Origin of the sequence: Methylocystis sp. (genome assembly GCF_051061225.1) — a bacterium.
GTDB lineage: Bacteria > Pseudomonadota > Alphaproteobacteria > Rhizobiales > Beijerinckiaceae > Methylocystis.
The window spans coordinates 1-49,966 of record NZ_JBPFEB010000097.1; the positions used below are offsets into that span (position 1 = coordinate 1).

Consider the following 49,966-nt stretch of genomic DNA (forward strand, 5'->3'; position numbering starts at 1 on the left):
TAGCCGGTCGCCGAAGCCGCGCCATAATCGCCGGTCGCCGAAGCCGCGCCATAATCGCCGGTCGCCGAAGCGGCTCCCTGATAGCCGGTCGCCGAAGCCGCGCCATAATCGCCGGTCGCCGAAGCCGCGCCATAATCGCCGGTCGCCGAAGCGGCTCCCTGATAGCCGGTCGCCGAAGCCGCGCCCGCCTCGGCATCGCAATGCGATCCCTCGGCCTTCTTGACGCGCGAAAAGACCCATTCGATTGCGCGCCTGGTCAGGTCGGAAATGGAAAGCTCAAGCCCGATCGTGATCTTGGCCGACGCGATCTTGATGTCGTCGTTCGTGTCGAACGGGCCGTGCTGGACGACCTCGAAATAGCGGGACGTGCCAGGCGCGTAATAGCCGAACACTTCGAGCGGGTGTGCTTCGATCGTGCAGGCGTGAAACCCGGACGCGCAGCACTCCACGTCGCCGTCGTGCCTGAACGTCTTTTCCGGCGCGAATTGGAACCCGTTGCAGGTCAGGTCGCGGTTGAAGCCCTTGATCGACTTGATCTTGGCCGGCGCCTTCGCCTTCTTCGCCTTGCGCGGAGCCTTCGATTTGGATGCAGTCTCCGCCATTGCGGTTCCCCCTTTCGATTTCATGACAGCAACTCCCGTTGAAGCCGCTCGATCGTCGGCAGCATCACTTCGCCGCGATCGTCGGCATATTGTCGCCGAAGCGGCTGCATCCGGCCTTCGATCGTGGCCTTCTCGCGCTTCACGCGGTCGAGACAGCGGAGCAGCGTTCGCAGCTCGTCCTCGACGGTCGGTTCCTCGCCTTTGACGACGCGGAGGTTGGGGCGGGCGGTCATCGCGCATCGCCCTCCGGCACGATCATCTCGACCATTTGCGAACTGCTGCTGCAGCTTAGTGTCACGCGCTGCGCCAGCGATTGCTGGTGTGCGAGATGATCGGCGCTCCCGTCAGGCTCGGCGATGCAAACGACGCCATTGAAGTCGAAGGCGACATTTTCGCGCGCCAGGTCAGCCAAGCGCTGTGCTTCCTCGCAAGCAACAGAGAGCGCAGTGCAAGGCGCGACGTCGAGAGTAAGGCGCGCGTTCATTCCGCACCGCCTTCCGTCTCGCCGCGCTCTGCGGTCTCGACTTCGGCCGCATCCTCCGCCTCTTCGTCGATCAGCGACGACAGCCGCTTGGACGGGCCGCGCTCGTCAACGGCCGGTGGCAGCGTGTCCATGACCTCTTCGGCGATCGTGAGGCCACACAGGGCATCGGCGAAACCGTCGCGGAGAGGCCACGCGCGGGCCCGATTGAACAGCATCCGCTTGGGATATTTTATCCAGGGATCGCGACGCGCGTTGTTCCACAAGCCCGCGCGCTTGGCGTCGCGAACCGTGAACTCGCCGACATAAGGATCGGCCTGTCCCTTGCGCCAGTAGCAGACGCGGAAGCCGTAGGCGTCGGGCCATTCGCCGAGCGGGGCGTCGGGATCGAAGTTGCCAGCGCCAAGTTCCGCGGTCGTCTGCCGTTCGACCTGGCCCGTCCGCTGGACGAGAGCGGCGGCAAGGTCGCCCCAAACGCTGAACCGGCCGTTGATCGGGAGAAGTCCTGCAAGGCCAGTTTGCGGCGGAACGCCGATCTCCATCGCCTTCAGGACGCCCATCATGACGAGCTCTTTGTTGACGACGCTGGAACCGCGCTCCTTGAAGGCGTCGGGCACGATACCACCGACGATCAAGCCCTGGGCGTAGCGCGCGGCCTCTTCGATGCTTCGCGGCATGATCGGCAACACCCCGCCCTCATGGGCGACCAGCTGGGCTTTCGGCTGCTGGACAGCCGGAACGCCGGAGCGCTCGGCTTCTTCCGCCACAGACGCCGGAACGTCATGCGCGATATCGGTTGCGGGATGATCCATTTCGTTCTCCATCAGATTTCGGTGGCGCTCGCCGGAAGGTCTTCATCGGCGAGGTCGTAGATCGGGCGCACGTCGACCCAAGGATCGGTGCCGAAGGTCTCGCTGAACTGGCGGAAGCGGCGCTTCTGCTGGCGAACGATCTCGTCGGTGACCATGCGGGTCGTACCGGCGAGCGGATAGAAGACGCCGCGCGTGACCGGCGCGTCACCCTTCTGCTGGAATACCCAAAGCCATTCGAGGTCGGTTTGAGCGGCCCATTTGAGGGTCCATTCGGCGATCGCGTCGTCGCCAGACTGATTGTGAAGGTGGATCGCCCTGCGACCGACTTCCTTCACCAGCCGCCGAACGATCTCGACGCCTTCGGCATAGACGCTCGGCTGGATATTGTAGTGGTAGGAGGCGATCTCGAAGCGGATCGCCTGCTCGAGACTCCGTTCCCGCTGATTGGCGATGCTCTTCAAGTCGACGATCGCGCGCAGCTTCAGATAATCGACCCGCGCCTTCATCGGGACGCCGGTTCGCGGGCACGTCCAGATGAGAACGACTTCGGGATAACCGTCGCGGAAGGCGTGGCGGACCTCCGGATCGTCGTCGATCATCTTCGCAGCGATCTCGATCTGCTCGAAAGCTTCGCGGCTGATGAAGTTCTTGCCCTGGTGCGCGGCGCGGTGCCGCTCCTGCATCACGTCCAGGATCTTGGCGGCGGGGTCGATATCGAGCAGCTGCGCGATCCAGTCCGCCTTTTTCGCGGTCCGCATATACTCCCCGCCATTGTCGGGAAGCTGGTCCGGAACCTTGGCGACGGGCTTTTCGCCGGCGCCGGTTATCGCCGCCTTGATCTGGTCGGTATGGACAAGCGCGTCGGCGCATTCCTCTTCCGACAGGTCGATGGCGAAGCGGCGGTCGAACTCGTCGCGCCCTTCCATGATCCGGCAATGGTAAGCCTTGCCGACGACCTGGTGCTGACGTTCTTCGAGCGCGCGTTCGGCTTCCGCCTTGTGGCGCTTCGCCGACAGCCATGACGCGCGCGCCCAGAACAGCATGGGCGAAGAGGCAAGGTGCTTGATTCCATGTGACGAGAGCGCCGGCAGCGCGTGGTATTCCTCTTCGGGCATTCCGAAGTAGATGCCGGGCGGCGGCAGGTCCGGCGTTTCCGGAAGGACGGGCGGATAGAACAATCCGACTGGCGCGTCCTTTCGAGCGTCGTCGCCGATGCACTCGGCAACGGTTTCCATTTCCCAAGTCACTGTTGATCGTCGGGAGCGGCTTTCGGTTCGCCGCCCCCGTCCCTGCTGGAAGCTTTGACCGTGAAGGTGAAGGTCGCCTGACCTCCCCGCTCGCTCACAGTGATAACGTTGCCGGTGACGTCGGCTTTGAGCAGCGGCTCGTTGTCGTTCACGAGCGCGGCAAGAATGCTGGCCAGCGACTTTTCCTGAATGCGATTGAGGTCGGCGCGAAGCACTTCCGGCTCGACAGAAACGGCGGGAAGGCCAAGCGCGGCGAGCATGGCTGCGGTGTCGCTCATTCCTCGCCTCCGAAGAGAATCCAGCGCAGGCGCAGGGCGTTGAACCGCTTCAAGGTCCGCGCTTCGCCCATTGTGCCGGCGAGTTGGCGGTCGAGCTGGTCGTATTCCCGCTCTTCCGCATCGGTTAGCGGCGCGGCCGGAACGAGGTCGGAGGCAGGAACCAGGCGTTCGTTCGTCGTGCCCATGAAGCGCACGGGAATCGCGCGCTGGCGACGGCCGGCGATGACCGCGAGATGCGGCTTTCCCCATGGAACGACGCGGTGCGCCTTGGCGGCTCCGTCTCCGTTTTCGATCCAGAGCGCGTGATTGGTCTCGCCGATCATGCGGCTTTCCCCAGCCGCGCGCGTTCCGTGAAAACGTGACGCGCAGGCTCGATTTCATAGCCGAGCGCTTTCAGGCACTTCTTGCAGGTGACCTCTTCGTCGCGGTCCGTCATTTCGACGTCGCGCTCGCAATCGGCGACCGCGTCGCGGCCCGCCTGGTTCTCGCAAAGCGGCTGGAAGATCGTGTCGTAGAAGACTTCGACCTGGTAATGGACGACGCTCATGCCGCCGCTCCGATCGGGCGGGCGGGCGTCAAGGCGTCCGCAAGCCGTTCAAGCCCCCGCAGCCCTTCGACCGAGCTGGCGACGGCGTGGAAATCATCGCTTTCGTCGAGCAGCGGAAGCAGTACCGTTAGTTCGGCAATCGCGTTGGTGACGGCCGACCGCGCGCTGGCCTGGAGCCTCTGGCGTTTGTCCCGCCGCTTCGTCTCTTCCGGCAGCTCGTGGCCGGTGTAGGAAGGCGCGTTCCGCGTCTCCGCGACCGGATCGTGACCGGCCTTATATTCGCGCATCGACGCGGCGATCATTTCGGCCTGCGTCGACTTTCGAAGCTCCGTCTCGCGCTTGTCCTTGTCGATCCGGCCGGCGTCGAAATCGGCCAGGGCGCGCCGGCGGTTTGTGTCCGCCCATTGGCAAACGAGATCGGGAGCCGAACCGTCGCGGCCGACGAGCAGGAAATAGGGCTCGTTGGGGCGAAGCGTCGTCAGCGCATCGAACTCGCCGGGCGCTTCCAGCGTGTTGATAAGGTCGCCGCTCATTAAAACGCGATCCAGAGCGCGACCGAGACGACGGCCATGGCGAGAATGAAAGCCTTGCAGGCCATGTCCAGCCACCACGGCGGGCCGCTAATCGGGCGATGCCGGTGAGGCGTCCAATTGCCGGTCGCGCGGTTGTCGTTGAACGCGCGGGCGCCGCGGTGAAGGGGGCTGATCTGGGCCATGAACGTCGATCCTTTCGACGTCCATAAAGCATATCAGAATATGCTAGGCAAGCACTTTTTCACATTCCGATATGCTAATGCATTCGCGGCCTGTAGTCTCCGATCACAAGGCCTTTAATCTCTATCGAGTTCACTTCTTTGGGCGGATTATCGACGTTCATCGGTTGCTGATGCTCCGGTTTCGTCGAGCGTGGCCAAAGCCATCGCCGGCCCTCTTCGTCGACTCGCAGCTCCTTGACCGTCGCTTCGGTTTTGCCGTCGCGATGTTGGGCATAGACAATCACATGGTCGCTATCGCGCGGCGGTCGCGAGTCGAGAACGTCCACCCAGATGACGACGGCGCCGGGCTTATATTCCAGGTCCATGCTGAAACCGCGGACCTCGAGCGCCTTCGCCTTGCGCCGGAACCGATCGGGCACCGGCACATCGAGCGGATACCATTGGGAACGGTCCCATTCCACGGCCTCTCGAAAGGATCCTGCTTCGACGTGTCCCGATACCCAAATGGACGTTGGCGACGGCGGTTCCGGAGCATCGCCGCTCAATCTCCAGGTCGGAACTTCGGCCGTCCGCGCCAGCTTGCCATAAGTTCGCGGGTCCAGTGCGTTGGAATGGCCGTTGAGGAAATTGTAGATGGAGTTCTTGTCGACGCCTGAATCCTTGGCCCAGCGCGCGATCTTCAATTCATTATCGGCGATGAATTTCCGCAAAATTTCGCGGCGCTCGTCTGGCGTTTTCTCCATCCGCGGAGAGTAGCGACGCCGTAGCACATCCCGATATGAATTTCGCGCTTGCGTAGCATATTGGGATATGCTTATTTGCGCGACATGGTCACAGACTTCATCGAGCGCGTCCGCGCGGCACTCAAACAGCCTAACGTCACTGCTTACGGGCTCGCAAAGAAGGCCGGACTTCATCGCAACACCCTGTACGGGGCCGATCGGGAGGAATGGAATCCGACCGCCGCGGTGCTGACAAAGCTCGAACCGCATATCGAGGCGATCGAGCGCGGAGAATGGGAAGAGCCGCCGCACGACGAGCCGGAACAGGCGGCGGCATGATGGCCTTTCGCTCTCGCCTCACCATCCACCCTCGCGCGCTGGCGGACTGCTAGGCCGTGGCGGCGGGGTGGATCATCGCTGCAATCGCCGCCGGGACGATTTCCGGCGTCTGGGCATTGTCGTGGCGTCTCGCGCGGCGCGGCGAGCGTCCTGGCCTCGCGCCACTGTCGGTGTTCGGAGATTTTCCGGCTGTCCCCAAGGAGGCGATGGGCCGGCGAAACTCTATGCCGGGGGTGGGGAGCGGCGGAGCAAAGGCCGGCCCATCGGGTACGCGCACTAATCAGCCACTGAATCGCACTCATGGCGGGAGCGGCATATAATGGCGTCCTCCCCGAATATCTTCGGTAAAGCGCAAGCAGACGTTCTTGCCGAAACCGGCACCGCGCTCCTTCAAATCAAGAATAGCCGCCGCCTCACGCTCGAGGACATGGCGCGCGTTCTCGGGCGCACTGACGACATGGTCGCGAAATACATCGCTGGCGAAGCGGAGATGGGCTTCGTCGCCTTCCGCCGCGCAAGCGAAGCTTGGCCCGAACTTACCGAGAAACTGAACGGAGGCGCGGAATGAGCAGCCTTGTCCGCCGCATTCACCTTCGCCTGATGGAAAAGCGCGGCGTCGAGCCTGATCGACGTCGCCCGCGCTATCGGGATGGAAGGATTGTCGGCTTCTGTACGCCACTTCCGTCCGGCAAGCGGGCACCGGAAATCGTGCGCCGCAAATTCGGCGAGCAGCCGGTTTCCCGCGGCTCACGTCGCGGCAAGCGGAACGCTGCCTACATCGCGCGGCGGAAGGCGCTGGCATCATGAGCCTCCGCAGCTTCATCAACCGCGCGCTCGGCCGGTCCAAGCCGATCTCTATCGACCTTATGCCTCCGCCCGGTTCGCGCGCGACCGACGATTGGCAGGCCGGCGACCTTGGCGAGTGTGTAGACGACGGTCCGTGGTCCTTCATGGGAGCGTATCCGATGGATGGCCCGAAGAAGGGCGCGCTGGTTCGCGTGACCGCTGTCAGCATCGTCTTCGGCTTCGACGCGCTCGCTCTCGAAGGCTTGCCGCACTGGTGGCAGGCAAGCGCCTTCCGCAAGCTCCGGCCGAACCAGGCGGAGGGAAGCCGCAAGGCCTGGAGCGACCTCACGAAAAAGCACCGCGCGAAGGAGCCGGCGCATGGCTGACCTTCTCGACATCATCGCCGACGTCGAGCGGCGCTATCCGGTCGAGGCGGGTTTCAAGCGCACGGATACGTCGCGGGAAGCCGCCCAAGGGATCGACGCGAAAACGCTCCGGGCCAAAGTCCTTGCGACGATCAGCCTCCACGGTCCGCTCACGGCGGACGAAGCCGCCGCACGGCTGAATATGTCAATCCTCTCCATCCGGCCGCGCTGCACGGAACTGCGCGAATTGGGCAAGCTCGAAGACAGTGGCGAGCGTCGGCTTAACGCCAGCGGCCGCAAGGCGATCGTGTGGCGGCTTCCGGTTGCCGAGATGAGGCTGGCGGCATGAACGTGCTGCCGCTCCCCTCCGAGCGCCAGGTTCAGCGCCTCATCCTGCGGATGATTGGTGTCTGTTTTCCATCTGTCTTCGTCACGGCAATCCCGAACGGCGCGCATCTCGCCGGCAATGCGACCGCGCGCTTCAAGCAGATCGGCGCACTCAAAGGCGACGGCATGAAGGTCGGGATGCCCGATCTCCTCATTCTCTGGCCGTTCAACCAGGGCGCGTTCATCGAAGTGAAGCGGCCGAAGACCGGACGCCTTTCGGAAGAACAGAAGGCCGTTCACGCGGTCCTGACCGGTCTCGGCTGGCCGGTTGCGACCGTGAACAGTCCCGATAACGCCTATCGCTTTCTTCGCGACCAGGGCGCGCCGTGGAGCGGTGTCGAGTGGGTCCCCCTCGAGAGTGCCTCCTGATGCCGCGCTCCACCCAGCAGCAAGCCGACTATGCGGCCAAGCTCGACCGCTTCGCGGAGTTGTTGTCGCTCGACATTCCGATGCCGTTGATTGCGCAGCGCCTCGGAACCAGCCGGGGGGGGGGTGCACAATATGCTCTCCGACCTCCGCGCCAAATATGGGTGGCAGGCGCAATGACCTGGCAGACGATGGACACAGCGCCGCGCGACGGCTCCCGCATCATCGGCTGGTTCAAGGACCGCGCGATCGTCGTTTTCTGGCGCAGCGGGCCGAAGTGGGAAAAGAACCACAACTACGGCAGGCGCACAAACGGGACCATTTGGTACTGGTCCGACGGCTACAGTCGATATCCCGAGCCCGATTGCTGGCAACCGCAGCCTGACCCTCCGGCCGGGGCAGTGGCCGCTCCGCCATGGAAGCCGACGCCGCCGAAGCCGGAAAACAGGGTCATTCGTTCGCCGGCCGCGCGTCGCCGTCTTGTTGAGCAGAAGGCCGAGCCGCAATTCATCGAAAGGAAGTCGCCTATCGCTTGCGAGCCGATGTGGTGTGACCAGTGCCAGCAGAGAGTTTTCAGCGACCAAACTGCAGCCTGCACCTCACCATTCTGCAAGGCGAAGGAAAAGGCGGCATGAGCCGCGACGATCCAACCGCGGCGGACGCCTATCGCACCTTCCTTGAAGCGAAGATCGCAACGCCGCCCTCGCTTGGCCTGCCGTGCGAGCTCGACGAGGTCCGGTCGCACCTGACCGACGGCCGGCCGATGAAGGAGCATGTCCGCCATATCGTCCGCTGGGCGGTCCAGGGCGGGCGCAGGGGCATCTTTGCCGCCTTCGGCCTCCACAAGACGATGATCCAGCTTGAAATCGGGCGGCTCATCACGACGAAGACCGGCTGTCTTGGCCTGATCGTCCTGCCGCTCGGCGTCCGCCGCGAGTTCCTGATCGACGCCGCCCTGCTCGATATCAAGGTTGCATTCGTCAAATCGGATGCGGAGATCGATGCGATGCGGCCGGACGATGATATCGAGCCGCCGATCTTCCTCACCAATTATGAAAGCGTCCGCGAAGGCAAGATCACTCTTTCGCGCTTCGGCTGGACCTCGCTCGACGAAGCGGCGGTGCTGCGCTCCTACGGCTCGAAAACCTATCAAGAGTTCCTGCCGCTCTTCGCCAACGTGCCCTACCGCCATGTCGCGACGGCCACGCCGTCTCCGAACCGCTACAAGGAGCTGATTCATTACGCTGGGTTCCTCGGCATCATGGACACCGGCCAGGCGCTCACCCGCTTCTTCCAGCGCAACAGCGAGAAGGCGAACGACCTCACCCTCTACCCGCACAAGGAAGCGGAGTTTTGGCTGTGGCTGAACAGCTGGGGCGTGTTCCTGCAGAAGCCGTCCGATCTCGGCTTTTCCGATGAGGGTTACGATCTCCCGCCGCTCACGGTGCGCTGGCACGAGGTCGAGACCGATATTGCCGGCGACGTCGTGGAAGCGAACGGCCAGCACCGGCTGATGCGAGACGCCGCGATCGGCGTTGTCGATGCGGCCCGCGAAAAGAGGCGGACCATCGACGGCCGCATCGCCAAGGCGACCGAGATCGTGACGGCCGGCCGGAAGCGCGGCGATCATTTCATTGTCTGGCACGATCTCGAGGACGAACGGAAGGCAATCACGGCGGCGTTGCCGGAAGCAAAAGCCGTCTTCGGCACACAGAAGCTCGAGGATCGCGAGACCATCGTCGGCGACTTCGCGGACGGCCGCATTCCGATTCTCGCCGCCAAGCCGGTCATGCTCGGCTCCGGCCCGAACCTTCAGCGGCACTGTCACCGGATGGCGTTCGTCGGTGCCAGCTTCAAGTTCAACGACGTAATCCAGGCGATTCACCGGCTGCAGCGTTTCCAGCAGGAGCATCCGGTCGAGGTCGATTTCATCCACGCCGATACAGAGCGCGAAGTCGTCCGCAGTTTCCAGCACAAATGGGACGCCGATGAGGAGCTCCGGCAGCGAATGAGCGTAATCATCCGCGAATATGGCCTCAATCATGACGCCGCCGCGGAGACCTTGAAGCGCACCATCGGCTGCGAGCGCGCGCAAGAGGCAGGCGATCTCTGGCGCATGGTGAACAACGATTGCGTGGACGAGGTCCGCCGTCTCGCCGACGACAGCGTTGACCTGGTGGTGACATCGATCCCGTTCGGCAATCACTACGAGTACAGCGCCAGCTACAACGATTTCGGCCATACCGACGATCACGGCCACTTTTTCGAGCAGATGGACTTCCTCACGCCGCAACTGCTCCGGATCCTGAAGCCGGGCCGGATCGCCGCCGTTCACGTCAAGGACCGCATCCGGTTCGCATCCGTGACGGGCATGACGCGCCCGACCGTCGAGCCCTTCCACGCCGACACGATCGCGCACTTTCAGCGCCACGGCTTCGGCTACATGGGCCTGCGTTTCATCGCGACGGACGTCGTTCGCGAGAACAATCAGACCTATCGCCTGACCTACAAGGAGCTCCGCAAGGACAGCTCGAAAATGGGCAGCGGCTCTCCGGAGTTCCTGCTCCTGTTCTTCAAGCTGCCGACGGATCGCTCCAATGGCTATGCCGACGAGCCGGTCACGAAGAGCGAGGACGAGTATAGCCTCGCCCGCTGGCAGATCGATGCCGACGCCTTGTGGCGGTCGTCCGGAGACCGGCCGGTCGGCGCCGCCGACATGGCGCTGCTGTCGCCCGACGCGCTCGCCAGGCTGTTTCCGGCATGGTCCGTCCAGGACGTCTACGATCACGAGGCGCACGTCGCGATCGGCGAAGCGCTGGCGGAGCGCAAGGCGCTCCCGAAGACCTTCTCCGTCCTGAAACCCGGCTGCATTCGCGACGACGTCTGGACCGATATCGTTCGGATGCGGACGCTCAATTCGGAGCAGAGCCGCAGGCGCGTGGAAGCTCACATTTGCCTGGCCCGAGGTTCGCGTGTCCTGATTCGGGGTCGCGGCTACGTGCCGATCGAAGAAGTTCACGTCGGTTGGCAGGCTCTTACGCACATGGGCCGCTGGCGCCTGGTTGAGGCCGTAGCCTGCACAGGCGTTCGTCCGGTCGTGACGCTGAAAGCGCAGGGTGTTCCGGGCCTCACCCTCACACCGGATCACAGGCTTTGGGCGCGTAAATCGAGGAGAGTCCGTGAGCGCGAAGGCGCGGAATATGTCGAACCGGAATGGATAGAAGCGGCCGACACGCTCGGCGCCTACGTTAACCAGAAGCTTCCGCCAATTGGCGAACAAGACCTTTACGAAGCCCCGCGCCTCGACGAGCGGGATTGGTGGATTGTCGGGCGGTGGCTGGCCGATGGGCATCTGGACACCCGCAAGGGCATCCACATCTCGTGCGGCCATCATGAGCGCGATGAGCTAGTTGCTCGCCTTGGTGAGTTGGCTGGCCAGATCGTCGACACGGGAACGGCCATTCAGATTCGCGTGAAAGCGGGGCCGCTGCTCCGGGCAACGATAAGGCTTTGCGGATCAGGCGCTTCAACTAAGCATCTGCCGCCGCCCGCGTTTGAAGTTTCCAACGAACTGTCGGCCGCGCTGCTCGACGGATATCTATCCGGTGACGGACATTTCCGCGAAGATCGCGGTCGCTGGATGGCCAGCAGCGTCAGTCGAGACTTGCTGCTCGGTATTTCGCTCCTGGTTCAGCGCGTCCATGGCGCCATTGCTACCGTCCACCCTGGTCGCGGCGAGCGCGATAGCATTATCCAAGGTAGAGCCGTTCATTGTCGACAAGAATGGGCCCTCTCATTCGACGTGCCAGCAGACAGGCGAAAGAAGTCGTTCGTTCTCGATGATGGCGCGTGGAAAAAGGTCCGTAGCATCGAAGTTGCTGGCGAGGCCGAGACGTGGTGCCTGCAGGTTGCCGAGGATGCGAGCTTCACGGCCGAAGGCTGCATCGTAAAAAATTGTCCTCTGCAGTTCGACATCGTCGACCGGGCGATCCGGCTCTACTCCAATCCCGGCGAGCTCGTGTTCGATCCTTTCGCCGGCCTTGGCACCGTGCCGATGCGCGCGGTGAAGCTGGGACGGCGCGGATATGGCGTCGAATTGAACGCCGATAGCTACACGGACGCGGTTCACTATTGCCGCCAGGCGGAAGCGGAAAAGGCGGTGCCGTCGCTGTTCGAGCTGATGAACGCGGAGGCCGCATGATCGCCGTGCATCTCGAGCCGAGAGGATTGAAGCCGGATGCCAAGCCGGTCGCCGACTTCGGCCGCGTCGCATCGGACAAGGACAACGCGGCCACCGGGTCGCAGCGGCTCCTAATCGCGATCCTGACCGCCGCAGGCACTCCGCCGCCGGAGAAGCCGCGCCTCGTCACGCAAGAGGTGAAACCGCGGCGAATCCGCGATTATATTTTCATCAACGCCGAGCAGCCGATCGCGCATATCCAGCGCATCGTCGCCAAGTTCTACGGCATCGACCTCATTGAAATGACGAGCCGCCGGAGGGCGCTAGAGTATTCTCGGCCGCGCCAGGTCGCGATGTATCTCACCGCCAAGACCACGCCGCAGTCCCTCCCTGCCATCGGCCGACGCTTCGAACGCGACCACACGACGGTCCTCCACGCGATCCGGCGGATTGAAAGCCTGATGGCCAGGGATTTGGCTTTCGCGGCCGACGTCGCCCGTCTCCGCGAGGCGCTGTCATGAGCCGGTGGCTGCGCTGGTACGAGGGCACATGCGAGGACGGCAAGTTTCGCGTCGTCGCCCGAAAGGCCGGCACGCACCTGTCACGCGTGACAAACCGTGACGTCACGGTCACCGTGCGTGACGTGATCGCACTTTGGGCCTTCATGCTCGAAGATGCGGCCCATTTGGACCATCGCGGGACGTGCGAACGCGACGAAGAGTTCATGGCCGGGGTGCTCGATTTCGACGATGGAATGGTCCCCGCGATCCTTCACGCGATGGAGGCTGTTGACCTTATCGAGCGCTCGGAAAGCGGAATAACCCTCTGTAATTTCGACAAAAGGCAATTCGAGAGCGACGCCGATCCGACCGCCACGGAGCGCCAGCGGCGCAAGCGCGCCAAGGACCGGAAAACAAAGGAACGTGACAAAAGCGTGAGTAACGGGCGTGTCACGCGTGACTCACGCACCCCAGAAACAGAGACAGAGTCAGAAGATAAACCCCCCATAGCCCCCCCGGGGGGCAAGGGTGTGAAGTCGATCATTCCTGAAGGCTGGACGCCGCCTCCTGTCGTCGAGCTCCCGCCACGCGCCAAGGCCTGCGCCGAGAAATGGACGGAAGCCAGCTACGCCACCGAGGGCGAGGCGTTCGCCTGCTACTGGCGATCCGAGCGCAAGATGAAGGCCGACTGGCGCGGCACTTGGGCGAACCGGGTGATTGCCCGCCACGAAGCGGTGATGCGTGCCCAGAAGTTCGGCAACGCGCCTCCTGAACCGAAGAAAGCCCCACTGTCGGAAGAGGAACAACGGCTGCAGGCGCCGTCGACCATCGCCTTCTACGAGCGGATCGGGAAACCGGACCTGGCCGACGAAGTGCGCAGGAAGTGGAACATTCCGATCGGGAAGGTAGCGGGCGAAATCGTGAAGGATGCCGAGAGACGGACGGCGGCGGGGTAATCATGCTGATCGCGGTGGGAGAATTTGCGGTGGGGATCGATCATCAGTCGGGGTTGAAAGGCAAACCGCCGCCGCGGCCGGTCCCCGACGACTTCGACGTGATCTTCATCGAGCAGGGCCGCGACCAGTGCGAGAGCTGGTATCGCGCATCGAAGCGAACAGTGAACCGCTGGCTGGACGAACGCGGCAAGGAGCGCCTGATCGCCGCCCGGGCCGATTACGTGAAGCACCAGCGGGGCAATGGCAGGTGGATCACCAGGTCCACCCGCATGGTCGAGCATCGGGAGATACGAGCGCTCTCCGTTCGCGCTGCCCCGATCCGCGACAGGCGCAAGGTCAGCTTCACGGTCGCCCGCCACGCCGCGCAGTACCTCAGGATCCGCCGCAACGGCGGCTGGATCGTCTCGCCGGCGGGGAAGGATGAATGGTGGCTGGGAACGCGGCGCGTCTCCGCCGCCCAGATGGTCGATCTCGCCAAGTCCAAGGGCTTCGACGCTGTGGCGGCACTACAGGGCGAGCATGGCGAAGGGGTAAATTGAACGGCCATGCCTCTCACGCCCAAACAACAGCGCTTCGTCGAAGAGTACCTGGTGGACCTCAATGCCACGCAGGCCGCGATCCGCTCCGGTTACAGCAAGAAGACCGCCGGACAGATCGGAGATGAGAACCTTAAGAAACCTGAAATTGCCGCCGCGATCGAAGCCCGCCGCTCCGCCCTGTCGGAAAAGACGGAGATCACGCAGGAGAAGGTGCTCGAGCGCTTCTGGCAAATTGCGACTGCCGATCCGAATGAGCTGATCCAGTTCCGTCGTCGCTGTTGCCGCTACTGCCACGGCAAGGACCACCGGTATCAATGGCGAGATGCCGAAGAGTTTTCCGCGGCGCTCGCTGCCTTCATGCGCAAGAGCAAGGAGGACGAAGGCGACGACGGCGAGCTGCCGGATGGTGCTCCTACGAATGACGGCGGCTATGGGTACGACCGCAGGAACGATCCGGCCGACGACTGCCCCAAATGCTTCGGCGAAGGCGTCGCCACCATCTTCGCGACCGACACGCGCAAGTTATCGCCGCAGGCCCGCGCCCTGTTCGCCGGCGTGAAGGAGACACAGGCGGGTTTCGAGATCAAGCTGCAGGACCAGGGTAAGGCGCTGGAGAACGTTGCCCGCCACTTGGGCATGTTCAACGACAAGCTCCGCCTCGAAAACCCGGACGCGGTGATCGCCGCCCTGATCGAGAAGGGCATGTCGGCGAAAGAAGCGGCGGAGAAGTACCGCGACGAGCTGGGGTAATGAACGCCGACGGCCGTATCAACTTCGAAAACCGCCTATGGAAAGCGCAGGATGGTCGCTGCGCCATTTGCGGACGGCCGCTGATCCGCGACGAGCGATTCCACGACGATACCGGCTGGAACCTCGATCATGTCTATCCGCGCGCCCGCTACAAGCGGCTCGGCAACCGCGGAAACCTCGTTCTCACCCACATCGCCTGCAACACGGCCAAAGCCGATCGTGAGCCGACCGGATGCGAGGTCATCATGCTCCATGCCGTGAACGCTCACATGCGCCACGAGCTCGTCATGGATCGATCGTATAGCGACACCGTCAAAGGACCGTCGGCGATTGCGCTGGCGCTGCAGAAAGCGGCGAAGCGCGCACCTCGAATGGGCGAGCGGTTCACGATCGTCACAAAGGCGGCGTGAATGCTCTCTCCCCGCGAACCCTGGCCACCGGATTATGTCGCGGAGTTCGCCGCTCGCCAGCAGCGCATCCGCCGCATCCGCGCCGATCCTGTCCTGCGATTGGGGCTGAAGGAGCGCTACCGCAACGATCCTATCGCGTGGATCAATCATTGGGCCGTGACCTACGATCCGCGCGTCGCCGGCGGCGATATCCCGACCACGATGCCGTTCGTCCTGTTCCGCAAACAGCGCGAGTGGATCGAGTTCCTTCTCGCCTGCGTCGTCGAGCAGCAGAATGGCCTCAACGAGAAGAGCCGCGACATGGGCGTGACCTGGCTCTGCTGCGCCTTTTCCGTGTGGCTGTGGCTGTACTGGCCCGGCGCGGCCGTCGGCTGGGGCAGTCGCAAGGAGCAGCTCGTCGACAAGATCGGCGATCCCGACAGCATCTTCGAGAAAATGCGGATCATCGTCCGCCATCTGCCCCGGTTCATGCTCCCGCGCGGCTTCAGCGAGGCGGACCACATGCCGTTCATGAAGATCGTGAATCCGGAGACGGGCGCGACGATCACAGGAGAAGCGGGCGACAACATCGGGCGCGGCGGTCGCAAGCTCCTCTACTTCAAGGACGAGAGCGCGCACTACGAGCGGCCGGAGAAGATCGAAGCGGCGCTGGCAGACAATACCAACTGTCAGATCGACGTCTCGAGCGTGAACGGACTCGGGAACGTCTTCCACCGCCGCCGCGAAGCCGGGAAGGAATGGCGGTCAGGCCAGCCTCTCGCGAAGACGCAGGTCAACGTGTTCATCATGGACTGGAGCGACCACCCGGCCAAGGACCAGGCGTGGTACGACCAGCGCCGCGCCAAGGCCGAGAGCGACGGGCTGCTCCATGTGTTCGCGCAGGAGGTCGATCGCGATTACTCCGCGTCCGTCGAAGGCGTCATCATCCCGGCGCCGTGGGTGGCCTCCGCGATCGATGCGCACCTGAAGCTCGGTTTCGACGACAGCGGCGGTTGGGGCGCGGCGCTCGACGTCGCCGACGAAGGCGGAGACCTTCACGCGCTGGCGCTGCGCAAGGGCAGCATCCTCCGTCATGTCGAAGATTGGGGCGACGGCGACGTCGGCGAGGCCACGCGCAAGGCCGTCGAGATTGTCGGCGGATCGGAGCTGGACCTGCAATATGACAGCGTCGGCGTCGGCGCGGGCGTGAAGAGCGAGGCCAACCGGCTGGAGAAGGAGAAGCTGCTTCCGAAAGGATTGCGCTTCGTGCCATGGTCCGCCGGCGCCGGTCCACTCAATCCCGACGATCACGTCATTCCCGGCGACGACGAGAGCCCGCTCAACAAGGACTTCTACGCGAACCTGAAGGCGCAGGCCTGGTGGGAACTCCGCCGGCGGTTCGAGCGGACGCACAAGGCCGTGACGGAAGGGGAGACGCACGATCCGGCGACGATGATCTCGCTGCCGTCCACGCTCCCGAACCTGCAGAAGCTGCGCAAGGAACTAAGCCAGGCGACGCGGGGGCGAACCGGCGCTCTCAAGATGCTGGTGAACAAGACGCCGGAGGGAACGCGCTCGCCGAACATGGCCGATGCCGTGGTGATGGTCTTCTGGCCGTTGCCGCCGTCGTCACGCTACAATTGGGACAACGTCTGACGCTGAACCTACAGCAGCGAGGCGGCTCCCCGTATCCTTCCGCCAGCATGGGCCGCGTCCTTCACCTCTTCGACCGCCTGACCAACGTAATGAGCGGTCTCGGCACGACCGCCGACCCGCGCACGAGCCTGTTCTATGCGTTCCGGCCGCTGACGGGTCCGGAGGCCGAGAGCGGCTACCGTTCCAGCTGGCTGGTCCGCAAGATCGTCGACGTGCCCGCGATCGACATGACGCGCGAGTGGCGCGACTGGCAGGCCGAAGGCGAGGTCATCGACAAGCTGGAAGCCGAGGAAAAGCGGCTGCAGCTGAAGGCGAAGTGCCAGCGCGCTCTGATCCTCGCCCGCCTGTTCGGCGGCAGCGCGCTCATCCTTGGAACGAGCGACACAGCAACCAGGGAGCCTCTCAACCTCAACGCGATCAAGGCCGGCGGTCTCACCTACGTCCATGTCATGTCGCGCTGGCAGATCAGCGAAGGCCAGGCGCGCCTCGATCCCGCCGATCCATGGTTCATGCAGCCCGATTTCTACACGATTACCGGCGGCAATGGCGAGCGCATAGAGTTGCACCCGTCGCGCGTCGTTTCGTTCATCGGCCAAAAGGCGCCGGAAGGCTCCTTCTATCCGAGCGCGTCGTGGTTGTGGGGCGACCCGATCATGCAATCGATCGGCGAAGCGGTGAAGAACGCCGATCTCGCTCAAAGCGGCTTCGCATCGCTGATCGAGCGCGCATCGGTCGACATCGTCAAGTTCAAGGGCCTGATGAGCATTGTCGGCACGACCGAAGGCGAGGCCAAGCTCACGGCGCGCCTCAGCGCGATGCAGATGGGCAAGTCCACCTGGCGCGCGGTTGCTCTCGATGCAGAGGACGAATGGGACCAGATGGAGGTCAACTGGTCCGGCATTCCCAACGTTCTCGACGCCTTCCTGCTCGTCGTTGCCGGAGCCGCCGATATCCCGATGACTCGGCTGCTCGGCCAATCGCCACGCGGCCTGCAATCCACCGGCGACGGCGAGGAGCGCGATTACCAATCGATGCTTCGCGCCCGGCAAGGCGAAGTGTTGCGTCCGGCGCTGGAGAAGGTCGACGAAGTCCTGATCCGCTCCGCGCTCGGCAACAGGCCCGACGATATCTATTTCGAGTTCGCGCCGCTCGACCAGCCGGACCAGGAGGCGGCGGCGACGGTCGAGAAGACGTTCGCGGAAGCCGTGCAGCTCTACGCGACGACGGGATTGCTGCCGGATCCTGCGCTGGCGGCGATCGCCAAGAACCGGCTCATCGAAAGCGGGCAATGGCCAGGATCGGAAACCGCATTCGAAGAAGCAGAGGCCGCTGCAGCCGCGGAGCCGGACCCGGCCGACGATCCCAACCAGCTCACAACGCTCGAGGAACGCGTCGCGGCCATGGAAAAGGCCGGAACCGTCACCAAGGAGCAGGCGGGCAAGCTCGTCACGGATGCGGCGCCGCGGACCTTGTATGTCAGCCGCAAGCTGCTGAACGCCGACGCGCTGGTGAAATGGGCGAAGGCGCAGGGTTTCGAGACGACGGTTCAGGCCGGCGACATGCACGTCACCATCACCTTCAGCCGCGAGCCGGTCGATTGGATGAAGATGGGCAGCGCGTGGGATCAGGAAAAGGACGGCAGCTTGCGTGTCCCGCCCGGCGGCGCCAGGCTCGTCGACCGGTTCGGCGATGCGATTGTCCTGCTGTTCTCGTCGTCGGCCTTGTCATGGCGGCACGAGGACATGAAGCGCAATGGCGCCAGCTTCGACTTCGACCAGTTCCAGCCGCACGTCACCATCACCTATGACGCGCCCGCCGATCTCGACCTGTCGGCGATCGAGCCCTTCCGCGGCGAGCTTGTGTTCGGCCCTGAAATCTTCGCCGAGGTCAAAGACGACTGGGAGCAGTCGCTGACCGAGGAGTAAGGGTGAAGATCGACCTCGCCCGCATGACCAAGCGCCCGTCGAAGCGTCCGATCGTTCTCCGTCCGATCATGACGACCGCCGCGCAGGCGGACACTCTCTCCGCAGTCTACCTTCGCATCGTCAAGGCCTGGAGCGAGGGACAGGACCGAATCAACTCCGCCTATGCGAAGACCTTGAACGAGCTGCAGACTGACAGCGCCGACGATATCCAGCGCGCGATCGACGAGCTCGCCGACACCATCCGCCGCCTCGTTCTCACGCTCACGCCGGACCTGCGCAATTGGGCGCTCGGAATCGAGCGGGTCCAGCGCGGCAAGTGGATCAGCAACATCATGTCGGCGGCATCCGTCGACCTCACGACCGTTCTTACACCCGGCGACGTCGAAGACACACTTCAGGCACAGATCGAATGGAACGTGAGCCTCATTCGCGACGTGTCCGACGAGACGCGGCGACGGATCGCCAACAGCGTTTTCGCCGGCCTTCAGCAGCGCAAGCCCGCCAACGAAATCGCAAGGGAGATCAGCGAAGCGATCGGGATGGCGCGGGCACGGGCACGGCGCATCGCCAGCGATCAGACGATCAAGCTGGGCGAACGCTTGAACCGGGCGCGCCAGGAGCAGGCGGGGATATCGAAGTTCAAGTGGCGGCATTCGGGCAAGCTTCACCCGCGCAGCTGGCACCTGGCCCGCAACGGCAAGATTTATCCGTGGACCAATAGCGGCATTCCGGCTTCGGATATGCCGGGCGTTCCGCCTTTCTGTGGATGCACCGCGCAAGGGGTGGTAGAGTTCGACGAATGATGGACGAAGATGATCAGAAATACGCTTGGAGTAACGAGCGGCCCGAGGAGATCGTGGTCACCCCGCTGACGGAGGCTGAGTGCAGGCCGATTGTCTGCTCGCCAGTGTCCGGTCCCAATGGCGTTGAGTATGTGCCGGATTGGTTCGGACTGACCCACTTCGGCTAACGGACCTACAGTGGCCAGTCGGTCGGACGTATGATCGGCGGATGGCCAACTGCTCCAAGTGCGGCGCAGCCCTCGCAAAAAAGCGCGATCGGCGTAAAACCGACATGTGCAATAGGTGTGCGACCGGAGCGGCCCTTCGCGCCAAGGCAAAGCGGCCTTTCATCGAGCATCGGGGCATCCGCTATTATCGCGAAAAGCAAGGATGGCAGGCACATCACGGGCATGGAGCAAGACGGCGCTTGCACGTAGTGCTCTGGGAAGAAGCGCACGGCCCGATTCCTCCGGGCCATTTCGTCGCCTGCATTGACGGTCAGGTCCACAACAACGCGCTCGACAACCTCGAATTGCGACGGAAGGGCAGCCACCTTCCGCGGGAGCGCCGTCCGAGCGAGTGGACACCGGAGAAGGTTCGGAGGATAGCCAGTTTGGCGGGGCTTGGGATTTCCCATAGCAACATCGCCAAGTTGATCGGCTCGACGCAGCAGCGAGTCAGCGGGAAACTCAAACGGATGGCGAACGAACCTACACCGTAACACGCCGCCGCCGTAATTTCGGGCGATGCTCTTCGCCGACAAGCTCACCTTCGACCATCCGCGCAAGACGGCCGACGGCTACATGGTCGTCCGCGCCCGCGCCGCCCGCGCCGGAATCTACGATTATCTCGGCAAGGAGGTCGATCCGAAGGGCAATCATGGCTTTGCGCCCAACGACACGGTCAAGGTCTACCGGCCGGAGGAAGAGGTTTTCGCCAAGGACAGCGTCGCCAGCTTCCTCATGAAGCCGGTCACGAACGACCACCCTTCCCAGCCCGTCACCGCCGCGAACTGGCGCGACTATGCCAAGGGCGTCGTCGGGAGCGCGCTGCGCGACGGCGACTATCTCGCATTCGATATCGTGCTGATGGACAAGCCGACCATCGCCGACGTCGAGAGCGGCAAGCGCGAATTGTCCAACGGCTATGCGAGCGAGCTCCAGTTCACGCCCGGCCAAACCGATACCGGCGAGCATTTCGATGCGATCCAGAAGACGATCCGGGGCAATCACGTCGCGATCGTGAAGAAGGGCCGCGCCGGGCCGATGTGCCGGATCGGCGACGCCGTCCCGTGCGACAAATTGCCCGCCGAAGACCTCATCGAGATCCTTACCGACGGTGGAACCTACAACGACGGTTCCGGCGACGATAAAACTGCACCTGCACGTCGTGAGACGTCCAATTCAGGAGGAAGCCAAGTGGCGACCAAGACGATCACCTTCGACGGATTGCCGCTCGAAGTCACTGACGCAGCCGAGGCGGCGATCACGAAGCTGCAAAACCAGGCGAAGTCGCTCCAGGACAAGCTGACCGCGGCCGAAACGCAGGTTGCCACCCTGACCACCGACAAGGCCACTCTGGAAACGGAGAAGGCCACGCTCGAGCAGAAGGTGAAGGACGCCGCGCTCTCTCCGCAGCAGCTCCGCGACGCCGCCAAGGCCTATGCCCAGACGGTCGACGCCGCGAAGAAGCTCGCCCCCGACCTCACCATTGCCGATGACGCCAGCGAGGCGGACATCAAGAAGGCGGTTGTTTCGGCCCGCCTTGGCGACGCCGCGAAGGATTGGAGCGACGACCAGGTCGCGGTCTCCTTCGCCACCCTTTCAAACAAGGTCGAAGACGAGAAGCCGGATCAGCTCCGCACCGTCATCGGCTCCAAGCCTCTCAACGTGAGCGATGGCGCGGCTGTCCGCGATACCGCCCGCGCGATGCAGTACAACTAGGGGATAACCGATGGCCGAGCTCCAGACTTCCTATTCCGAGACCGTCCCCGCCGGTTTTCCCGGCATGGTCGCCAACGGCGAGACCAGCAACCGCATCACGCGCACCATCGAGGACGCGGGCGGAATCGGCTTCGGCGTTCCCGCTGCGCGCGGTACGCTCGACCACGGCTGCACGGCCACGGTCGCTGCCGCCGCCGACGTGCTCGGCATCACCATCGCGACCACCGCTCTTGGCCTCACGGCCGGCGCGACCGCCGACACCTATGCGGAGCATGACAATGTCGCGATCATGACCGGAGGCGCGATCTACGTCGACGTCGTCGGCGCGGTCGCTCCCGGCGATCCGCTCACCTTCGGCATTGGCGCAGGCGCCGCCGACGGCATCGGCAATACCGCCGCCGACGCGACCCACATCGCCCTCACCGGCTGGGTTGCCGATGAAACAGTCACCGACGGCGTGTGCCGTATCGTGAAGCGCTAGGGGAGCGTGAGATGAACGCAGTCACTTCCAACTTCTACGACAGCGCTTCCGGCCGGATCACGGATCCGGTGGCCTTCATGGCTGCCGACGGCGATGTGAAGGCCCAGGTCATCCGTCTGTGGGCGGCGGACAATGCGCGCCACGCTCATTCGTTCTCCGACAAGATCGACGCGTTCATGTCGGACGCGCAGGTTGGCTATGCCTTCCTGACGCCGCAGCTCTATCGCATCGAGACCGAGGTCTACATGACCCGGTATCCGAGCTTCGACATCACCCGCTTCATGTCGGTCGATACGTCCGGCTCGATGTGGGACGTCGGAACGCTGGTCTATTCGATGGACAATGTCGGCCAGGCGCAGTTCCTTGCCGGCGGCGCCTTCGACATGCCCCATGCGTCGACGAAGATGGCGCAGGCGACCCTGCCGTACCACCTGGCCGCGATCGGCTACGAGTGGAACACGCAGGAGATGCAGCGCGCCGCGATGCTGGGCCGCTCGCTGTCCAGCGACAAGGCGATGGCCGCGAAGCAGGCGGCGGACCGCTTCATCTACAATATCGCCATGACCGGCCTCACGCCCAAGGGCGAAGACGAGAAGGGCCTCACCGGCTTCGTCAACAACGGCTCGGCTCCGGCTGCGCAGGTCGCCAATAACGGCACCGGCCCGTCGCGGCTGTGGACCACCAAGGCGGCGGACCAGATCCTTGCCGACGTCAATGAAGCGATCGGCGCCGTGGAGACCGGAACCGGCGAAACCAGCATCGCGACGGCGCTCGTCCTCCCGACGACCCGCTACAACTATATCGCGACGCAGCGGATCGAGAACACCGGCTCGACCATCCTGCAGTTCCTCCAGGCCAACAATGCGGCCGGCGAGAGCCTGACGATCAGCAAGAGCCGTGCGCTCGAGACCGCTGGCACCGGCGGCACCGCCCGCATGATCGCCTACGAGAACAACCCGCAGGTGGTGAAATTCCATCTGCCGGGGCCGCACCAGTTCTTGTCGCCGTTCCAGAAGTCGAGCCTCGTCTACGAGGTCGGAGGCATCATGAACGTCGGCGGGACGGAAATCCGGTTGCCCAAGGCGATCGTGTACCGGGATTCGTTCTAGGGAGCGGCCATTGTCTTACTCGTTCACCGTCCGCGCGGCGTCGAAGGCCGAAGCGAACCAGAAAGTGGCCGACGAGCTGGCCAATGTGGTTGCCAGCCAGCCCGTCCACGAGGCGGATCGTGACCAGGCGCAAGCGGCAGCCACGGCGTTCATCGGCCTCCTCCGGTTCGACGAGACGCAGGACATTTCCGTGTCCGTGAACGGCTCCGTCTGGAGTGTGGATGGTGGCCTCAATTCGGCCGGGATCGGCGTTTCGGTGTCGTTGGTTCCCAAGGAAGGGCAATAGTCATGGCGAAGGTAACGAATATCTCGACCGGCCCGCGCGGTGCGTACCTCGACGGCCAGCTTGTCATGGCCGAAAAAGGCGAGACCATCGAAGCGGACGATTATTCGCGGGATTGGTTCAAGTCCGCCGGCAAGGCCAAGGACGACGATAAGAGCGACCAGCCGAAGGCGCTCGACAAGATGAACAAGGCGGAGCTTCTGGCCGTCGCCGCCGATGAGAACGTCGCCGTCGAAACCGACGACAAGAAGGCGGAGCTCGTGCGCAAGATCGAGGAGGCGCGCGCCGCCCAATAGTCTCCGTCCCGGAGAGCCAGAGAAGGGCCGTTCCACACCATCCGGAGCGGCCCTTTTTCTTGTCCGGAGCGTGAGTGAGATAGACTGGCCCCTCGCTTCCCTCGTGAAACCTACAGAGCGAACCGCCGTCGCCATATGCTTGGCGCATGGCCTATGACGTTCCGACCGCGGCTGAACTAAAGCAGCGTTTTCCGGCCTTCGGGACCGTCGACGATGAGGTCGTCGATTACTGGATTACGGACGGGCAGCGCTTCGTCGATACGAGCTGGATCGAAGGCGACTATGCACCGGCCCTCTTGAGCCTTGCCGCGCACAACATGGCGCTGGCGGGACTCGGCACGGATGCGTCGCTCGCCGCTGTTCCGGCCGGCGTGTCGCGCTTCAAGTCCGGCAGTCTCGAGGTCGCGATGACCGACGCCGCCGCCAATGCCCGCGCAACTGGGTCGCTCGATTCGACGCGCTACGGCAGCGAATACCTGGTCCTGCTCCGCCGCAACAAGGCGGGTCCGCGCGTGTCGGCAACGGGCATTGCGCCGTTCGACACTTATCTTCGCTTTCCGCAGGGGCAGGCGTGATGGGGCTTCTCAACGGCGACATTGCAGCCGCCTTCGCCGGCGTCTTCGGCGGCATCTATCTCGACGGCGAGCTCTACCGGCCCAACGCGTTCAGCGACGACGGCAAGGGCGGCGGACCTGGCGGCGGATTTGCCGAGCCGGAAGCGGTCAAGGTCCAGATCGATGCCGCCACGCAGGCGATGCGCATGGCGGACGGCTTCGTCGATAGCGACCAGCGCATCCTCTTGCTGGCGCACGGCGTCGCGGCTCCTGACGCGGATTGCGAGATCGAGGCGGGCGGATCGCGGTGGATGATCGAGAGCGTCGGCACGGATCCGGCCGGAAGCTATTACGAGCTGCGCGGAAGGCGCAAAGCCGGTGCCTGAACCGTTGCAAATTTGCCGGTTTTCGGCCATAAACAAGCGAGCCGAACGGGTGCTGGTAACACCGCGTCCGGCTCTGACCACAACGCGAAGGAACCGCGTCATGGCTTCTCAAGAAATATGCTCCGTCAGAGACTGTCGCAATCCTCCCGTGCGCGGTCGAAGGGGGATGTGCGCCCGTCATTACAGGATGCTCTATCGCAGGGGGACGACTGTCCCGAAAATTACCGAGCGTGGCGTTCCTGAAGCATGGCTTCGCCATCACGTTTCCTTCTGTTCGGATGAATGCCTTGCTTGGCCTTTCGCGCGCACGAGGGACGGCGTCGGGAGGCTGGGAAAGAAGGTCCGAGTTGGGTCTCTCGAAACGGCGCAGGCTCCGCGCGCGATGTGTGCGCTCGCGCATGGCGAACCGCCAGCACCCCACTACCAAGCGGCGCATAAATGCGGAAAAGGTCACCACGGCTGCGTCAATCCTCGACATCTCGAATGGAAACAGCCTCTCGAAAATACTTGGGATAAAGACCGTCACGGCACGATGTTGCGCGGCGAGCGGCACCCGATGGCCAAACTGTCCGAACTTCAGGTCAGAGCAATCCGCGCCTTAGCTCCGTCCTTCACCATTCCCGAACTGATTGATCTGTTCGGATCGTCCGCGCGCACCATTAGCGACATTCTGATGGGGAAGATTTGGCAATGCCTAGAATAATCGGCGCCGACAGGGTGACCTTCCGACTGAACACGATCGACGAAAAGACCGTTCGGATGGTCGGCGCTGCTCTCTTCGCTGGCGGCGATGAAATCAGGGCTGAGGCTGCCCACATGATTACCGAGGGAGCTGTTTCAGGAAAATACCACGTTCCAAGTTTGCCCGGTCATCCGCCATTGGAGGATACCGGCGTTCTTCGCACTCATATCGAGACGACGCAGGTCGCGCCCCTACGCGTGGAGGTCAGCAGCAACGCGCCTTACGCTGTCGCGCTCGAGGTCGGAACATCGAAAATGGCGGCGCGGCCCTACATGGGTCCGGCCAGCCGGAATATGAAGAAAGAGGTGATCGCACGGGTCAAGAGCGCGATCGATGCAGCGGTGAAAGGATAGACCATGCCAGGCGTCAACGCGACGATCACGCTCGATATCAGCGCCAAGCAATCCGGCTCCGGCGATCTCGGCACCCCGCAAGTGCTTGTCGACATCGCCAAGTCGATGGAGTTTTCGCCCGGGACGGCGGCGGTTGGGCAGGCCAATGTCCTATTCAGCGACACGCGCGTCCTCGCCGCATCGGCGAGCGAAAACCTCGATCTCGCTGGAGCGCTCACTGACGCCCTGGGCGCGACCATTGCCGCCGCGGAGATCGTCGCGGTCTATGTCGCCGCCGCCGCTGGCAACACCAACGACGTCCAGGTCACTCGCCCCGCGGCGAACGGCGTTCCGTTGTTCCTTGCGGCCGGCGACGGCTTCGCGCTGGGACCGGGCGACTTTACCGTCCGCACCTATCGGAATGGCGTCGCAGTGACGGCCGCGACCGGCGATCTCATCACGATCACCAATGGCGGCGCCGGGACAAGCGTCACCTATGACATCGTCGTCATCGGCCGGACGGTCGCGGCATAATGGCGGCACGCTCGTCCCGCTGGATCACGGTCCGCGTTCCCTTCGACTATCGCTGGTCATCGGGTGCTATCACCGCCTTCCGCGCCGAGCATATCGGCGAGCATATGGTCAAGGACGAGCTTGCTGACTTCGCTGTCGCGCGCGGCTATGCTACCGAGGGCAAGGTCGACGGCTCGGCCCGCTTGAGGAAGGGCCGCAAGCCGAAAAACCGCGCGAAGGAGACCGCTCCTGCCAAGACCGCCGAGCTGGGACCAGCAGAGGGAATGGTTGACGCGGACGTTCCTCCTGCTGATCGGCCCGCTGATCGGCCGGCCGTGGATCATGACGCCGGCTAACGACAATGGCGAACGATCCGACGCTCGCTCTCCGCCAGGCGGTGATCGTGACCGCGAGGGCGGACACTGACCTGATTGCCCTTGTTCCTGCCGAGCGGAACTACGGGATGCGCTCGCCGCCCGATCCGGCCTATCCGTTCACGCGCTATGGATCGCCGGATGCCCTGCCCTTTCGCGCCCAGTGCATCGACGGCGCCTCGATCGCGTTCATGACGCACACGTTCAGCCAGGGCGAGTTCGAAGACGAGTGCGCGGCGATCAATGCCGCATATTCGAAAGCGCTCGACGGCCAGGTTCTCGCGCTCGACGGCGGCGGCAGGGCGACGATCGTGTGGAAAGGGTCGCAGATCATCCCCGACGCCGCCGAAGCCGACGTATGGCACGGAATCAACCGGTTCGAGGCCACCGTCGTCGTTTGACGAACGAACCTACACCCGCCCCCGCGCCGCCGTTACAATCCCATTTCTACGAACGCCCGCTGCGAAGCGGTCGAGCCCTTTGACGGAGGCCGGTAAATGGCACTGCCCGATATCATCCGCGGCACCTATTTCTCGCTCATGGCGGGTGATGGCGGAGGTCCGGAGACCTTTGCGGCGCTCTGCGGGATCACCACCCGCAACTTCACCCACCAGCACAACACCAACGACCAATATACGCGCGACTGCGGCGATCCGGAGAACGAACCGGTCCGCCGCCTGATCGTCACCGGCGAAGCGTGGAACCTCGACGGCAACGGCACCCTCAATCGCGCCAATCTCGCGACCATCCAGGCGCTCGACGACGGCCAGACGCATAATTTCCGCTATGTGTTCACCGAGCCTGCCGGCGATCTCGTGTACCAGGGATATTACGAAGGCCCGGCCATCATCACGAGCCTGCAGATTTCGGCCACGGACGAGAATTTCGCGACGATCTCGATTTCGCTCGCTTCCGACGGCGCGTGGACCTGGACCACCGTTTAACGGATGCAGAACAGCATCGACCTCAAGTTCGCGGACGGCGACTACACGTTCGCCCTTCCGCTCAAGCAGATCAACGAGCTGCAGCGCAAGACGGACATCGGCATCGGCGGACTGCTCAAACGCGTGATGAACGGATGCGCTGTCGTCGAAGGCCAGATCTTCGGCAACCCGATGCTCGCCGAGTTCTATGCGCTGGATATCATCGAGACCATCCGCCAGGGCCTGATCGGGGGCAATCGCGGCGTCGTGAACGGCGACGAGATCGAGGTTTCGCCGGTCCTCGCCGCCAAGCTCATCGACGCCTACGTCCTCTCGCAACCCTTGTCGCAAAGCTGGAACATCGCAGCGGCGATCCTTGGCGCGGCCGTCATCGGGTACGATCCGCCAAAAAAAGACCAGCCCGCCGCGGAGCGGGCGCAGGACAAGCCGGAAAAGACCAGGAAGAAGGCTACTTCGACTACCCCCGCGCCCTAGCCAATTGCGCGGCGATGAACGTGCCGCCCAGCGAGGCCAAGGCCCTCTCGATGTGGGAATATGAAGCGCTGCTGTGGAACTGGAACGACGCGCACGATCTCGACGCCGATGCGAGCGCCCCCGATCCTGAGGTAACGCAAGCGCTTCTCGACAAGATCAACGCCGATCCGCGATTGACCGGCCGGGAGCCCGCCGCGGTCAACTAGGGCACGGCCCCCGTCGGGTGCGACCCTACAGAGCGTTTCGGCGCCGCCGTAATCTTCGCTCATGGCCGTAGAAGCTGACAAGGTCGTCGTCTCCCTGATCGCTGACAACGCGCAATTCGACGCGGCGAATAAGGCGTCGGCGCAGCAATTCCAGCAGATCATGAGGGCAATCCAGTCGGCGGGAAAAGGCGCCGAAGCGGGCGTCGCCCAGTTCTCCAGTGCCCTCAAGGAAAACCGGCTCGAGTTCAACCAAAGCCGGGTCGCCATGATGGAATGGCAGCACATCGGGCGCGGCTTCGCCGACCAGCTCGCCGCCGGTGCGCCGCTCACGCAAGCCTTCGCGCAGCATATCGGCATGATCGGCCAGGCCATGTCCTTGTCGGCCCAGAATGCGGGCGAAACGCAGAGCGTGTTCGCCAAGTTCGCGGGCTTTCTCGGCACCGGCTGGGGCATCGCCGCCACTTTCGCGCTCGTCGGCATCATCAAGCTCATCCAGGCACACAAGAGCGAAGGCGACGCTCTCGAGGAGGCGCTGGACAAGCTGAAGAAGCATGCGGAGGCGACTCGCACCAGCGAAGAGGCGGACCGCATCTGGGCCAACACGCTGGATGGACTGATCGACCGCCAGAAGAAGCTCAACGACGAACTCGGCAAGCGGCTCCAGACGCAATCGGCCGTCGACCGGCAGGAATTGTCTGGCGCCGAAGCCGACCGCGACCGGCTTCAAAATGAGCTTAACACGGCCGAACAGCAGCTCGCCAAGGCGAAGGAACAGCTCGAAGCGGCGAAAGCAGCCGCGCCCAACATCAAGGGCGGACAGATCGCCGTTCAGAGCGCGACGGGCGCAGTCGAAGCGGCACAAAAAGAGGTCACGCGGATCACGCAGGCGCTCGACGAGGCGCAGGGCCGCGTCGCGAGGTCGATGGCCATTCTTGGCGAGGCGCAGGGCGATCTCACGTCGAAGGCCAATGATTTCGGCCAACAGATGAAGAACAACGTCGCCGCGCTGATTAGTGCCGATCCGGCGCTGGCGAGCTTTGCCAGGTCGCTCTACGGCGCTGGCGACGCGCTCGGAAAGTCGATGCAGGAAGCCGCCAGCGCCAACGTCAATTTCGACGACGTCGCGCACAAGGTGGACGACCTCTACAAGCGGCTTAGCGAAGGCAAGATCAGCGTCTCGGCGTACACCGCTGAACTGAAGAAAATGGCGGCGGCGCTCCACGATTCCGCCGAAGCCGCGAAGAAGCTGGCAGCGCAGGATCCGGTCAAGACCTTCAAGGCGGCGGTCATCGGCGCGGAAGGCACCGGCCCGAACCGCCTTGGTTCATCGGCGGCCGGCTTCGGCCAGTTCATGCCGGGAACGTGGCTGTCCTATTTCAACCAGCTTTTCCCCGACAAGGCCGCGCTCTCGGATGCATCCAAGCTCGCCTACCGCAACGTCCGCTCCGTCGCCGAAGCGGTGATCGACAAGGCGACGGACGATTACGTGAAGGTCATCCAGAAGGCGGGCCAGGGCGTCACCGCCGCCAATCTCTATGCGGTCCATGTGCTCGGCTCGCGCGATGCGGCCAAGTTCTTCGCCGCCGCGCCCGGTGCGCAAACGAGCTCGTTCCTTTCCGCTGCGGTCCTCAAAGGCAATCCGTTCCTGCAGGGCACGAAGGCGGAGGCCGCAGCGGCGCTCGCCAAGCGCATCGGCGACAGTTCCGGCGCCGTGTCGGGAGCCGCTGCGGCGATGCAGGAACTCGCCAACAAGCAGCTCCAGAGCGACGCCGATTTCCTCAAGAAATCGCTCGATCTCGACGCCAAGATCATCGCCGCCAAGGACGACCAGGTCCATGACGAGCTGGCGCGGGCCGATATCGCCGAAGATCGCGTTCGTGCCGAGCAGGCGACCATGGACGCGGCGATCGACGCCGACGCGCAGGCCAAGAAGCTGGCCGGTCTCGACGCCAAGACCGTGGACACGCAGGCGGCAACCCTCAAGGAGAAGAATGCCCAGCTCGCCAGCGAGAAGATCGCGACGATAGAACTCCAGAAGCAGGCGGAAATCGCCAAGCGCGCGCACGATGCGGCGGACCAGCGTTACGAGTTCGAGCTCGCCGACCTCAAAGGTACGGAGCAACTGGCGACAAGCCAGGCGCAGCGCCGCCAGATCGAGCTCGAATTGCTGGACCTGAAATACCAGCAGAAGGTCGAAGACCTCGAATATCTGAAAATGACGCAGGAGCGGAACAAGGATTTCGCGGCGGCACGGCTTACCCAGCAGCAGATCGACCACCTGCCCTACGAGAAGGGCGCGGAGGCCGTCGGCATCGAAATGTCGACGATGGGGCCGTGGCAGGACTTCCTGCGGCAAATCCCGAAGGATGCACGGGCCGCGAACGAAGCGGTCCAGGGCTTTGCGGTCGACGGCGTTCGCTCGCTCGTGGACGGGCTTGGGCAGGCGTCGGTGGCGTGGATCAAGATGGGCGGGCTTGCGGGTCAGGTCATCAAGACGCTCATCAGCAAGATCATCACGCTGATCCTCTATCAGCAGATCGCGCGGCTGTTCGGCTCGTCAATGCTGCCCAATCTTGGCGTTGATGCTCCGCTCGGCGGCTTCGGAACCGCGCCGTCAATCAGCCTCCCCGATCTTCCGACCTTCGCGGGCGGCGGCGCCGGCATCATCGGCGGCTTCGGCGGCGTCGATAACAACATGCTGTCATTGAACGGCCAGCCGGTTGCGTGGGTCAGCCGGGGCGAAAAGCTGTCGATCTCGCCATCGAACGACCGCGCCGCGACCGGCTACGGCGCCGCGCAGGGTCTCGTCCTCGTCCAGATCGCGGCGAGCCCGTATTTCGACGGCCGGGTGCTTCAGGTCGCGGGGCCGGTGATCGCGCAGGCGGCAACCGGAGCGACGCAGGGCGGTGCGACGCTGGCCCGCGACAATCTCGCCCGCAAGTCCCTTCACAGGCTGGATTATTAAGATGCTCGACCTTCCCGACCACGGCTATGTCGATTTAAGCATCTCGGGCATCGATCCGGGCGGAAACACCGAAGGCATTCTCGGTGGAACGACGAACACTCTGGACCGGCCCGGATACCGCTATTCGATCCAGTTCACCCTCCCCGAGCTGGCGACCGAGAAGGACGCGCGCATTTTCCAGGCGATGCTCGAGCAGGGGTCTCGCGAAGACGTGTCCTATCCGTGGCCGCTCGACGTCAAGGCCGTGCCGGCCGGAACGCCGGTCGTCGACGGCGCGTCGCCGGCCGGAGCCGTGATCCCGATTCGCGGGCTCGTTGCCGATTACCAGTTCAAGCTGGGTCAGCCGCTCGCCGTCATCACCGTCGATCCGGTCACCGGCGAGACCATGCGCTTCATCCACAAGGCGAAGGCGGCACAGGCGGCGGACGCCACCGGAGCGATCGTGCTGGAGGTCTTCCCAATCACGCGCAAGGCGTTTCTCGACGGCGACACGATCGAAGTCGAAAAGCCGCGGATCGGCGGCGCGCTGACATGGGATGGCGGGCGCCAGGGCGCTTACGGAGCCCGGCCCTTCACGTTCAGCATCACGGAGCGGTGACGTGACGCCCGAAATGATCGCCGCGCTGTCGCAAAAGCGCGCCCAGATCACCGGCTTCTTCGAGTTCGGCTTCGCCAGCGGAACGCGCAACCTCATGCTCGGCAGCGGCGAGGTCGATTATCTGGGCGTCACCTTCAAGGGGTCCGACCCGACCTTCGGCTCGGTGAGTGCTGGACAGGAAGTCAATGAGGACGCGACCGGCGAAGCGCCCAACACGTCGATCACGATTGCCGTCGCGCCGACCGCCGACAAGGCCGATATCGCCTCCGCCGCCGTCCAGCTGACCCCGGTCAAGATCAGTCTCGCCGCGCTCACGCTCGACAATGACAAGCATTTGATCGCGATTCCCGACCCAGAGCTCATTTTCGACGGCTTCGTGGACCAGGCGATCGTCAATCTCGACAAGAAGAAGGACGAGGTTGACTACACGATCATCTCGGCTTTCGATTATTTCTTCGAGGATAGCGAAGGCCAGCGGCTCAGCCCCTCGTTTTACGCGCAAATGTATCCGACGGAGACCGGCCTCAACAATGTGACCGGCGTCGCCCGCAAGATCTATTGGGGGCAATATGGACCCGGCCAGAGCGCGGGCGGGCGCGGAGGCGGCGGCGTTGGCTTCGGAAGCGCGGCGGGCGGCGGCTCGCGCGGCTTCATCAGCAATTACCAGGTGCCGGTGTGAATCTCGTCGAGCGCGTCAAGGCGACCCAGCAGACGGTTGACACGTTCAAGGGCAGGCCATTCGCCGACGGCAGCGCCGATTGCGTCCAGCTCGTGCTTGTCCATGCTCGCCACATGGGGCGCAAGATCAAGGTGCCGCGCTACGGCGACGTCAAAAGCGCGGCAGCGGCGCTGGAGAAGCTGGGCTTCAGGACGCTTGGCGAGGCGATGGACAAGCACTTTCGGCGCATCGGGCAGCACGAGATACTGGCCGGCGATATCGTCGAATCGCTCGGCTCGAATGGCTTTTCCGGCCTGATGATCGCCGTCGGCAACGGTCGGACGCTGGGCTTCCATGAGAGCGTTCCCCACTGTGACATCCTGCAGCCGCTCATCGTCACCGGAGCCTGGCGGATTGAATGATTCGACCATCCGACGTACTTCCGTCCAGATGAAGGTTCTCGCTCTCCTTACCTGCGTTGCGCTGACCGGCTGCGCCGGAACAATCGAGCAAAATCGTTCAAGGCCTGCGCGAGCGACCTACACGAGCCTGGCAACGGAGCCTGCCCTTGAACATTGCCTTTCCGGAAAGCTGAGCTGGACAGGAACGCCCGCGATTATCCACGGCGACGCTTCAACCGAGATCGCCTTCACGACGGATTACGGGACTGAACCCCTCATAACGCTTCGGCCGCTAGAACAGGGAACTCAGGTCGAAGTCCGTCTCAAACATCGTTATCTGTCGAAGATGAGGCGCGATATCGAGGGTTGCGTCTCAAACGCAGGAACCAGCTAAGCAGCCGCGCTTCACGGCGCGACCCTACAGACACGCCCTCCCCCGCAATACCCTTGGCGCGAATGGCCAAGGTCGCGAAAATCGCTGCAATCGTCGTCGGCGTCGCCGCGATCGCGCTCACGGGCGGTGTTGCTCTTTTCGGGGCACCGGCCGTCCTCGGCGCCCTTGGCAGTATCGGAATCGGGCTGAGCGCTGCGGGCCTCACTACGCTGACGACAGTGCTTTCTGTCTCCGCCGCCCTGCTTTCGACCGCCGCCGGTCTCCTCGCCAAGCCGCCAAAGTTCGGATCGACAAGCGCGGGCCAGCAGCTCGACTTTATCGCCGATCCCAATGCCGGAGAGCCTTATGTCATGGGCGACGCCCGCGTCGGGATGAACATCGTTCACCAGGCGAGCTGGGGCGACAAGAACAAGTTCCTTGGCATCATCGGCGCCCTCTCCTGCGCCGGGCCGATCATGGCCTACGACGGCCTCTACGCCGACAATACGCAGGTCGCCTTCTCCGGCCGGGATGCGACCGGCTATTACGCTGGCTTTCTCTATGAATCGACGCAGCTTGGCGCCCGGCCGGAGGCGTCCGCTCTCGACATGACGGCGCCCGACACTTCGGCCATGCCGGATTGGGACGCCGCCTCCAAGCTCTCCAGCATCGCCGCCGCCGGCCTCCTGCTCGTTGCCGATATCGACAACGGCAAGGTCTATTCGGGCGGCGTTCCCCAGCTCACGCACCAGGTGCGCGGCGTCTATGGCTACGATGCGCGTCTCGACGGCACCAACGGCGGCACGGGAGCGCAGCGCGCGCTCGACGAAAGCACCTACGCCTACAGCGCGAATCCATGGGTCCACGGCTCGACCTATGCGATCGGCAGGTGGGTGGACGGACCGGACCGTCCGGTCCGCGTCATCGGCCCGGGTCTTCCCGTCGACAAGGTGGATTGGCCGAGCTTCATCGAGGCGGCGAACATCGCCGATGCGAACGGCTGGAGCGTCTCCGGCCGGATCATGTCCACCGACCGCAAATGGGACGTGCTGAAATCGATCGCGCAGGCGGGCGGCGGCTATCCGATCCCGACGGCCGCGAAGCTCGCCGCGCTCGTCAATACGCCCCGGGTCAGCCTCGAGACCATCGAAGAGGCGCATCTCAAGGGACCGGTCCAGGCACCGCAAATGTCGATGCGCCGCGTCATTCTCAACGGCGGCGTTCCCAAGTTCCGGTCGCCCGATCACGCATGGGAGGTCGTTCCCGGCAACATCGTCCGCAATGCCGATTACCTTGCGGCCGACGGCGGCAATACGAAAACCAAGGAGGTCGAGCTTCCGCTGGTCGCCAACGCGGCGCAGGCAGCCCAGCTCGCCGCCTATGAGGTCGCCAACAGCCGCGAGCGCTCGCCGATCTCGCTCGAGCTCGACCTCTACTGGTCGCAGTACAAGATGGGCGACTGCCTCACGTTGAACATCCCGTCGGCGCTGCTGTTCAACCAGAAGTGCGTCGTCATCGGCCGGACACTCGATGCGACGAAGAACACGGTCACGTTCAGCTTCCGCACGGAGGATGACGCCAAGCACGAATGGGCGCTATCGCAGACGGGCGGAGCGCCGCCGGCGACGACGGTGGGAAGCGATCCCGGCGCAGGCGACGTCGGGGGCAACGCCTCCACCGTCCTGCGCGGATCGTACCCCAAGAGCTTGCGGGTCCAGGCGGTCGATACCGGCACCGATTATTCGATCACGCTCGACGGCGGCAGCGCGGGCGCGAACTTCATCATCGACTATGCGACAGATCCGCCCCAGGACATTCCCGTTCCGGCAGCGACGTTGACGGCCTTCGCTTATTCGAGCGGCACCTATTACCTGTTCGCCGACGTGACCGGCGTTGGCGACGCCGCCCCGACCTATGGCGCGACGACGACCTATGGCGATGCGCTCAACAGCGCCACACATCCCAATCGCATCTACCTCAATCAGTCGGTGACGATTCCGGCCTCGGGCGGCGGAACGACGTCTGGCGGCGATTTCAGCGGCGGATATGGCGGAGGCAGCGGCGGCGTCCGCCCGTAACGCGCGACCCTACAAGCACAAGCGCGGCGACGGCATCATGCGCTTATGCAAACGCCAGCCGAACTCCCCTTCTACGTCGACCGCTGGGTTCCCTGCGTCCGGCGGCTTCCCGTGGTCAATGCCGATCTCACGGACGCGACCTTCGCAATGCAGGTCAGGCTGACCGGCGACCAGCCCGGAACGCCGTTGATCGACCTTGGCACGGTCAGCACGGATATCCAGGGCGTTCGGCTGATCGAGGTGGCGACGGACACTCTCGCCAACCACATTGCAGCCGGCCGGCTGGCGTCTGTGCCGGCGGGCTACGCTGAAACCGACAGCCTCACCGTTTCCCTTCTTGGCATTCGGATCGACGAGGCGACGATCTCGGCGCTGCCCCTTCCTGCCGAGACGGGTGACAATCTCGAAATCGCGTGGGATATCGTCATCACGCCGTTCGGCAGCGATCCCGACAAATATGCCGGCGGAGCATTCATCGTGCGAGCCGGCGTGACGCAGTGAGCACGGCCAGGAACTCTCTGCTGCTGGGCGCGTCCATCGCCAGCCTCCTCGTCGAGCCGGTCGTGATGCAAGAGCCTGTCTCGCCAGTCGTGATGATGTACGACCTTTCGAGATGGTCGACGATGCTGTTTCAAGATATCGCCGGGACAATTCCCGTCACGGCGGACGGCGACCTGGTCGGCTGCATCAAGAGTGTCGACGACCCGGCATTCGACCTCGTAGCGCCGGACGATGCGAGCCGCCCGACGTTCCGGATCGACGCGCTCGGGCGCCCCTATGTCGAAGCGGGATCGGGCAAGGGCCTCTCCATCCGCACACCGCTCATGCTGACGATTCCCTTCTATCAGGTGGCCGCGCTCGCCACGACGGCTGATCAGACCAGTGTCTCGGGCATCAAGGGCTATCTCAATTCAGCCGACATCCAGAATGGCGGTTTCGCGAGCGCGAAAGCGGTGACGCAGGGTGTTTCTCCCGTCTCTCACGATTTCGCGGAGCCGGAATCGCTCTTTTATGCCTGGCCGATCCTTCGTCCGGCGGTATTCGACGCAATGATGGATGCAGGGAGCGTCAGCTTCCGACAGGACGGGATCGAGACCGCCGGCTTCTCGCCGGTCGCGACGACATGGGGTCAGCGCGAACTCTTTGCCGAACATAGCATCTACGGCGTCAACATCACCAGTCAGGATCCGGCCAACAATTATGTTGGCATCGCCGGGACTGGAACCACGCACTTCTATGGTGGCGCTTTCGTCGTCAGCAAGCCGCCCGCCGCGCAGCGCGATGCGCTTGTCGCCTACTTCGCCGCCCAGCTCGAACCTCAAATCGACCCTGCGGACGAGGTCATCCTTTGCATCGGCGACAGCACGCTCGACGACGTTGCGGTCGCGACCGCGGACGAGGCCGAAGAGCTGTTCCTGAGTTCGTTCCACGCCAATGCGGCGACCTTCTGGCCCGACAAGACGGTCCTCTACCAGAACCACGCGACCTATCAGGCCAAAGAGCAGCTGACCGGGTGGCGGGTCCTGCAAACGGGCGCATCGGGCCGCGTCTTCATCTACAACAGCTCGGTTTCAGGATCCGAACCACAGCACTTCATGGGCGCGCGCTTCGCCAAATATCTCGAGCGCCTGCCGCACGTCGATCGCGTCGTCTGGGGCCACGGCCACAACATGATCACGACGGATACGACGGGCTGGGTCCGCCTCGGCAACTTCCTCGACGCGATGGACCAGGTCCGGCGCGCGTTCCCGGCTGCGGCGCACATGGTTTTGCGCCCGCACCCCCGGCAGACCGATACGTTGATGAACGGAGTCGTGGCGGCGGTCGACCGGATGGAGACGATCTACGGCGACATGCAGATCGTGAACATCCACGATCCCTGGGTGGCGGACGGCAAGCCCGCGTCGCGCTACTATGACGGCGTCCACCTCACGGTGACAGGCGCCGGGAATGGCGTCGATGCGCAGCGCGCGATCTTCGACCCGGCCTATGCGGCGTGGGTGTCGTCGGGATATCCCGTGAATCCGCTGATCGACACCGTCTCCGGCGGTCTTCTGACGAACTCCGACTTCAGCAGCTGGTCGGGCGGCTTGCCGACTGACTGGACGGCGGTCGGGGCGCCGACAGTTAGCCAATCGACCAACGCGGACACGTCGGAAGGCGATTCGACCGCGCTCCTGATCGACGGAGCGGACGGCGCCGGGCTGTCGCAGTCGATCAGCGCCGTTCCGTATCGCGGCACCGAAGTCATGGTCGCGATCCGGCTCAACGGGGTTTCCGGCTTCGGGGGAGCCGTCAAGCTCGTCGTCGATGGGACCGGGGGCGGCGCCTCTGAAGAATATGCGAACGGCAAGGCCAATGGGGCGTGGCGCTGGGCGTACCTCACGGCTCACGTTCCCGCCGATGCGACGACGATCACTGTCACGCTCCATGGCGGCGTCGGCGCGGCTGGCGCGACCCTGTATGGCAGGGCTGTCCTCCTTGGTGCGATCCCGGCCTACGTCGCGCCGCCGTCGCCCGTGAACATCATTATCGATACCGGCTTCGACGACCCGACGGCGTGGAACGCGACGACCTGGACCGTGAGCGGCAGCAAGGCGTCGACGCCGACTTCCAACCCCTATGCGGCGGACCAGCTCATTCCGCTCGCATCGCCGGGCGGCCCGTCGTTGACGATCGTCAACGGGAAAACCTATCGCATTACGCTGACGATCGCCGACTTCGTCGCGAGCGGGTTTCCGCTCCACGTCCACCTCGGCTTCGGCTTTCCGGTCGATTTCAGCGGCGGCGACGGAACCTATGTCGCAACGGGCGTCGCAAACACGAGCTCGACAAACGATATTCGCATCAGCGGACAGCAATGGTGGATCGGATCGCTGACGTTCCTCAAGATCGAGGAAATGCCGTAGCCGTGACGAACCTACAGCCAAGGCGCGCTGGTCCGTATCTTTTCCAGCGATGTCGCCGGCTCTCATCTCTGTCATCAGCATCGCGCTCGATATCATTCTGGGCGGCGGATTGCTGGCCGTCTGGCTGAAGTACCGGATCCAGGCCAGGAGCGCCGATCGGGTCGATTTCGAGACGGTACTGGCGGAGGTGAAAAGCCAGCGTAACGAGGCATGGGCGCACATCGCGGAGCAAGTCCGCAGGATCGAGAACATGGAGGCTGAGATTCAGGGCTTGCGTATAGCCCGCGATCTCGATCCCTTTCCCAACTGGCTTGTCGACCTTCAGGGTCGCTTCCTATACGCCAATCGCGCCTTCGAAGCTCTTTTCCTCGAGCCGAAGGGCCAGACGTACCGCGACATCATCGGCAAAACCCACATCGACGTCTGGCCCGAACCGTTCTGCCGAACGATCAAGGCTCTCAACTCCGCGGCCGGCAAGAGGCCGGACGGAACTGCTCGAGCAAATGCTTCACTGGACATTCCCGACCTCGGGCGGTGTTCGGTGACGGTCCACAAGTTCCCCTATCGTATCAAGGGCGTGATCCTTGCCTACGCTGGCTACATCACCGTCATCGATCCCGACATGCAGCGGCTTGGCGAGCAATGAGCGCCGCCGACTTCTTCAATTCGGCCCGCGCGTACAAGCGCGAACTGACCGGCAATCCGCTCGACACGCTGAGCCAGGAGGACGTCGACGCCATCAATGCGGCCACAGCAGCGCGCTGGCAGCCCGCGGAGAATGAAAATGCCGCGAAGGCTGTCGGACAGCCGCAAGCCTTCTTCGGCGCTGTGCGGGCGTTTACGGGCGACCTAGCGCAGTCGCAGATCGACGGATTCAGCGCGCTCCTGACGGCAATCGGCGCGGCCCGCTGGCCCTGTTCCTGGTGCGCCTACGGCCTTGCCACGGCCTATTGGGAAACGAACAAGACGCTGCAGCCGGTCAAGGAGGCCTATTGGCTGTCGGAAAGCTGGCGCAAGGAGCACCTGCACTATTATCCGTGGTACGGCCGTGGATATGTCCAGCTCACATGGCAGCGCAATTACGAGCGCGCCGATGAGGAGCTCGACCTTGGCGGGCAACTGTCGCTCGATCCTGATTTCGCGCTGAAGCCGGACATCGCCGCGCGGATCCTGGTCGCGGGCATGGAACAGGGCTGGTTCACGACGAAGAAGCTGGCCGATTACCTGCCGAGCGACGGCGCGGGGGGTTTCGACGCCTTCAAGGGCGCGCGGCGCATCATCAACAGGCAGGATCGCGCTTCTGAAATCGCCAAGATCGCGGTCAAGTTTCAAGATGCGCTCGCGGCGGGAGACTGGGCATGAAGCTTCCCAGCGGCGACAGCTTCATCCGCATATTCGCGATCTTCGGCGTCGCGGTCATTTCCGCTTACGTCATGTGGATGGCGTACCGGCTCAATGAGACGCTGAGCGGGCCGGGATGGTGCAAGACTGCGCTCGGGGCGGAAAAAGCGAGCTCGACCGAAGGCGCGGTCAAGGGGCTGGACGCTTGCGTCGACCTCCTCAAGATCCAGCTGAAGAGCCTGTCGACGAACAGCCATATTCTGCTCGGCGTCGTCGCGCTGTGCCTGCTCGTCCTGATCGTGATCGTCATCGCCCGCGGGCATCTGGATTTCAGCGCCAGCAAGACGGGCATCAGCGGCAGCATCGGGAGCGAGGTCGAGCAGGCCGCGGACAAGGTGGCGGGCGCGGCGCTCGACAAGGCCGCTGAGGTCAAGGCCGACGCCAATCCTGATTACAGCGGACCAGCAATGCCGGAGCCGAAGCCATGATCGCTTTCCTTGCCAGCCTCGCCCTGAAGGCCGGAATCCCCGCTAGGTTCGCCAAGTTCGCAGTCATCGCCGCTCTCGTGATGCTTCTGATCGTCGGTCTAGGCGTGGCGAAATGCACCTATGACCGCAGCGTCATCAACGCGCACGATGCCAAGCGCGATGCGGCGACGGCGAAGGCCGACCGGAAAGCCGACGAACACGCCGCCGTGCAGCGCCGGACAGACGACGCTCGGCTCGCCACTGAAACGCAGGAGGTCAAAGATGCCGTCGAAGAAGCTAAGCGCACTGGCGCTGATCCTCGCGCCGCCTATTATGCTTGTGTCCGCTTGCAACAATCCGCCCGCGCCCGCCTCCAGCCACCCCCCGATTGCTGATCTCACGTGTCCCGACGAGCCGCTGATCGATGCGATGCTGGCCGCTGATCCTACGGGCGTGACATTCGATGCAGCGGTGCGCTCGGCCGGCCAAGCTTGCCGGGATGCACTCGCGCGCGTCTGCCGCTGGCACAAGGAGCGCGGGGCAGAGGTGACTTGCCCGGAATCACTGCCCGGGGTAAATCCGCAGCCATGAACCGCCCTCTCGTCTCATCAAGCAGTCGAACACGCTAGGCGAGCAGCGCGCTCGCCTTAACGGCGGGTGGCGCTCAGTGGTGGGCAACTGGTCCCGAAAACCAGGCCGTCTGCAAGGACGAGGGTTCGACTCCTTCACCCGCCGCCATTGTGGAGCGTGAACCGGCAAGGTGCCGGGACCGCCTGCTAAGCGGCTCGCAGTCAAGGCTGTTTGGTTCGAGTCCAGCGCGCTCCGCCAGTGCCCGTTTAGCTCAATGGTAGAGCATCGCTTTCGTAAGACGACGACGCGGGTTCGATTCCTGCAACGGGCTCCATCTTAAACCGGCGCCTTCCACACCCTGATCGAATGCCCCGACGCCGGCTTGCGGTTCGCGAAGTCCGACATGCAATCCGGACCGTGCCAACCTCGGCCGTTCATCGGCTTCCGGCATTTCACACAATAGATCAGGCTGTCAGCCGGCGGGATGCGCGGTTTCTTCGCCATCGGCTTCGTTGGCCAGCTCTTCGCAAATCCACTCCGCCGCCAGTGTCGCGGCTCGCTCGGCGACCTTCTGGATCGTCGGCACGTCCCCGCATTCGTCGATCGCGGTCGCGGCGGCGGTGGCGATGATCTCGTTCCAGCGGGCGGCGTCCATGCGCTCGGCTTAGCGCGTTTCCGGTGCGCTGTTGAGGCCCTGGCGCTCGATACGTCGAAACGCCGTCAGCGCATCATCAATGTTGCCCGCTTGCAAATGCTCGCGACCTATCCGGGCAAGCCTCTCCACTTCTCCTGATACGCCCATAGCGGAGAGCTGATCGGCAAGGCGCTCTAGGTTCTCGCGGGCTGCTGGATGAACACGGACTAACGCGTTCTCATTTCGCGCCGCCCGTCGCAGCCATTCCGCATCCTCCACCACATCGGCAGGACCGACTTGGGCGCGGGTGGACAGATAGCACAGCGGATGATGCTCGGTTTCAGTCGGCGGACAGTTGCAACGCTGGCCCGGCAGAAGCTCTTTCGATACGTCAGTGGTGCTCGCAGTCGTGTGCGACGGAACCTCAACTTTTCCGTCGAAGCGATGGTTCGATACGTCAGTCAAGGTCGTCTCCAGACGCGCGACAGACAGCCTCAAAGCTCTCGTAGCTCTCATTGCTTGGTCCGTAGGCGTGCGCGCTGCGAAGCGCCTTCTCGATTTCCTGAACGGCGTCCGTAATCCGCCCTTCCTTGTGTAACCGGCGCAGCTTGCTGTCGAGCCTGACGGCCTCGGCGCTAAACGGTCCCCATGCCATCATCCCTCTCCTCCCCATCTCGCAGTTCGTCCGACGAAGCCGGATAGGCGTCGGGAACGTAGCGTGTCAGAGTGTTGGGCGCGTTCATATCCAGACAGTCGGCGCAATGCCGCTGGAAGCTGTCATGCTGGAAGCACGGTATCCGAAGCTCACCCGTCATTGCTCTGCTCCTTTGGACTGTACGGGATTTGAACGGAGATTCTCGGTTCGTTCGTGCTTTATTCTGCGCGGAACGACGAGGATCGCTGGTCGCGATCGGCGGCTGCAGAGAGGGAAAAGTGGCGCACCCGACAGGATTCGAACCTGTGGCCTCTGCCTTCGGAGGGAATTGAACGCGGCAGATTTATGAGCCTGATTTCATCAGTTTAAGGCCCGTCGCCTTTTCGGCGTGTTCGAGCCCTGTACGAAAAGCGGCCAAAATCTTGCCTCCCGCGTCCTCCGCGTGGGTATAGGTCCGCTTCATCAAAGCGAGGTCTTTCCACCCGCCAAACTGGCCCGCCGCCTTCTCGTCGACCGGCTGGCGGACGTTGAACTCCTGACCGAAACCGTGACGGCCGGCGGCGTGGGGCGAGCGGTAGTCGATCTTTGCCGCTTCGCAGGCCGAGTGCCATGCTTTGAGCGGTCCGCATGAAGAGGCATAGCCAAAGACGCGAAGGTTGCGCTTGTCGGTTCGGTCCCATCCGCGCGGCGTTTTCGGCTTCAGGTTGGCGAGCTCGACGACCAGCTCGACCGGAATCGTAATCCAGCGATCCTCATGGCCCTTCGCGCCGGGAATGCAGATGCGATTGTTCTGCAGGTCCAGGTGCTTCGCGGGGTGCATCCTGACCGCCTGCCCTACCCTTGCGCCCGTGACGTACATCAGCAGCGCCAGAGCGGCCGGTCTCGGCGCGGCGTGTTCGCGGAACCGGAGCAACCATTCCCAATCGCCCGGGCGGCGCTCGATCCGGCTCGCCTTCTTGCGCTTCTTGTCCTGCGCGATCCGCTCGTCTTCGCTGTAGCCTTTGATCTTGATCGGCGGACAGAGCGCGCCCTTGAGATCGTGGCCGTTGTTGATGACGGCGCGCGTCGGCGTGATGACCCAGCGCCGCCAGTAGTCCGTGCAATTCTTCGGATAGAGCTTCGGCCCGAGGTCGCGGACCAACGCCGGGGTGATGTGCTTGACCAGCATTTCGCCGAACTCGGCGGCGATCGGGATCAGCGCCAGCGCCATTTGCGACGTCGGATTATAGAGCAGGAGCGCGTCGTTGAAGGTTAGCTGGCGCGCCTCTTCGCCGATGAGATAGACACGACGTTCGCGGTCTTCCCTCTCCGTGATCCAGTCGTTCGCGCCGCTCTCTTCAGATGCGCCAGTGCTTTCGCGGATGTAGCCGGTGATCGGCCGTCCGTTGTAGTCGACGGTCCCGCGCGCCCACCAGATGCGCCCGCGCCGGTACGCTTCGAGGGGCATATGCAGTCCTCCAGAATCGTGTCGATTTGTTCGGGGGTGATAATCATCGCTTTGCCGAGAACATGGCAAGCACCAAGATCGCGGGCCTTCTGGCGCAACGTCCGTTCCGACAGCTCGATACCCTTGGCCGCGAAAGTCTCGCACCAATCGGCCGGCGAGCGGCCGGTCTCGAGGATGGTGCTATGGGCGTTCACGCCGCTTCGTCCTCTTCGCTGGCAGGCAGTGACGCGAGCAGCGCATCGACCTTTTCGGCCAGCTTTCGAGCGTGATCGCCAAGGCCGCGAACGCCGCCATAGAGAGACGTAAGGCCAATTTCGGTGACGAGCTTGACCGCTTCGCCGATTTCCTTCCCTCCGCGCCAGCCGTTGTCGATCAATAGCCCGCTCGCCTCTTCAAACTCTTCGACGAAGCGCTGCAGGTTCTTGTGACTGTTCGTGCGAACCTCGACCTCACGGCGCACCCTCTCGTCTATGCGGGCGCGCTCGGCTTCGGTTTCCTCTCTGACACGGCGGCGCAGCTCCTTGTCCGCCTTTTCCGTCGCGCGGCGAAGCATCGCGGCAAGGAACGGGCGTCCAAGCGGTTCCGGCTCCAGTTTTGGTGCATTTACCTTCACCCGCATACAGCCGCCCTTGAGTTCGATCAGTCCCCAGGTGGGCGGCAACTCGCCTGGCAAGACAATCTCGGGCGTCGTCGCGATCCACCAATGGTCGCAAAAGCGCTGGATCGGCTCCGATTTTGCAGGATCCCGAAGCTCCCGAAGCCAATCGCCGCGGCTGATCTTGATCTCGACGCCTTCGACGCGAAGCCCGCGGCTGGGAAAGAGGTTCATCGCTACAGCGTCGGCGTAGCGCCCTCCTGCCGTTCCCGTTCCTTGGCCGACTTCGAAAAGCAGCGACCATTCCGGCGCCTGATAGCGCTTTTCGAGCGCGGCTCTGACACTCTCGGCGGCGGCGTTCACGGGAACAGCCAATCGGCAGCGCGGACTTGCCCGCGACCGGTCTCAATGAAGTCGAATGAACCGATCTTCGACAAGTACACGCCGAGAGTGCTGGCGGTCCGCGAAAGACCGACGCGATCGGCAAGATCATGCCGACTGACCCATTTTGGATAGTCGCCGACAATCTCATTGAATAGCCTTATTTCGGCCGGCGAAAGCTGCTCTCTCGCTGCGTCCAAGATTGCGGCCGGCGAGGTCATGTCCGGCGCGCTTGCCAAGGCTTCTCCAGATGGGGTGAGGGCGAGTCGACCAGGCTCCGGCACTACCACGAGACCGTCGCGGGTTAATTCGGAGATATAGACGCCGAACGTGGACGCCTTGGGACTGTATCCGGCCATGATGCATGCTCGTCGCCGCTCGACTGTCGGGAAGCCGGCTGCTTTCCACCAGGCCAGCGAATCGAGAACCTTTTGGTGCGATTGACGCAAGCCTGTCGGATCTCGCTGCGTTGCAGGTTCCTGCCTCATTGGCGCCGGCCGCGCGATTGGAGGCGCGATGACTTTAGTGGCAGGCTTGCGCTCGGGTGCTCCCGGAAATTCGATCTGCTCGCCCGACAGGGCAGCAAGGGCCTTCTTTTGCCGCCTCTCCAACTCCTTCGCGCTGGCAGTCAGCCGTTCAAGAGCCTCTGTCGTGGCGGCAAGCTCTTCGGAAAGTCGTTTCACATCCTCTCGCTGGTCAGGCCAGGCTGGCGGCATTTGATAGGTGGCCTGCGCAAGCTTCCGCTCGAGCTCGGCGACACGCGCCTTCAGGGCGCGCGGATCGTTGGCCTTCTGCTCTTCCTCAAGGCTCGCGAGCTTGCCCTTCAGCGCTTCGAGGTTCAGCGGCTTCAAGTCCCGCCGCTCGACCCGTTCGCCGCGCGTCGGCGTCCGGCTGCTGTCGAAGGTCGCCTTGAGCGGGAATGCGGCCGTGTTCAGCACATTGCGCGACGGAAGCCAGACGATGCCCGTTCCGGTCGCCAGTGTCGGCAGTGAAGCGCTGATCGCCGGCCATTCGCCCTGGTCCGCCTGACCGCTCACCCAATCGCCGATCGCCTTGCGGTCCTGCGACGACGTGAGCTTGAACGCCACCAGGCCGTCGACCTGCGAAAGCACGTTCTTGTTCAGCACGGCCGGACGCTGTGAAATAAGCCAGGGGATGAAGCCTTTGACGCGCCCACGGCGGACGATGGTCTCCATCATGCCGAGCAGCTTGGGCGATTCGCCTTTGTCGCGCTCCTGCTGGGGTGCCCACATATCGGCTTCGTCGAAGATCAGGTGAACGGGATCGTTGCTGGCGTGGCGATAGAGCGCGGTCAGGAACGCAAGCATGAAATGGACTTCCCGCTTCTTCTCGCCGAAACCGGAAAGATCGAGGATGGCGCTTTCAGCCATTTGTGCGACCGTCTCGCCGATCAGCGCGCCGGCGTTTTCATTGAGCGGCAGATCGCCACGCTCGCCGCCGAAGATCACCAGCTTGCCCTTTTCGCGCCATGGGGCAGGACGCTGGCCGTCGGCATTCAGCCCGAGCCCCCACCAGACGCCCAGTGGGTCGGGAATGATGACGCGCCCGCCCGCGGCCAGGACGCGCTCGACGCCGCTGCCGGCGTTGTAGGTCTTGCCTGATCCTGCCGTGCCGACGAAGCCTAGGCGGTCGTCGAGCGCGGCATTGGGGATAGGGTAATCGGTCGCGCTCATGCGGCTTTGGCCGTCGGCGTCTGCAGTTGCCGAGCCCGTTGCCCGTAGCGTCCTCGCTCTACCCACTCGGTAACCGTGCCGTCGTTTGCGAAAATGCGGTCGAGCAGCAGCTCCGCTTCCGCCCGGTCGCCGCGCCGGATTGCCGCCGCAAGGTTCTGGACGTCGCCCTGGTCGAGTTCATCGGAGAGGGGAACCGGGTCGATCTCGGTGTAACTAGACGGCAGCGCGGCGTAGGCTTCATCGTCGTCAACATCGACCTCGAAGTCGATCATGTCCGTGGGTTTCCAATGTGAATCGGCGGGAAGTTCAACCTCCAGGTCCGCTAACACGGTCGATACTCGCACCTGCCCGTTTACGTTCATCTTGCCCTCCTTCAGACGCGCATGGTCGTGACGACCCACTTCGCGGAATCGTCAGCAGGATTTGAAATGATCGGCGGCGTGGCGTCGTCGATAAGGTCGAGCTGGATCTGTTCCGCGCCGCTTGCCTTGATCGCTGACAGCAGCTTCGTGGCATTGAAGCCGACGCGGAACTCGCCTCCATCCCACGCGCAAGGCGCTTCCTCGACGGCGTTCCCATGCTCTGCGGACGAACAGGACGCAGTGAGCTTGTCCTTCGACAACTCGATGGTGACCGACCGCGTCCGTTCCGTAGCGACGATGGTGGCGCGGCGGATCGCGCTTTCCAGCGTGTCGGTTTCGATACGCAGCGGATTGCCTTGCACCACCGGCAGCACCCTCCGCCAGTTGGGGAAAGCGCCGTCCACGAGCTTGCCGGTAAGAACCGTAGAGCCGATCTCGAATGTCGCCCGCTTGTCGTTGAAGAACAGGCGGACATCACCGTCGATCTCGTCGAGCAGCTTGGCCAGCGTCACCACCAGCTTCGTCGGCAGGATCGCATTCTCGACGGTCGCTCCACTCGGGGCGGGGAGCGTAGTGAAGCCAAGGGCGTTGCCGTCCGTCGCCACGAAGAACAGCTTGCCGTCCACGACCTCGGTCAGAATGCCGCGAAGGTAGTATCGCGTCTCTTCCGTCGATTGCGCGAACTCGACACGCCTCAACGAGCGCAGGAGGTCGGCAGCGGGCAGGGAAAAGGTGGACGTGGCATTGCCGATCGGCAGCACGGGGAACCGGTCAGCTTTGAGCACCTGCAGCTTGTAATTGCTCCGGCCGGAGCGGACCTCAAGACGGCCGTCGATCATCGCAAGCTCGACCTGCGAACCGTCCGCCATTTCGCGAACGATGCCATGGAGCAGCTGCGCGGAAACGGTCGTCGAGCCTTCGCCCTCGATCGTTGCGGCGACGGTCAGGGCGATCTGCAGGTCCAGGTCAGTCGACGTGATCTTAAGCTTGTCACCGGCAGCTTCGAGCAGCACGTTCGAGAGGACCGGAATCGTGTTTCGCCTTTCGACGATCGCGGCGGCGTGTGTGAGCGCGCGGAAGAGGTCTCCGCGGTCGATCGTGAGTTTCATCTCTTCGGCTTCCGCCTTGGCGTTGGCGCGTTCTTTGGTGGCGACGGCGGTCATTCCATTCCCCTGTCCATGCGGATTGCGAGCTGGTCGGTGTCGACGGTGAGGGCGAGCGCCAGCGGCTTCACCCAAATCTCTTGCGCGGAGAGCTGGAAGGTCTCGCCCATGCTCGCGAGCAGCAGCGTCTCGCCGATCGTCTCCGCCATTGCCTTTGAGGCATTCGACGGGACTGCATTCCCGATCCATTCGCGCTTCGTCGCATCCGACGTCGCGGCAAGATCGACCGGCAGCTTCGCGCGCCAGTTGCCGTCCGGATCCTGCTCGAAAGCCTCCTCCGGATCGACGATCGACTGAAGCGATGCGAGTTCGAGCGTAGTGAACGGCCGGTGCCACGTGTCGTCGAGTGCGACGATCCGGCACACCAGACGGTCTTTCGCCTTGGGCAGCGGGACCGGCTCGACGTCGAGAGCGACGTCGCGAGGGTCGGCAACGGACCAAGAACCGTTGTTGTTCTTCGCGAAAGCTGGGACCGACCCACTCGGTTCGGTCCATTGCACGACGCCGTAATGGCCCTGCGTCGAGTATCCTTCGCGCCCATCTGCATTAAGGCAGCGCGGGCGCGGATCGGCGACGGCGAATGCACCGTCACCCGTCGTCGAAGCGCCGATAACGGCCCGCGTCGGCTGATCGTAGGCAGCAACCTTGTACTTCCGCTTCGCATAATCCTGTTTGGGCATTCGCGGATCGGCGACGCAGTGGCCTCCGGCCGGTCCGCCTGGTCCCGCGACCGCCGCTGAAGGTTCGTCGAAGCGGACGATGCGGAAGGTGTTGTTGAAGCGCGCGCGGCCGGCGAGGCGAGGATCGGCAACGGCGTAAGGTCCGCCGCCCGGTGGCATTTGTCCCTTCACGCACGGTGCGGGCTCATCCCACGGCCGGACGCCCATCTGGACGCTGCGATCGTGGCCGTTGACGCGCGGATCGGCGACACAATGCGCTCCACCGCTCGGCTTGGGATTGCCCGTGACAACGCCAGCAGTCTCTTCCCAGCCCTTCACGCCAAGGACGTTGCGGTGCGTCGCCTCGCCGTAGCTCGGGCGTGGGTCCGCTACACTGTAAGCGCCGTTCTCGACTCGAGAGCATCCCGCGACAGTGCCGCTCGGCTCTTCCCAAGAGCGAACACCCAAGCGTCCCGTGCCTTCGCGGTCAGTCTGGATGCGGGGGTCCGCCACCGCGAACTTGCCATTGCTGGGCAGGCTCTCGCCCTGGACCGTCCCAACAGTCTCTTCGTAGCCAGTGACGCCGAAGGATCCTGACCGGCAATCGACCGGCCTCGGATCGGCAACCGAAAAGCGGCCCTGTCCTGGCGCCCTTTGACTGGTGACGACGCCGGCCGTTTCGTCCCAGCCGACGACGCCAAGCGCATTCTCGCGCAGCGGAGCGTCCGGAACGATACCGAAGTCGCGAAGATGCCCGCCCTCCACTGCGAGGTCGTTCAGCGCTCGCCAGTCCTTTCCGGCCGGAACGAACGCCAGGCGGACCCACGTCTGCCACTGCAGCGACGGAACCCGGTGCATCGGGCCTGCCAATGGATCTCCGGGCAACGGCAGCTTGCCGATGACTTCGCCGACGCCGCGAAGCTTTCGCTTGGGCGGCTGATAGACGAACGGCGGCACCTTCTCCTGGTGACGGGCAATGAGAAGGAAACGCTTGCGGCTCTGCGCCAGCCCGCCCAGCTCGCCGCAATCGTGGACGGTCTCGGCGACAGCATAGCCATAGCCGCGAAGGATTGCGACGATCTGATCGAGCAGCCAACGACCACGGTTGGCGATGCGCGGCACATTCTCGAACAGCACGATCGGAATCGGATCGTCCTTGTACGCCTCGAGCAGAAGCCAGATGCCGCGAAGGGTGAGGCCGTTGAGCGCCTGGTACTTGTCCGTCTCGCTCTGCTTTTGCGACAGGAGGCCGGAGAAGCCCTTGCAGGGCATGGAAGCGAAACAGACGTCCAGGTGCGGCCCGAATGCGGCGACGATGTCCGCCGGCGCCGCTTCGCGCCAATCGGGCGGGGGAACCTTGCCGTGGAACGCGACGTACTGCTCGGCCGAGAAGAGGTCCATGACGGTCCCCTTCACGCCGGTCAGCTTCTCGAAATTGCGGATCGCGCCCGCATCGACATCGATTCCGCCGGCGCATTCGAAGCGAGCGGAGACATTGCCGATGCGCGGATTGGCCATGTTGAAGCCGCGCGCGCCGGAACCGATGCCGCAGGCCAGGTGCGCGTGACGGAAGGTGCGGTTGGTCGTCACTCGGCTTCCACCAGCTTGCCGCCTTCGCAGCGGTAGAAGGTGTCCGGTTTCAGTCCATCGTTACCCGCGATTCCCGACGCCGTGGAGATGATGTTCCAATCGTCGTCGCGTTCCAGAGCGAAGACTGCGCAGCCTTCCGCCGCCTTGACCTTGCCATCGTAACCGCAAGCCATTGCGGCCGATTTTTCGCCGGTCGCCGAAGCCGCGCCATAATCGCCGGTCGCCGAAGCGGCTCCCTGATAGCCGGTCGCCGAAGCCGCGCCATAATCGCCGGTCGCCGAAGCCGCGCCCCGAGAGCCGGTCGCCGAAGCCGCGCCCTGATAGCCGGTCGCCGAAGCCGCGCCCTGATAGCCGGTCGCCGAAGCCGCGCCCCGAGAGCCGGTCGCCGAAGCCGCGCCCTGATAGCCGGTCGCCGAAGCGGCTCCCTGATAGCCGGTCGCCGAAGCAGCGCCATAATCGCCGGTC

At 63.8% G+C, this 49,966-nt stretch carries 65 protein-coding genes, 3 tRNA genes and 1 pseudogene; 48 read left to right on the top strand and 21 right to left on the bottom strand.

Going from position 1 to position 49,966, the window contains the following annotated elements; genetic code table 11:
* The 11 genes from ACR652_RS17545 to ACR652_RS17595 form a co-directional block, all read right to left on the bottom strand.
* Positions 1-602, bottom strand: a 602-nt coding sequence (locus tag ACR652_RS17545) for a DUF7666 domain-containing protein (RefSeq protein WP_434507772.1), incomplete at its 3' end; no start/stop codon positions are given.
* Positions 603-622: 20 nt separating this feature from the next.
* Entirely contained in the window at positions 623-835 is a 213-nt protein-coding gene (locus ACR652_RS17550; protein WP_434507773.1) for a hypothetical protein, read from the bottom strand.
* On the bottom strand, positions 832-1,086 hold the full coding sequence (locus ACR652_RS17555; protein ID WP_434507774.1) for a hypothetical protein: 255 nt from the start codon (positions 1,084-1,086) through the stop codon (positions 832-834). Before ACR652_RS17555 ends, ACR652_RS17550 begins: the two co-directional genes overlap by 4 nt.
* Positions 1,083-1,895 carry a hypothetical protein gene (locus ACR652_RS17560; RefSeq protein WP_434507775.1) on the bottom strand — a complete coding sequence of 271 codons (813 nt, stop codon included), beginning with the start codon at positions 1,893-1,895 and terminating at the stop codon, positions 1,083-1,085. The genes ACR652_RS17555 and ACR652_RS17560 overlap by 4 nt, the downstream gene beginning before the upstream one ends.
* Positions 1,896-1,906: 11 nt before the next feature.
* Positions 1,907-3,142 (bottom strand): PD-(D/E)XK nuclease-like domain-containing protein, encoded by a 1,236-nt coding sequence (locus ACR652_RS17565; protein ID WP_434507776.1) that lies wholly within the window; start codon positions 3,140-3,142, stop codon positions 1,907-1,909.
* Positions 3,139-3,420 (bottom strand): hypothetical protein, encoded by a 282-nt coding sequence (locus ACR652_RS17570; RefSeq protein ID WP_434507777.1) that lies wholly within the window; start codon positions 3,418-3,420, stop codon positions 3,139-3,141. Before ACR652_RS17570 ends, ACR652_RS17565 begins: the two co-directional genes overlap by 4 nt.
* Positions 3,417-3,743 carry a hypothetical protein gene (locus tag ACR652_RS17575; protein WP_434507778.1) on the bottom strand — a complete coding sequence of 109 codons (327 nt, stop codon included), beginning with the start codon at positions 3,741-3,743 and terminating at the stop codon, positions 3,417-3,419. Before ACR652_RS17575 ends, ACR652_RS17570 begins: the two co-directional genes overlap by 4 nt.
* Entirely contained in the window at positions 3,740-3,967 is a 228-nt protein-coding gene (locus tag ACR652_RS17580) for a hypothetical protein (protein WP_434507779.1), read from the bottom strand. The genes ACR652_RS17575 and ACR652_RS17580 overlap by 4 nt, the downstream gene beginning before the upstream one ends.
* On the bottom strand, positions 3,964-4,500 hold the full coding sequence (locus tag ACR652_RS17585; RefSeq protein ID WP_434507780.1) for a hypothetical protein: 537 nt from the start codon (positions 4,498-4,500) through the stop codon (positions 3,964-3,966). Before ACR652_RS17585 ends, ACR652_RS17580 begins: the two co-directional genes overlap by 4 nt.
* Complete coding sequence (locus ACR652_RS17590; RefSeq protein WP_434507781.1) at positions 4,500-4,682, bottom strand: hypothetical protein; 183 nt, start codon at positions 4,680-4,682, stop codon at positions 4,500-4,502. The genes ACR652_RS17585 and ACR652_RS17590 overlap by 1 nt, the downstream gene beginning before the upstream one ends.
* A gap of 74 nt (positions 4,683-4,756) precedes the next feature.
* Positions 4,757-5,425 carry a LexA family protein gene (locus tag ACR652_RS17595; RefSeq protein WP_434507782.1) on the bottom strand — a complete coding sequence of 223 codons (669 nt, stop codon included), beginning with the start codon at positions 5,423-5,425 and terminating at the stop codon, positions 4,757-4,759.
* Positions 5,426-5,500: 75 nt separating this feature from the next.
* Between ACR652_RS17595 and ACR652_RS17600 the strand changes: the two genes are divergently transcribed.
* From ACR652_RS17600 to ACR652_RS17835, 48 genes are all read left to right on the top strand, one after another.
* On the top strand, positions 5,501-5,743 hold the full coding sequence (locus ACR652_RS17600; RefSeq protein ID WP_434507783.1) for a hypothetical protein: 243 nt from the start codon (positions 5,501-5,503) through the stop codon (positions 5,741-5,743).
* A gap of 319 nt (positions 5,744-6,062) precedes the next feature.
* Positions 6,063-6,311 (top strand): hypothetical protein, encoded by a 249-nt coding sequence (locus tag ACR652_RS17605; protein ID WP_434507784.1) that lies wholly within the window; start codon positions 6,063-6,065, stop codon positions 6,309-6,311.
* Positions 6,308-6,550, top strand: coding sequence for a hypothetical protein (locus ACR652_RS17610; RefSeq protein WP_434507785.1), 243 nt, complete (start codon positions 6,308-6,310; stop codon positions 6,548-6,550). Before ACR652_RS17605 ends, ACR652_RS17610 begins: the two co-directional genes overlap by 4 nt.
* Positions 6,547-6,915: a hypothetical protein gene (locus tag ACR652_RS17615; protein ID WP_434507786.1), complete on the top strand. Its 369-nt coding sequence runs from the start codon at positions 6,547-6,549 to the stop codon at positions 6,913-6,915. The genes ACR652_RS17610 and ACR652_RS17615 overlap by 4 nt, the downstream gene beginning before the upstream one ends.
* Positions 6,908-7,243, top strand: a complete 336-nt coding sequence (locus tag ACR652_RS17620) for a hypothetical protein (protein WP_434507787.1) — start codon at positions 6,908-6,910, stop codon at positions 7,241-7,243. The genes ACR652_RS17615 and ACR652_RS17620 overlap by 8 nt, the downstream gene beginning before the upstream one ends.
* Complete coding sequence (locus ACR652_RS17625) at positions 7,240-7,650, top strand: VRR-NUC domain-containing protein (RefSeq protein ID WP_434507788.1); 411 nt, start codon at positions 7,240-7,242, stop codon at positions 7,648-7,650. Before ACR652_RS17620 ends, ACR652_RS17625 begins: the two co-directional genes overlap by 4 nt.
* Positions 7,650-8,282 carry a hypothetical protein gene (locus ACR652_RS17630; RefSeq protein ID WP_434507789.1) on the top strand — a complete coding sequence of 211 codons (633 nt, stop codon included), beginning with the start codon at positions 7,650-7,652 and terminating at the stop codon, positions 8,280-8,282. Before ACR652_RS17625 ends, ACR652_RS17630 begins: the two co-directional genes overlap by 1 nt.
* The gene (locus ACR652_RS17635) at positions 8,279-11,848 is read left to right on the top strand and encodes a DNA methyltransferase (protein ID WP_434507790.1); all 3,570 of its coding nucleotides are present in this window, start codon (positions 8,279-8,281) and stop codon (positions 11,846-11,848) included. Before ACR652_RS17630 ends, ACR652_RS17635 begins: the two co-directional genes overlap by 4 nt.
* Positions 11,845-12,348 (top strand): helix-turn-helix domain-containing protein, encoded by a 504-nt coding sequence (locus ACR652_RS17640; protein ID WP_434507791.1) that lies wholly within the window; start codon positions 11,845-11,847, stop codon positions 12,346-12,348. Before ACR652_RS17635 ends, ACR652_RS17640 begins: the two co-directional genes overlap by 4 nt.
* Positions 12,345-13,283, top strand: a complete 939-nt coding sequence (locus ACR652_RS17645; RefSeq protein ID WP_434507792.1) for a hypothetical protein — start codon at positions 12,345-12,347, stop codon at positions 13,281-13,283. The genes ACR652_RS17640 and ACR652_RS17645 overlap by 4 nt, the downstream gene beginning before the upstream one ends.
* Before the next feature lie 2 nt (positions 13,284-13,285).
* Positions 13,286-13,822 carry a hypothetical protein gene (locus ACR652_RS17650; RefSeq protein ID WP_434507793.1) on the top strand — a complete coding sequence of 179 codons (537 nt, stop codon included), beginning with the start codon at positions 13,286-13,288 and terminating at the stop codon, positions 13,820-13,822.
* A 6-nt stretch (positions 13,823-13,828) separates the two neighbouring features.
* The gene (locus ACR652_RS17655; RefSeq protein ID WP_434507794.1) at positions 13,829-14,572 is read left to right on the top strand and encodes a terminase small subunit; all 744 of its coding nucleotides are present in this window, start codon (positions 13,829-13,831) and stop codon (positions 14,570-14,572) included.
* Positions 14,572-14,982 (top strand): hypothetical protein, encoded by a 411-nt coding sequence (locus ACR652_RS17660; protein WP_434507795.1) that lies wholly within the window; start codon positions 14,572-14,574, stop codon positions 14,980-14,982. Before ACR652_RS17655 ends, ACR652_RS17660 begins: the two co-directional genes overlap by 1 nt.
* Positions 14,983-16,617 (top strand): hypothetical protein, encoded by a 1,635-nt coding sequence (locus ACR652_RS17665; RefSeq protein WP_434507796.1) that lies wholly within the window; start codon positions 14,983-14,985, stop codon positions 16,615-16,617.
* A 47-nt stretch (positions 16,618-16,664) separates the two neighbouring features.
* The gene (locus tag ACR652_RS17670) at positions 16,665-18,542 is read left to right on the top strand and encodes an anti-CBASS protein Acb1 family protein (protein WP_434507797.1); all 1,878 of its coding nucleotides are present in this window, start codon (positions 16,665-16,667) and stop codon (positions 18,540-18,542) included.
* Positions 18,543-18,544: 2 nt separating this feature from the next.
* The gene (locus ACR652_RS17675; protein WP_434507798.1) at positions 18,545-19,345 is read left to right on the top strand and encodes a minor capsid protein; all 801 of its coding nucleotides are present in this window, start codon (positions 18,545-18,547) and stop codon (positions 19,343-19,345) included.
* The gene (locus ACR652_RS17680) at positions 19,342-19,512 is read left to right on the top strand and encodes a hypothetical protein (protein WP_434507799.1); all 171 of its coding nucleotides are present in this window, start codon (positions 19,342-19,344) and stop codon (positions 19,510-19,512) included. Before ACR652_RS17675 ends, ACR652_RS17680 begins: the two co-directional genes overlap by 4 nt.
* A gap of 41 nt (positions 19,513-19,553) precedes the next feature.
* Positions 19,554-20,045, top strand: coding sequence for an HNH endonuclease (locus ACR652_RS17685; protein ID WP_434507800.1), 492 nt, complete (start codon positions 19,554-19,556; stop codon positions 20,043-20,045).
* A 25-nt stretch (positions 20,046-20,070) separates the two neighbouring features.
* A complete protein-coding gene (locus tag ACR652_RS17690; protein ID WP_434507801.1) occupies positions 20,071-21,267 on the top strand; it encodes a DUF2213 domain-containing protein in 1,197 nt (398 codons plus the stop codon).
* A gap of 10 nt (positions 21,268-21,277) precedes the next feature.
* Positions 21,278-21,748: a structural cement protein Gp24 gene (locus ACR652_RS17695; RefSeq protein WP_434507802.1), complete on the top strand. Its 471-nt coding sequence runs from the start codon at positions 21,278-21,280 to the stop codon at positions 21,746-21,748.
* An 11-nt stretch (positions 21,749-21,759) separates the two neighbouring features.
* A complete protein-coding gene (locus tag ACR652_RS17700; RefSeq protein WP_434507803.1) occupies positions 21,760-22,857 on the top strand; it encodes a DUF2184 domain-containing protein in 1,098 nt (365 codons plus the stop codon).
* 10 nt (positions 22,858-22,867) lie between these two features.
* On the top strand, positions 22,868-23,143 hold the full coding sequence (locus ACR652_RS17705) for a hypothetical protein (protein WP_434507804.1): 276 nt from the start codon (positions 22,868-22,870) through the stop codon (positions 23,141-23,143).
* A 2-nt stretch (positions 23,144-23,145) separates the two neighbouring features.
* Positions 23,146-23,436, top strand: a complete 291-nt coding sequence (locus tag ACR652_RS17710; RefSeq protein ID WP_434507805.1) for a hypothetical protein — start codon at positions 23,146-23,148, stop codon at positions 23,434-23,436.
* Between the two features lie 146 nt (positions 23,437-23,582).
* Positions 23,583-24,011, top strand: coding sequence for a DUF4054 domain-containing protein (locus ACR652_RS17715; protein ID WP_434507806.1), 429 nt, complete (start codon positions 23,583-23,585; stop codon positions 24,009-24,011).
* On the top strand, positions 24,011-24,376 hold the full coding sequence (locus ACR652_RS17720; RefSeq protein ID WP_434507807.1) for a hypothetical protein: 366 nt from the start codon (positions 24,011-24,013) through the stop codon (positions 24,374-24,376). The genes ACR652_RS17715 and ACR652_RS17720 overlap by 1 nt, the downstream gene beginning before the upstream one ends.
* A gap of 382 nt (positions 24,377-24,758) precedes the next feature.
* The gene (locus tag ACR652_RS17725; RefSeq protein WP_434507808.1) at positions 24,759-25,079 is read left to right on the top strand and encodes a hypothetical protein; all 321 of its coding nucleotides are present in this window, start codon (positions 24,759-24,761) and stop codon (positions 25,077-25,079) included.
* A gap of 14 nt (positions 25,080-25,093) precedes the next feature.
* Positions 25,094-25,471, top strand: a complete 378-nt coding sequence (locus ACR652_RS17730; protein ID WP_434507809.1) for an HK97-gp10 family putative phage morphogenesis protein — start codon at positions 25,094-25,096, stop codon at positions 25,469-25,471.
* Between the two features lie 3 nt (positions 25,472-25,474).
* The gene (locus ACR652_RS17735) at positions 25,475-25,984 is read left to right on the top strand and encodes a hypothetical protein (protein WP_434507810.1); all 510 of its coding nucleotides are present in this window, start codon (positions 25,475-25,477) and stop codon (positions 25,982-25,984) included.
* Positions 25,984-26,319 carry a hypothetical protein gene (locus tag ACR652_RS17740; RefSeq protein ID WP_434507811.1) on the top strand — a complete coding sequence of 112 codons (336 nt, stop codon included), beginning with the start codon at positions 25,984-25,986 and terminating at the stop codon, positions 26,317-26,319. The genes ACR652_RS17735 and ACR652_RS17740 overlap by 1 nt, the downstream gene beginning before the upstream one ends.
* A 5-nt stretch (positions 26,320-26,324) precedes the next feature.
* Entirely contained in the window at positions 26,325-26,738 is a 414-nt protein-coding gene (gp17, locus tag ACR652_RS17745; protein ID WP_434507812.1) for a tail completion protein gp17, read from the top strand.
* A 96-nt stretch (positions 26,739-26,834) separates the two neighbouring features.
* A complete protein-coding gene (locus ACR652_RS17750; protein WP_434507813.1) occupies positions 26,835-27,281 on the top strand; it encodes a phage tail tube protein in 447 nt (148 codons plus the stop codon).
* Positions 27,282-27,284: 3 nt separating this feature from the next.
* A complete protein-coding gene (locus ACR652_RS17755; RefSeq protein ID WP_434507814.1) occupies positions 27,285-27,755 on the top strand; it encodes a gene transfer agent family protein in 471 nt (156 codons plus the stop codon).
* Positions 27,756-27,775: 20 nt separating this feature from the next.
* Positions 27,776-27,961: a hypothetical protein gene (locus ACR652_RS17760; protein ID WP_434507815.1), complete on the top strand. Its 186-nt coding sequence runs from the start codon at positions 27,776-27,778 to the stop codon at positions 27,959-27,961.
* A 61-nt stretch (positions 27,962-28,022) separates the two neighbouring features.
* Entirely contained in the window at positions 28,023-30,926 is a 2,904-nt protein-coding gene (locus ACR652_RS17765; protein ID WP_434507816.1) for a hypothetical protein, read from the top strand.
* A gap of 1 nt (position 30,927) precedes the next feature.
* Entirely contained in the window at positions 30,928-31,524 is a 597-nt protein-coding gene (locus ACR652_RS17770; RefSeq protein WP_434507817.1) for a hypothetical protein, read from the top strand.
* Between the two features lies 1 nt (position 31,525).
* The gene (locus tag ACR652_RS17775) at positions 31,526-32,203 is read left to right on the top strand and encodes a hypothetical protein (RefSeq protein WP_434507818.1); all 678 of its coding nucleotides are present in this window, start codon (positions 31,526-31,528) and stop codon (positions 32,201-32,203) included.
* Complete coding sequence (locus tag ACR652_RS17780; protein WP_434507819.1) at positions 32,200-32,604, top strand: DUF6950 family protein; 405 nt, start codon at positions 32,200-32,202, stop codon at positions 32,602-32,604. The genes ACR652_RS17775 and ACR652_RS17780 overlap by 4 nt, the downstream gene beginning before the upstream one ends.
* Positions 32,597-32,977 carry a hypothetical protein gene (locus ACR652_RS17785; RefSeq protein ID WP_434507820.1) on the top strand — a complete coding sequence of 127 codons (381 nt, stop codon included), beginning with the start codon at positions 32,597-32,599 and terminating at the stop codon, positions 32,975-32,977. Before ACR652_RS17780 ends, ACR652_RS17785 begins: the two co-directional genes overlap by 8 nt.
* Before the next feature lie 62 nt (positions 32,978-33,039).
* Positions 33,040-35,034, top strand: a complete 1,995-nt coding sequence (locus tag ACR652_RS17790) for a hypothetical protein (RefSeq protein ID WP_434507821.1) — start codon at positions 33,040-33,042, stop codon at positions 35,032-35,034.
* A gap of 45 nt (positions 35,035-35,079) precedes the next feature.
* Positions 35,080-35,535 (top strand): hypothetical protein, encoded by a 456-nt coding sequence (locus tag ACR652_RS17795; RefSeq protein ID WP_434507822.1) that lies wholly within the window; start codon positions 35,080-35,082, stop codon positions 35,533-35,535.
* On the top strand, positions 35,532-37,943 hold the full coding sequence (locus ACR652_RS17800; RefSeq protein ID WP_434507823.1) for a hypothetical protein: 2,412 nt from the start codon (positions 35,532-35,534) through the stop codon (positions 37,941-37,943). The genes ACR652_RS17795 and ACR652_RS17800 overlap by 4 nt, the downstream gene beginning before the upstream one ends.
* 49 nt (positions 37,944-37,992) lie before the next feature.
* On the top strand, positions 37,993-38,589 hold the full coding sequence (locus ACR652_RS17805) for a PAS domain-containing protein (protein ID WP_434507824.1): 597 nt from the start codon (positions 37,993-37,995) through the stop codon (positions 38,587-38,589).
* Positions 38,586-39,305, top strand: a complete 720-nt coding sequence (locus ACR652_RS17810; protein WP_434507825.1) for a hypothetical protein — start codon at positions 38,586-38,588, stop codon at positions 39,303-39,305. The genes ACR652_RS17805 and ACR652_RS17810 overlap by 4 nt, the downstream gene beginning before the upstream one ends.
* The gene (locus ACR652_RS17815; RefSeq protein ID WP_434507826.1) at positions 39,302-39,772 is read left to right on the top strand and encodes a hypothetical protein; all 471 of its coding nucleotides are present in this window, start codon (positions 39,302-39,304) and stop codon (positions 39,770-39,772) included. Before ACR652_RS17810 ends, ACR652_RS17815 begins: the two co-directional genes overlap by 4 nt.
* Positions 39,769-40,146 (top strand): hypothetical protein, encoded by a 378-nt coding sequence (locus tag ACR652_RS17820; RefSeq protein ID WP_434507827.1) that lies wholly within the window; start codon positions 39,769-39,771, stop codon positions 40,144-40,146. The genes ACR652_RS17815 and ACR652_RS17820 overlap by 4 nt, the downstream gene beginning before the upstream one ends.
* A 257-nt stretch (positions 40,147-40,403) precedes the next feature.
* Positions 40,404-40,489: transfer RNA gene (locus tag ACR652_RS17825), tRNA-Ser, on the top strand.
* 4 nt (positions 40,490-40,493) lie between these two features.
* Positions 40,494-40,579: transfer RNA gene (locus ACR652_RS17830), tRNA-Ser, on the top strand.
* A 2-nt stretch (positions 40,580-40,581) separates the two neighbouring features.
* Positions 40,582-40,655, top strand: a tRNA-Thr gene (locus ACR652_RS17835).
* 138 nt (positions 40,656-40,793) lie between these two features.
* Here the strand turns inward: ACR652_RS17835 and ACR652_RS17840 are convergent.
* The 10 genes and pseudogenes from ACR652_RS17840 to ACR652_RS17885 form a co-directional block, all read right to left on the bottom strand.
* Complete coding sequence (locus ACR652_RS17840) at positions 40,794-40,976, bottom strand: hypothetical protein (RefSeq protein ID WP_434507828.1); 183 nt, start codon at positions 40,974-40,976, stop codon at positions 40,794-40,796.
* A gap of 9 nt (positions 40,977-40,985) precedes the next feature.
* A complete protein-coding gene (locus ACR652_RS17845) occupies positions 40,986-41,420 on the bottom strand; it encodes a hypothetical protein (RefSeq protein WP_434507829.1) in 435 nt (144 codons plus the stop codon).
* A gap of 170 nt (positions 41,421-41,590) precedes the next feature.
* Positions 41,591-41,770: a hypothetical protein gene (locus ACR652_RS17850; protein WP_434507830.1), complete on the bottom strand. Its 180-nt coding sequence runs from the start codon at positions 41,768-41,770 to the stop codon at positions 41,591-41,593.
* A gap of 183 nt (positions 41,771-41,953) precedes the next feature.
* Positions 41,954-43,057 (bottom strand): tyrosine-type recombinase/integrase, encoded by a 1,104-nt coding sequence (locus ACR652_RS17855; RefSeq protein ID WP_434507831.1) that lies wholly within the window; start codon positions 43,055-43,057, stop codon positions 41,954-41,956.
* A gap of 190 nt (positions 43,058-43,247) precedes the next feature.
* Positions 43,248-44,015, bottom strand: a complete 768-nt coding sequence (locus ACR652_RS17860) for a hypothetical protein (RefSeq protein WP_434507832.1) — start codon at positions 44,013-44,015, stop codon at positions 43,248-43,250.
* A complete protein-coding gene (locus ACR652_RS17865) occupies positions 44,012-45,727 on the bottom strand; it encodes a hypothetical protein (protein ID WP_434507833.1) in 1,716 nt (571 codons plus the stop codon). The genes ACR652_RS17860 and ACR652_RS17865 overlap by 4 nt, the downstream gene beginning before the upstream one ends.
* On the bottom strand, positions 45,724-45,999 hold the full coding sequence (locus tag ACR652_RS17870; protein WP_434507834.1) for a hypothetical protein: 276 nt from the start codon (positions 45,997-45,999) through the stop codon (positions 45,724-45,726). The genes ACR652_RS17865 and ACR652_RS17870 overlap by 4 nt, the downstream gene beginning before the upstream one ends.
* 101 nt (positions 46,000-46,100) lie before the next feature.
* A complete protein-coding gene (dnaN, locus tag ACR652_RS17875; RefSeq protein ID WP_434507835.1) occupies positions 46,101-47,252 on the bottom strand; it encodes a DNA polymerase III subunit beta in 1,152 nt (383 codons plus the stop codon).
* Positions 47,249-49,501 carry a DNA cytosine methyltransferase gene (locus tag ACR652_RS17880; RefSeq protein ID WP_434507836.1) on the bottom strand — a complete coding sequence of 751 codons (2,253 nt, stop codon included), beginning with the start codon at positions 49,499-49,501 and terminating at the stop codon, positions 47,249-47,251. The genes dnaN and ACR652_RS17880 overlap by 4 nt, the downstream gene beginning before the upstream one ends.
* Positions 49,498-49,966, bottom strand: a pseudogene (locus tag ACR652_RS17885) (DUF7666 domain-containing protein); the annotation flags it as partial. The gene ACR652_RS17880 and the pseudogene ACR652_RS17885, both read right to left, overlap by 4 nt.

What these genes read in the sequence shown, in the direction of transcription:
- ACR652_RS17765 (WP_434507816.1), top strand. Translation starts at nt 28,023, where the DNA reads ATGGCCGTAGAAGCTGACAAGGTCGTCGTCTCCCTGATCGCTGACAAC.
- ACR652_RS17815 (WP_434507826.1), top strand. Translation starts at nt 39,302, where the DNA reads ATGAAGCTTCCCAGCGGCGACAGCTTCATCCGCATATTCGCGATCTTC.
- ACR652_RS17670 (WP_434507797.1), top strand. Translation starts at nt 16,665, where the DNA reads ATGGGCCGCGTCCTTCACCTCTTCGACCGCCTGACCAACGTAATGAGC.
- ACR652_RS17740 (WP_434507811.1), top strand. Translation starts at nt 25,984, where the DNA reads ATGGCGGCACGCTCGTCCCGCTGGATCACGGTCCGCGTTCCCTTCGAC.
- ACR652_RS17610 (WP_434507785.1), top strand. Translation starts at nt 6,308, where the DNA reads ATGAGCAGCCTTGTCCGCCGCATTCACCTTCGCCTGATGGAAAAGCGC.
- ACR652_RS17580 (WP_434507779.1), bottom strand. Translation starts at nt 3,967, where the DNA reads ATGAGCGTCGTCCATTACCAGGTCGAAGTCTTCTACGACACGATCTTC.
- ACR652_RS17870 (WP_434507834.1), bottom strand. Translation starts at nt 45,999, where the DNA reads ATGATCGACTTCGAGGTCGATGTTGACGACGATGAAGCCTACGCCGCG.
- ACR652_RS17810 (WP_434507825.1), top strand. Translation starts at nt 38,586, where the DNA reads ATGAGCGCCGCCGACTTCTTCAATTCGGCCCGCGCGTACAAGCGCGAA.
- ACR652_RS17755 (WP_434507814.1), top strand. Translation starts at nt 27,285, where the DNA reads ATGCAGAACAGCATCGACCTCAAGTTCGCGGACGGCGACTACACGTTC.
- ACR652_RS17630 (WP_434507789.1), top strand. Translation starts at nt 7,650, where the DNA reads ATGCCGCGCTCCACCCAGCAGCAAGCCGACTATGCGGCCAAGCTCGAC.
- ACR652_RS17855 (WP_434507831.1), bottom strand. Translation starts at nt 43,057, where the DNA reads ATGCCCCTCGAAGCGTACCGGCGCGGGCGCATCTGGTGGGCGCGCGGG.
- ACR652_RS17575 (WP_434507778.1), bottom strand. Translation starts at nt 3,743, where the DNA reads ATGATCGGCGAGACCAATCACGCGCTCTGGATCGAAAACGGAGACGGA.
- ACR652_RS17715 (WP_434507806.1), top strand. Translation starts at nt 23,583, where the DNA reads ATGGCCTATGACGTTCCGACCGCGGCTGAACTAAAGCAGCGTTTTCCG.
- ACR652_RS17645 (WP_434507792.1), top strand. Translation starts at nt 12,345, where the DNA reads ATGAGCCGGTGGCTGCGCTGGTACGAGGGCACATGCGAGGACGGCAAG.
- ACR652_RS17710 (WP_434507805.1), top strand. Translation starts at nt 23,146, where the DNA reads ATGGCGAAGGTAACGAATATCTCGACCGGCCCGCGCGGTGCGTACCTC.
- ACR652_RS17590 (WP_434507781.1), bottom strand. Translation starts at nt 4,682, where the DNA reads ATGGCCCAGATCAGCCCCCTTCACCGCGGCGCCCGCGCGTTCAACGAC.
- ACR652_RS17605 (WP_434507784.1), top strand. Translation starts at nt 6,063, where the DNA reads ATGGCGTCCTCCCCGAATATCTTCGGTAAAGCGCAAGCAGACGTTCTT.
- ACR652_RS17700 (WP_434507803.1), top strand. Translation starts at nt 21,760, where the DNA reads ATGAACGCAGTCACTTCCAACTTCTACGACAGCGCTTCCGGCCGGATC.
- ACR652_RS17735 (WP_434507810.1), top strand. Translation starts at nt 25,475, where the DNA reads ATGCCAGGCGTCAACGCGACGATCACGCTCGATATCAGCGCCAAGCAA.
- ACR652_RS17690 (WP_434507801.1), top strand. Translation starts at nt 20,071, where the DNA reads ATGCTCTTCGCCGACAAGCTCACCTTCGACCATCCGCGCAAGACGGCC.
- ACR652_RS17805 (WP_434507824.1), top strand. Translation starts at nt 37,993, where the DNA reads ATGTCGCCGGCTCTCATCTCTGTCATCAGCATCGCGCTCGATATCATT.
- gp17 (WP_434507812.1), top strand. Translation starts at nt 26,325, where the DNA reads ATGGCGAACGATCCGACGCTCGCTCTCCGCCAGGCGGTGATCGTGACC.
- ACR652_RS17640 (WP_434507791.1), top strand. Translation starts at nt 11,845, where the DNA reads ATGATCGCCGTGCATCTCGAGCCGAGAGGATTGAAGCCGGATGCCAAG.
- ACR652_RS17850 (WP_434507830.1), bottom strand. Translation starts at nt 41,770, where the DNA reads ATGACGGGTGAGCTTCGGATACCGTGCTTCCAGCATGACAGCTTCCAG.
- ACR652_RS17820 (WP_434507827.1), top strand. Translation starts at nt 39,769, where the DNA reads ATGATCGCTTTCCTTGCCAGCCTCGCCCTGAAGGCCGGAATCCCCGCT.
- ACR652_RS17750 (WP_434507813.1), top strand. Translation starts at nt 26,835, where the DNA reads ATGGCACTGCCCGATATCATCCGCGGCACCTATTTCTCGCTCATGGCG.
- dnaN (WP_434507835.1), bottom strand. Translation starts at nt 47,252, where the DNA reads ATGACCGCCGTCGCCACCAAAGAACGCGCCAACGCCAAGGCGGAAGCC.
- ACR652_RS17790 (WP_434507821.1), top strand. Translation starts at nt 33,040, where the DNA reads ATGGCCAAGGTCGCGAAAATCGCTGCAATCGTCGTCGGCGTCGCCGCG.
- ACR652_RS17625 (WP_434507788.1), top strand. Translation starts at nt 7,240, where the DNA reads ATGAACGTGCTGCCGCTCCCCTCCGAGCGCCAGGTTCAGCGCCTCATC.
- ACR652_RS17665 (WP_434507796.1), top strand. Translation starts at nt 14,983, where the DNA reads ATGCTCTCTCCCCGCGAACCCTGGCCACCGGATTATGTCGCGGAGTTC.
- ACR652_RS17865 (WP_434507833.1), bottom strand. Translation starts at nt 45,727, where the DNA reads ATGAGCGCGACCGATTACCCTATCCCCAATGCCGCGCTCGACGACCGC.
- ACR652_RS17655 (WP_434507794.1), top strand. Translation starts at nt 13,829, where the DNA reads ATGCCTCTCACGCCCAAACAACAGCGCTTCGTCGAAGAGTACCTGGTG.
- ACR652_RS17695 (WP_434507802.1), top strand. Translation starts at nt 21,278, where the DNA reads ATGGCCGAGCTCCAGACTTCCTATTCCGAGACCGTCCCCGCCGGTTTT.
- ACR652_RS17840 (WP_434507828.1), bottom strand. Translation starts at nt 40,976, where the DNA reads ATGGACGCCGCCCGCTGGAACGAGATCATCGCCACCGCCGCCGCGACC.
- ACR652_RS17795 (WP_434507822.1), top strand. Translation starts at nt 35,080, where the DNA reads ATGCAAACGCCAGCCGAACTCCCCTTCTACGTCGACCGCTGGGTTCCC.
- ACR652_RS17595 (WP_434507782.1), bottom strand. Translation starts at nt 5,425, where the DNA reads ATGGAGAAAACGCCAGACGAGCGCCGCGAAATTTTGCGGAAATTCATC.
- ACR652_RS17725 (WP_434507808.1), top strand. Translation starts at nt 24,759, where the DNA reads ATGTGTGCGCTCGCGCATGGCGAACCGCCAGCACCCCACTACCAAGCG.
- ACR652_RS17585 (WP_434507780.1), bottom strand. Translation starts at nt 4,500, where the DNA reads ATGAGCGGCGACCTTATCAACACGCTGGAAGCGCCCGGCGAGTTCGAT.
- ACR652_RS17650 (WP_434507793.1), top strand. Translation starts at nt 13,286, where the DNA reads ATGCTGATCGCGGTGGGAGAATTTGCGGTGGGGATCGATCATCAGTCG.
- ACR652_RS17555 (WP_434507774.1), bottom strand. Translation starts at nt 1,086, where the DNA reads ATGAACGCGCGCCTTACTCTCGACGTCGCGCCTTGCACTGCGCTCTCT.
- ACR652_RS17620 (WP_434507787.1), top strand. Translation starts at nt 6,908, where the DNA reads ATGGCTGACCTTCTCGACATCATCGCCGACGTCGAGCGGCGCTATCCG.
- ACR652_RS17660 (WP_434507795.1), top strand. Translation starts at nt 14,572, where the DNA reads ATGAACGCCGACGGCCGTATCAACTTCGAAAACCGCCTATGGAAAGCG.
- ACR652_RS17720 (WP_434507807.1), top strand. Translation starts at nt 24,011, where the DNA reads ATGGGGCTTCTCAACGGCGACATTGCAGCCGCCTTCGCCGGCGTCTTC.
- ACR652_RS17680 (WP_434507799.1), top strand. Translation starts at nt 19,342, where the DNA reads ATGATGGACGAAGATGATCAGAAATACGCTTGGAGTAACGAGCGGCCC.
- ACR652_RS17615 (WP_434507786.1), top strand. Translation starts at nt 6,547, where the DNA reads ATGAGCCTCCGCAGCTTCATCAACCGCGCGCTCGGCCGGTCCAAGCCG.
- ACR652_RS17570 (WP_434507777.1), bottom strand. Translation starts at nt 3,420, where the DNA reads ATGAGCGACACCGCAGCCATGCTCGCCGCGCTTGGCCTTCCCGCCGTT.
- ACR652_RS17685 (WP_434507800.1), top strand. Translation starts at nt 19,554, where the DNA reads ATGGCCAACTGCTCCAAGTGCGGCGCAGCCCTCGCAAAAAAGCGCGAT.
- ACR652_RS17560 (WP_434507775.1), bottom strand. Translation starts at nt 1,895, where the DNA reads ATGGATCATCCCGCAACCGATATCGCGCATGACGTTCCGGCGTCTGTG.
- ACR652_RS17635 (WP_434507790.1), top strand. Translation starts at nt 8,279, where the DNA reads ATGAGCCGCGACGATCCAACCGCGGCGGACGCCTATCGCACCTTCCTT.
- ACR652_RS17550 (WP_434507773.1), bottom strand. Translation starts at nt 835, where the DNA reads ATGACCGCCCGCCCCAACCTCCGCGTCGTCAAAGGCGAGGAACCGACC.
- ACR652_RS17770 (WP_434507817.1), top strand. Translation starts at nt 30,928, where the DNA reads ATGCTCGACCTTCCCGACCACGGCTATGTCGATTTAAGCATCTCGGGC.